We start from the raw sequence: 57,671 nt of genomic DNA on the forward strand, positions 1-57,671 counted from the left end.
GTTGCAGCGCTGCTTCAACGTTATTACATCGTTCGCACGTCTTGGGTATATGGGAAATACGGCAGCAATTTTGTAAGGACCATTCTCAAGCTGGCGAGCGAACGCGATCATTTGAAGGTCGTCGATGATCAAATCGGCTCGCCGACTTATACGCTTGATCTGGCGTTATTCCTGATCGAGCTTGTCCAAACCGACAGCTACGGCGTCTACCATGCGTCCAATAGCGGAAGCTGCTCGTGGTTTGAATTTGCACAGGCGATCATACAGTACAAGGGCATGGCTGATTCGACTTTCACGATTGAACCTTGTTCAACGGCGGAATTCCCGAGACCCGCAGCGAGACCGGCATATTCCGTCATGAGCCACTCCGCAATTCGTGGGGCTGGCTTGGAGGACCTAAGACCATGGCGGGAAGCATTAATGCATTATTTGAAGCATTCGTAAGGAAAAGTGCCCATGCGGCACTTTTTTGGGTTGATTGATAGGGTTAATGTTATGAAAACGCTTAATTTAAAGCGTTTTCAATAGAATAATGTAGATTTATTATATTTTTTAAGGTTTTTTAAAGATTTTAGAAGGAATTCGAGCGAATTTGTCGTATTATTAAATTTACCTAAAGAAGAAGGGCTGTCGTTGTCTGGCTGAAACGAAGTTCATTTCTTCCCTAGCAATGCCGTTATTTCCATACTGCGTTTGAAGAGGAGCTTAAAGTTATGGACGTTCGATCCTTCCAATTAGCTGATTATCGGCCCGTTACGGAACTGCTGGAGACTGTGCTGTCAGAAGAATGCTATGAACAAACGATGGAGGCTTTCGGCCGCCAGCTGTCATGGGACAGCGAGCTAGTACTCGTCGCTGCAGTTGACGAAGAAATCGCAGGTATCATTATCGGGACGATAGACAAGGGCAGAGGGTATTATTACCGTATTGCCGTACATCCGAATTACCAACGTCAAGGATTAGGTAAAGAGCTGATTCGCTCCCTTCGCGGACGATTCGAGCAGCGGAATGTAACGAAAATCATGGTGACGGCTGACGAACATAACGAGCCGATTCTTTCGCTTTATGAATCATTGGGTTATGCTGCAACGGACTTCTTCCGTTCCTTTCAGAAACTAAGCATTGTTGCCGGTTAAGCGACAATTCGACTTGAAGCACTTATAAATAAGCAATTATGGACAAGCATATCTAGTGCGTCATTGATTTTGGCGCACAGATATGCTTTTCTTATAGTAAGAAAGTACCTCACTAGGAGTATTTGCGCTTATGACTACGTACCGTCCTTGTGTCATCAAGAGTTTCAAGAACAACGGCCATTTGCATCGGATGTGGCTGGAGAATTGGCAGGTTCCGACAGAGCTGCTGGCAGACGAGCATGCGGCGGAATCGATGCATGTGTTCATCAACAGACAGACACCGATTCAAGAGGCAGACGGCAAGCAGTGGATTAGCCGAGTGCCTGCAGTATCCTTCTTTATCCCCGGCGAGTGGTTCAATGTGGTTGGGCTGCTCGAGGATCATGGCGTTCGCTACTATTGCAATGTAGCCTCCCCGCTCTTCTTCCAAAATGATGTTCTCACCTACATCGACTATGACCTCGATGTTATCGTCCCCCGCGGAGGGAAAGCGCAAGTCGTCGATCAAGAGGAATATGAGCTCCATAAGATTGCCTATCACTATTCGGAAGAAGTTAACCGAAAAGTAATGGAGGGGCTTGATGCGCTGCTGAAGCGGATCGAGAACGGACAAGCCCCTTTCAACGATGACCTTATTCTCGGTTATTTTGAGGCGTGGAACAAACATATGGGCGAGGTGTAGCAGCTATGGTCAATCCCGGTTCGGATACGGAGTCTTCGGAGCAGGCAGAGTTCGGGCCGCGCAAACGGTCTGGCTCCCCGAAGGTCAAGGTGAAAGCAAAGGCAGCAAGGGCTTCAACCTCTTCCGCTTCTCGCAAGGAGTCGAAGCCGCTGTCCCCTTGGGTTGCTGAATTGCGCAGCTGGTTCATTACACTGGGGATTGCCGCTGTAATCGTGCTTGGCTTGAATGTATTCGTGTTTAACCTCTCTACGGTCAAAGGGCAGTCCATGGAGCCGACCTTGTATGAGAAAGAATGGCTGTTTGTGAATAAGGCCACCTACTTAATGGGCGCACCTAAGCAAGGCGATGTGGTCATTCTGAAAGACCCTTCAAACGGCGTGGAGCATAAAGAATACTTGGTCAAACGAATCATTGGGATGCCGGGCGATTTGATTGAAATACGCGAGGGTCAGCTTTATCGCAATGGGAAGCTCGTATTGGAGTCCTATACGGACACGGAAATTGAAGATTCGGATTATGGACCGGAAACGGTTACTGCCGATCATTATTTTGTGATGGGTGATAACCGCCACAATAAGGCGAGTCGCGACAGCCGGTCGTTTCAGGCTGTACCTCGCGATATGATTCTTGGCCGTGCAGATTTCATTCTGTGGCCGATCAGTAAATTGAACCATTTGTAGGTTTTTTAAAGGAGACTCCGAGTTGGACGGGAGCAGTATGAACAAGATCAACTGGCAACAGTTAAAAGCCGAGATGAAGGACGCTGCGGCGAGTCTTGGCATTGACAAAATCGGAATCGCTTCCGCGGAGCCGTTCACAGAGCTGAAACAGCGGCTGGTGCGGCACCGGGAGCTTGGCTATGAGTCCGGCTTCGAAGAGCCGGACCTTGATAAACGGACGGAGCCTTCGCTGCTCTTCGAAGATCCGAAGTCCATTATTGCCATTGCAATCGCTTATCCATCTAAGCTTGTGAATCCGCCGAAGTCCGAGCCGGGAGCAAGGCGCGGATTGTTCTCTAGATCCTCTTGGGGAGACGACTATCACGGTGTCCTGCGCGAGCGGCTGCGGCGGCTGGAAGCTTGGCTGCTGGAGCGTGTGCCTGAAGGACGCTTCTTAAGCATGGTGGACACGGGAGCGCTCTCTGACCGAGCAGTGGCGGAGCGGGCCGGCATCGGCTGGATTGGCAGCAACTGCTCGATTATTACGCCGGAGTGGGGTTCCTATGTGTACCTCGGCGAGATGATTACGAATTTGCCGCTTCCGCCGGATGCCCCTGTCACGGAGAGCTGCGGCAGCTGCACGGCCTGTATTGATGCCTGTCCGACGGACGCGCTTGTAGGGCCGGGACAGCTGAACTCACAGCGCTGTATCTCCTTCGTCACGCAGACCAAAGGCGTCGTGACCGATGAGCTGATGCGCAAGATCGGCAATCGGCTCTATGGCTGCGATACATGCCAGGTCGTTTGTCCCGAGAACAAGGGGAAGAATGCCACTCACCATCCAGAGCTTATACCTGATCACGACAAAGTAAAACCGCTTCTGGTACCCCTGCTCACAATGGGGAATCGCGCGTTCAAGGAGCAGTACGGCAACAGTTCTTCGTCTTGGCGCGGGAGGAAACCGATTCAGCGCAACGCCGTTATCGCGCTTGGCAACTTCAAGGATGCAAGCGCCGTTCCTGCGCTTGCGGATGTGCTGCGCACGGATGCGCGGTTTGAGCTGCGAGCAACTGCAGCGTGGTCGCTTGGCCGCATCGGCGGCGAGGACGCGGTGGAAGTGCTCCAAGCGGCTGCGCTGCGCGAACAGGATGAAACGGTTCAGCTGGCAATCAAGGACGCGCTCATGAGCATGACAGCTTCGATGTAAAGAGATGGGGAAGAGGTAGACATTATGAAATATGTCGATATCGAAGCGGTTGAACCAGGCGATATTCTTGGCAAGACGATCTATGCCGTCAACGGGACGGTGCTGCTTTCCTCGAATGTGCAGCTGACGGTCTTCATGATCAGCACCTTAAGGCGCATCGGCGTCACCAATGTCTATATTAAAGATGCCAGCATGCAGGAGATGGAGGAGCAAGAGGAGATTCTGTCGGAGGAAACGAAAGTCGGCATCATTAAGCAGATGTCCGAGACGATGGATTCGATTCGCTCCGGCAAGGATTTCAACTCCCGCTCCATCAGTTTAACGATTGAAGATTTGCTCTTCGATGTGATACGCAATAAGGATGTGCTCGTTCAATTGAACGACATCCGAACGCGTGATAATGCAGAGTATATTCATGCCATGAATGTCTGCATGATCTCATCTCTGCTCGGGGTCAGCTTGCATCTGAATCAAGTGCAATTGAAGGAGCTCGCCATCGGTGCGCTGCTGCATGATCTCGGGAAGCCGGATCTTGAGGCGGATGGAGAGAATGGCGATTCTAAGCGCCATACGTGGAGAGGCTTCGAGCTGCTGAAGGCCAAACGCGAGTTCAGCCTTCTTATCGCTCATGTGGCCTTTCAGCATCATGAGCATGTAGATGGAACGGGCGAACCGCGAGGGCTGATTGGCGATCAAATTCACTTGTATTCGCGAATTGTAGCGGTGGCTAACACCTTCGATAACCTGCTCACAGGCGACAGTGAGGCCAGTCGAAGACTGCTGCCGCATGAAGCCTGCGAGCAGATGATGGCGATGTCGGGGACGCGCCTGGATCGTGAGATCCTGGTTCATTTCATGCGGATCGTTTCGATCTACCCGAACGGCGTGTCGGTTAGACTCACGACGAAGGAGACGGGCATTGTCGTTGGACAGCACCGCGGACTGCCGGGTCGGCCAATCGTACGGGTCCTTCAACGCGAGTCGAATGACAGCTTGGAGAGCCGTGAGATTGATTTGGCGAAGCATACGACGGTGTTTATCGAGCAGGTGCTGGGCTAGGCAACTAGATTGAATAGGAGTGACCTGACCTTGTTGAGGTCAGGTTTTTTGCGTTCTGGGCGCGGAATACTCTAACGAACCGTACAGGTCTTATTCGAACCAAAACACCTTCAGTAAAAAGCGGCACCCGGAATCTGGCTGAAACCGATTCCTGATCGTTAAGCAGGTTGTCGGGCGGAGCCCCTATTTTCCTTTACAGATTGTTTGCGAACGCATGGTCCTACATGCTATTATAAGTTGCAATATACTTACAGATAAGGACAAGGTGAGATGACAATGTGGACGGTCATTATTTCGATCATTACGCTCATAGTCGGCGCTGTTGGCGGCTTTTTCGCGGGCGTATGGTACTTGCGCAAGCAGCTGGAGAAGATGCAAAACGATCCGGAAATGCTGAAAAAGATGGCAAAGCAAATGGGCTACAATATGAATAACCAACAAATGCAAAAAGCGCAGCAAATGATGAAGAACCAGAACCAGCAATTCACGAAGGGGAACAATCGGCCGGGCGGACGGAGATAAGCAGTACCGGGGATTGGTTCACAGGAAAGGAGACGTTGCAGATATGGCGGGCAAGAAGGATTACGTCAATTCAGCCGTTTCATCGAATCGGGAACAGATCGAGCATCATGTTCGTGAAATATTGAAGCTCATCGGAGAAGACGTGGAGCGCGAAGGTTTGCTGGAAACACCGGCACGCGTGACACGGATGTACGAGGAAATTTTCGCAGGCTATGAGGTTGATCCACGCGAAGTGCTTGGCGTTACGTTTGACGAGCAGCATGAAGAGCTGGTTATCGTACGTGACATTGTGTACTACAGCCAGTGCGAGCATCACATGGCGCCGTTCTTCGGCAAAGCGCATATTGGCTATATTCCAAGTGGCAAGATCGCAGGTTTAAGCAAGCTGGCACGTCTGGTTGAAGCGGTAACGCGCCGTCTTCAAGTGCAAGAGCGCATTACTTCGCAAATTGCGAATATCATGGATGAAGTGCTGCAGCCGCATGGCGTTATGGTCGTCGTCGAAGGCGAGCATCTGTGCATGTGCGCGCGCGGCGTGAAGAAGCCTGGCAGCAAGACGGTGACGTCGGCAGTCCGCGGCGACTTCCGTACAAGCGCGGCGCTCCGTTCGGAGTTTCTCTCGCTGCTTAAGCAATAACAAGAATAAAGGCTCTTTCTTGCAGGCTGCCGGTAATCGGCGGTCCGAACAAGAAAGAGCCTTTATTGTTAAGCGGCTGCTGTGGATTTGCGAGCGGCATCGACTTGACTAAGGAACAGCGCGGCACGCTGAATATATTCTTTCGGATGAGTACGGTACAGCATCTCATGCATGCCGCCTTCCACGATCCACTCCCGGGAGAGGGAATTGTACTGGCTTGCGGACACCTGCTCTGCGGTGGCCACCGGTGCTATCGCATCTGCAGTGCCGTGCATAATGAAGAGCGGCATCGTATAAGTTGTTTGCAGCACCTGCTCCACAGGCAGCTGATTAAATTTTACGCCGGTGAAGAACGGGAGCATCCATTCGATAATGGGGATGGATGGGTATTTAGGCAGATCCATATATTGGCGTACGTTATTGTATAAGGAATCAGAGCTTGGGAGAAACGTGCTGTCGAGAATCATCGCATCGATGCTGTCTGCCTGCTCTGTCTGAAGCGCCGCCTGCAGTGCGGTGCCGGCTCCCATCGAGAAGCCCCAGACGACTACCTCGTCAGCGCCTTGCGACCGCGCATAGTTGACCGCCGCCAGCAATTGCTGCGATTCCTCCTTGCCGCCTGTTGCCGGAGAACGCTGTCCGGAGGAGGCGTAGCCGTAATCAAACATAAATACATTATAGTGCAACCGATTCAGCAGTGCCGCCAGCTCGTACATGGGCACCCATGTTTCTTCACGATTCGCGCCGTAGCCATGGCTGAAAACAACGGTTCTGTCGGAATGGCTCTCGGCTCCGACGACTGCAGGGATATACCAGCCGTGAACGGTAGTGCGTCCGCTCTTGCTTGGGAAGGAGACATCGCTGTAATCCAGCCCTTGAGCAATCTTCGGGTTTGAGTATAACGCAGGTACATAAGGATGTGCGATCACCCATGCAACATAGCCGTGGAAGGCTAGCGCAGTGAACAACAGCAAGGCTGCCATGGCTGACAGTACAGCAAGTGCAGCATGTTTGCGGCGTGTGCGTGTTCCGGCATGTGCCCGTTCGGGTACTTGCGGCGAAGGCAGCAGCGGGGGGAGCAGTCCGGGCGTAAATCCGCCGGCTGCGGGAAGTGCAGGACTCAGTGTCGTTGTGCTCATGGTGGAGGCCCCCTTAAGAAGAGTGATTATGATAACGAATGCTAGTAGAATAATGAAAGCGCTTAACTAGTTCTATATTCCTATCGTATGGCGCGCTGCCGTGGCCTGTCAATGCGTGTCGACGTAATGTTAACGTCCTGTAACATGGCTGTAAAATAAGGCTAATCCGCAGGCAAAGCTTTACCGGCCAGCCCTCATTACGTTATACTGACTGTAACCAAGTTTCACTGAGTGAAACTATAGCGAGGAGCCAACTACCTATGGCTGAGGATGGAAAATCAACGGTTCGTGCTGTCGAACGAGCACTGGATATATTGCTTTGCTTTACGGCGAAGAAGGAGTGGGCGATGACGGAGCTTGCCGATAGCGTGGGGCTGCATAAAAGCACCGTGCATCGCATGCTCGCTACGCTGGAGGAACGAGGCTTCGTAGCCCGCGATGCGGCATCGGATCGCTATAAGCTTGGGCTTCGCATCTGGGAACTGTCGGCGAATATGTCGGGCGCGGATGACCCTGCTGTTATCGGGCTGCCGGAGATGGAGCGACTGCGCGATATGCTGGGGGAAACCGTCAGCTTGTATCTGCGCGACGGCAACGAGCGGATCCGCATCCAAGCGGTCCAGAGCATCCAGGCCATACGCAGAGTGGCTCCCATCGGGGCGAGATTGCCGCTGTACGTCGGTGCATCAAGCAAAGTGCTTATCGCCTTCGAGGAGCCGGTCAAACGCGAAGAGCTGCTTGCTGACGCCTCATGGCCGACAGCCTTCGACCGGCACCAGTATCGGGAGCAGATGGCGGAGTGGCAGAAGCTCGGTTACGCGATGAGCGTGGAAGAGCGCGAGCAGGGTGCGGCAGCGGTTGCAGCGCCGGTCTTCTCTCGCACGGGCAAGCTGGTCGCGGCATTGTCCGTGTCCGGTCCGGCGAATCGGCTGACGACGGAGATCATGCGCAGCCAAGCGCCTGCTGTTATTGAAGCGGCGCGCCGGCTTGGCGTCATGCTGAAATAAACGAATAAGAGTCGAGCTAAGGGCATCTGCCTTGGAGCTCGACTCTTTTTGGTTGCACGGATAACCTATGGAATAATGACATCGGAATAGCCTGCGAAGATACAGAACGTTCCCGGTGTTGTATCCATCCATACGCCGATATAGCCGCCCGGCGGAACGCTGACGATGTCGATATAATCCCCGATGAGCGGAACCGGTGTAGGACTGCTGGCATTCGGGTTGAACGAGACGTTGGTGATCCTTGTGTTCGTAAAAGTAGCTCCGCCGTTAATCGACCGGGCTACATAAACGTCGAGATCAAAGCCGTTAATTTGGTTGCTGTAATAAATGACATTGACGACGCCTGTCAGTGGGTCGACATCAACGACGGGGAAGAAGTTCTGCGAGCCTGCCGGAGCCCCGGTAATGCTGACCGGATTCGACCAGTTATTCGTATCCGGCGTCCGCTTGGACATGAAGACATCAGAGTAGCCGAGCCTGTAATCTTGCCATATGGCGTAGGCTGCCCCGGTATTTGGCCCAACCGAGCGGTCTGTTGAAATACTGGCGAAGGTTAGTACACGGAAGTTCCAGCCCACAACGGGCAGCGGGGAAGGGACAGGGATGACGTTAGAAACAACAACGCCGTTAGCGAAGGTGGCACCTCCGTCAAAAGATTGCCGGACGATGAAGTTCGTACTTGGGCTGGTGGTGACGTACGCAATATCGACTGCACCGACCAGATCGACTGAAATATCGGGACGTTCGACACGATCGGCTTCACTTGAGATCAGGACGGGTTGTTCCCATGTGGTGCCGTTGTCCTTGGAGCGGTTGAAAAAAGCGACTGAGTTACCGCCATTATCAACGTTGAACTGACGGTTATAGGTAACATACATATTCCCGATATAGGGACTTGTTTGTGAAGTATCGATGTAGCAGTTCGTTTCATCGTTGTTGATATAACTGCCAAAACCGGGTCCTACGATTTGAGGTGCGCTGAAGGTCGCGCCGTTGTCGAAGGATTTGTAGACGACCGTTGTTCCAAACTCTTCGCCTGGGAAAACGTGTGCCGAAACGATAAAGATATTCGGAAATCCATACGACACGACAGGAGCTTCTGCACCATTAAAGCCGACAGGCAAAGGAAGCAGACTGTTGACCCAGCTGAATCCACCGTCAATGGAACGATACAGACCAATCAGAGGGGGACCTGAGGACTCGTCGACGGCAACCGAAAGCATGATGCCCGGAATGAGTAAGTTGACAGCTACGCTCGGTTCGAATTTAGGATTCCCTGACGGCGTGACCTGAAAGTTAAAATTGGTCATATTTATCATTTATCCTCCTTTACAAATTAATATTTTCATAATGTATTGTACGGAGTTTGTCGAATATTGCATGTTAAAGTATCACGAAATGGTTGAAAATGTGTGATTGTCACCTGATTTGTTCCCAATCATTTGTGCGATGAAAAGAATAAAATGTAATTAATTGACATATTGGAGGTGAGGACATGCCGTTTACATCCGGATTGATTCATAACGATTTACCGACGCCTTCTTCAGGAGTTGTTATCAATGCACGGAATATCACTAGCACGACGGCTTTGGTGTTGATTGAGGTCTATGTTGTGCCTCCATCGACGAATACGCTTACGCTGATCTATCTAACCGGCTATATGCTGCCCGGCAAATCGAGTGATTCTCGTCAATTTAATATTGAAGGCAACATTGCCTATGAAATACAAGTAAATGCATCAGGGGTGCTTTCAGAGGTTGCTTTTACAGCTTTCGGGGTAGATGAATTCGGTTTACCTGTTGATGGCCAACAGATGCTCGCGATGGATTGGCAGGAAATTACTGCTTTCTCGACAACGCCTTAATAGAACGTCCAACGATTAGAGATGGGAGTTTAGCGAATGACGCTGAATTCCCATTTTTTTACGAAAAGGCTAACGCCTCAAGGGATAGCCGCACAAGCAAACGGATGCCATGGAAATACAATAGTACAGGATGGTGCATTGGAAGGAGTGACAGTATGATCGACTTAGGGGTTGTCATGCCACTATACAAGCAGAAGCCGGCGTTCCTTGCAGCGGCGCTGGACTCTGTGCTTAAGCAAACGTTCCAGCAGTTCAAGCTAATTATTGTCATTGACGGGGCACCCGAAATGGAGCCGCTCGTCCGCATGCTCATTCAAGGCGATAAACGAGTGCAAATCGTTTCCCATGTGTACAATCAGGGAGTCGCCAAAGCGCTGAACACCGGGTTTCAATATCTACATGACATGCCCAATATTGACTATTTGACGTGGGTGTCCAGCGATAACATCTACTATCCGAGATTTCTGGAGACGCTTCGAAACGCCTTAGTGAAAGGACCGCAGGAGCTGGGCCTCGTTTATAGCTCATTCCAATCGGTCGATAACGAAGGGAATACGATCTATGATGAGAAATTGCTCGCCGTCCAGCGTCAATATCAATCGCAGCCGATTGAGAAGCTGCTGGATTCCTCTCTCATCGGTGTCTCCTTTATGTATAAATCGATCTATGCCAAACAGATTGACGGTTATGAGCTTGTACCGGTAGAGGATTATGATTACTGGCTGCGTATTACGGAGCATTGCAAAATCAAGTATATTCCTGTGGAGCTTCTCGATTATCGCGTGAACTCCACGTTTAGTGTATCAGCACAGCTGCAATCGACCGCCCAGCACCGCATATGGCGGTACGCGTATCATTTGGCCAGACATCGTGCCAGGATGCGCAGGGGGATTGCCCCCTACATGACGATACTATTTCCGGTGAAGGAGTCTAGTCCGGAGGCGATCGCGCGAATCGAGAACCTCTACGAGCAAACCTTCAGTAACTATACATGCTATATTCTGGATCTCTCTCCAGACATGCGGGTAACGGCTGATCTGTCGCTCATTTCCCATCCGACGACGGATTTCAAATGGTTCCCGAATGCCAATGTGGCAACGGCGCTGCTTCACGCTGCTCAGATGATTCAAACGCCTTACAGCTACATCCTTGGACCGCGTCTGTTTAATGACTTAATGGAGCTTACGGTGCTGCACAATGAGATGGAGAAAGCCGCTCCCGATCTCATGTCCAACTACTATACCGAGGATGGCAGCGCGGTTGGTTACCGTCATTCCAGTACTGAATGTGCTAAAGCGGGGATGTACGACGAACTGTTCCGCAGGCAAAGTCTGGTCGAGTATGTGAAAGCAAACTTTGCTCAAATGAGCGATCTCGAATGAAGCTTTTATTTACCTTCTTTAATCCCAGCGGCGGGATGGAAACACTCAATCGGATTCGCTGTCAGGCGTTTAAGAAAATGGACGTGGAATGCCACTTGCTCTATTCCTTGGATGGCGAGGGACTCAAAAACATTAAAGACATTCCGACGTTCGTCATGAATGATGAGGCTTCCATCGGCAAGTTGATCAAAAGGCAGAACTACGATGCCATCGTCGTATGTACAGACGTGAAGATACTGATGACCATCAAGAAGGCCGGTTTTAAAGGACACCTCATCTTTGAAATTCAAGGGCTTGGAACGCTGCAAACCGCCAGCGCGGTGCTCACCGATATATCGGCCCGCGTGCTGCAGGCGGCAGACGGCGTGCTGTACCCGCAGACGAGTCATCTGCAGGAACTGATGGCGGCGCATCTGCAAGGAATCCCTCATTTCTGCTTTGACGACCCGCTGGATACGGAGGGGTTCGGCTACAGCTCTTATCCGCCGAAGCCGTTTCCGATCATTGGCTGGGTCGGCCGAATTGAGGCCAATAAGAACTGGCGGGAGTTCCTGCTCATTGGAGCCCGCATGCTGCAAAAACATCCTGAAGGCTATCTGTGGATCTTTGGCGATACGACACTGGGTGAACCGGTGGAGAAGGAGCATTATGACAGATGGGTTAACGGCCTGCAATTACAGCATAAACTCATTGCCTATTCGAACATTCCGCATGAGCAAATTGCAGACTATTTCTCGGTCATTGGGGATTCGGGGGGATTTCTCTGCTCGACCTCCATTCTGGAAGGCTTCGGCTATGCGGTAGCAGAAGCGATGCTCTGCCGTTGTCCGGTGCTGACAACGGATTCTGATGGTATCCGGAGATTTCTGATTCATGATGTAACGGGGAAGCTGTATGCGCGCGGTAACGTCAATCAAGCCGTTATCCAAGGCGAATCACTAATGAAGGACGCTGTACTTCGCAACAACATTCGCAAAAATGCCGAGAAGCATATTAAACAGCATTTCTCTTCCGAGAAATACACCACTAACTTTATGAACATGCTTAGGAGCTTATCGAAGTTAAAACCGAAGTCTGGGCATGTCTGATATAGATAAACAGAAAAAGCGGGTCCGCTCCATGAGGAGCGGACCCGCTTACTTGTTTGCGTTGCGATTACTTGTTGTTGTTTGCTGCGATCATTTGGCGGAGAACGGTTTGAAGAATACCGCTGTTCCGGTAGTAATCGACATCAACCATGGAATCAAGACGAACGATAGCCGGGAATTCGAACGTTGTTCCGTCTTCGCGCGTAGCGACTACTTGAACCGTTTGACCAGGTGTTACATCGTTGCTCAGTCCGATGATATCGAATGTTTCGCGGCCTGTAATGTTCAGCGTCTTCCAGCTGGTACCGGATTGGAATTGTAGCGGCAATACGCCCATACCAACCAAGTTGGAGCGGTGAATACGCTCGAAGCTTTCTGCGATAACGGCTTTCACGCCTAGCAGGAACGTACCTTTTGCCGCCCAGTCACGGGAGCTGCCTGTTCCGTACTCTTTACCAGCGATAACAACAAGGTTCTTGTTGTTCTTCTGGTACAGCATGGAAGCATCGTAAATCGACATTACTTCTTCAGTTGGCAAGTACGTCGTTACGCCGCCCTCAGTGCCCGGAGCCACTTGGTTACGAATACGGATGTTGGCGAATGTGCCGCGCATCATAACTTCATGGTTACCGCGGCGGGAGCCGTAGGAGTTGAAATCTACTTTATCTACGCCGTGTTTGATCAAGTACTCGCCTGCAGGGCTGTCAGACTTGATGTTACCAGCCGGCGAAATATGGTCAGTCGTAACGGAATCGCCAAGAAGCGCGAGTACGCTCGAAGATTTGATGTCTGCGATGTCGCCGATGTCAGCGCCAAGGCCTTCGAAGAACGGCGGGTTCTGGATATAAGTGGATTTGTCATCCCACTCGTAGCTTTCGCCTGTCGGTACATCGATTGCGTTCCAACGCTCATTCTGCGTAAATACGTTCGCGTATTTGTCGCGGAACATGTCAGGACCCATTGCCGCAGCAATTGTATCCGCGATTTCTTTGGATGTTGGCCAGATGTCTTTCAAGTATACAGGCTCGTTCTTGCTGTCATAACCGATTGGATCGGAAGACAGGTCGATGTTCACTGTACCTGCAAGCGCGTAAGCAACAACCAGCGGCGGAGATGCCAGGTAGTTGGCTTTCACTTGAGCGTGAACGCGGCCTTCAAAGTTACGGTTACCGGAAAGAACAGCCGCAACCGTCATATCGTTATCCGCGATTGCTTTGCTTACTTCATCCGGAAGCGGACCGGAGTTACCGATACAAGTTGCGCAGCCATAGCCGGCAACGTGGAAGCCAAGTGCTTCAAGGGACTCAAGCAGGTTCGCTCTCTTCAGGTATTCAGTAACAACCAGGGAACCCGGTGTTAGGGAGCTCTTCACGTAAGCCGGTTTCTTCAAACCACGCTCAACAGCTTTCTTCGCTACGAGTGCAGCGCCGAGCATTACGCTTGGGTTGGATGTATTCGTACAGCTTGTGATAGCTGCGATTACAACTGCGCCTGTACCCATTTTGCTAACTTGGCCGTTCGTGTGTTTCACTTCTACGAATTCTTCGATCTTGTTGTCGCTCAGACCGTAGCCGCCTTTGTCGATCGGCGTGCGGATGATGCTGTTGAACTCTTCTTTCATGTTCGTCAGCTCAACGCGGTCTTGCGGACGCTTCGGACCTGCAAGGGAAGGTACGATTGTGGACAAATCAAGCTCTACGATATCGGAGAAAGTCGGCTCCGGCGTATCGTCTGTACGGAACATGTCTTGTGCTTTGTAATAAGCTTCAACGAGTGCGATTTGCTCTTCTTCGCGGCCGGTAGCACGCAGGAAGTTGATTGTTTCGCTGTCAACCGGGAAGAAACCGACTGTAGCGCCATACTCAGGAGCCATGTTAGCTACTGTTGCACGGTCAGCAAGGCTGATGTTGGACAAACCAGGGCCGAAGAACTCGACGAATTTGCCAACTACGCCTTTCTTGCGAAGGATTTGTGTAACTGTCAGTGCAAGGTCAGTCGCTGTGGAGCCTTCTGCCAAGCTGCCTGTAAGGCGGAAGCCGATAACTTCCGGTGTAACGAAGTAAAGCGGTTGGCCAAGCATACCTGCTTCTGCTTCGATACCGCCAACGCCCCAGCCGACTACGCCAAGACCGTTGATCATCGTTGTATGGGAATCCGTACCTACAAGGGAATCCGGGTAAACGACAGTTTCGCCGTCGATGGATTTCGTTGCTGCAACGGAAGCCAAGTACTCGAGGTTAACTTGGTGAACGATACCTGTTCCCGGTGGTACGGCGCGGAAGTTCTCGAATGCCGTTTGTGCCCAACGTAGGAAACGGTAACGCTCTCCGTTACGTTTGAATTCGATTTCGGTGTTGTACTCAAGCGCTTCAGGAGTACCGAAAGCATCAACCATTACCGAGTGGTCGATTACAAGGTCAACCGGAACGAGCGGGTTGATTTGTTTCGGGTCGCCGCCTGATTTCTTCACGGTATCGCGCATTGCTGCCAGATCGACTACAACCGGTACGCCGGTGAAGTCCTGCAGTACGATACGTGCAGGGATGAATGGAATTTCTTTGTCTTCGCGGCCATCAGCCCAAGTTGCAAGCTGCTTGACATGTTCTTTCGTAATTGCGCGACCGTCGAATTGACGGACAGCTGCTTCAAGAAGCACTCTGATGGAGAAAGGGAGCTTCGAGATTTTCCCCAGGCCTTGCTCTTCCAGACCGCCCAAGCGGTAGTAAGCATATGGCTTACCGCCGACTTCAAGCGATTCGCGAACGGAGTATTCGTTTTGTTGTGTCATTTGCAATTCGCGCCTCCTTGGCATCCATAATCATTTTGTGGTTTCACTGTGTGAAACACAATTTCAAAAAACATTTGATACCCTAAGTATAGCGTTTTTTATTCATATAAGAAAGTATCAATTTGCCCTATACTTTGCTTATTTTTTGGGAAGAAACTTCAAGGTCTGTTTTATAGCTGGACACCTATCGTTTCTTCCTGAAAGTCCAAATATCACCTTCCGGGTAAGATGTTTCGCCCGTTTTTACATGAATTCGCCGGCCTGCACATATAATGAACCAACTTTATCGGTCCAAGGAAAAATACGGCTATTGTCACGCACGAGCCGCTCGCGCACGCAACTGGTGCTCGGTTCCGTGCTGTCCTTATGCCAGAAACAAGGAGGGAACCAGCGTGCCGCGAACGCGAATATGGGTCGGAACCAATAAACCTTCAGCACCGAGAAAGAGTACGGTGCAGAGCCGGGCGACTCTACTGGGAGCGGAACCGGGAAGCAGCGGCAAGCCGAGCCGCAGCCGCGAGCCTAAGTCGGAGTCGCCAACGTCCTCGCAGCAGACACAGCTTCAAGGCTGGAAGGCTGCTGTGCATCGTTACGTGAAGCTGTACAATCAAGCCGAAATCGACCGCTATGCGCCGCCGTTCGAAGAGATCATCCGGGATGAGGATCACTTGCACCGGTTTACGCAGCGGCTGGACCGTCTGCGTGAGCAGGAGCTGCTTCGCGGCGTTCTTCCTTCACGCAGCGAGACGAGCGCCGAGCTTATCCGGATCAGCGAGTCGAGCTCGCGGTCGGAAGTGGTGGTGCTTATTGAGCTGCGCATCAAACGAACCATGGATCATAATGGACGCACCTATCAGGAGGAACGCTGTGATCGCGAACGGCTGTGGCTGAGCGCCGAGGAAGACGATTACTTCATCTCCCGAATCGAGCCGATTGTCTCGGAGCGGCGGCCGCGCTACAGCTCGTCCGATGCCATCCTTGCCGCCGAACTGATGCAGGAGCGGGAAGCTTCTTCCGGCAGTCAGCAGCAATCCATACCCTATATAAATTATGATGTTTTGCCGTTTTTCAAACATACTCGTGCAGGTGTCAGATATAGGAGGGATTTGGCGGCTGCTTATGCGGATCGTTGGTGGACCGAAGCTAATCCCGCGTATGAGAATTTTGAGGTAAATTGCACGAATTACGTGTCTCAATGTCTCTTTGCAGGCAGCGCACCGATGAACTATACTGGTAAAAGGGATTCCGGCTGGTGGTACCGCGGCTTCAGCGGCGGCCGAGAAAATTGGAGCTACAGTTGGGCTGTATCCAATGCACTGAAGACGTTGTTGTCGTCTTCTAACAGCTCGGCTTTGCGAGCGACTGTTGTCGATTCCGCCGATCAGCTTGCCCTTGGCGATGTGATCACGTATGACTGGAGCGGCGATAATCGCTTCCAGCACAGTACGGTTGTGACTGCATTCGATGCAGCCGGCATGCCGCTTGTGAATGCCAACACGGTTGCAAGCCGTCATCGATATTGGGATTATCAGGATTCCTATGCATGGACGGAGCAGACGAAATACCGTTTTTTTCATATTGCGGATGAGTTTTAGCTGCGCATTAACCCAGGTGAGTATGACAACCCATACGTATGGGAATTTTAACATAACCGGAGGATTGAATCATGGGGGAGAAAGTGCGCGTAGGACTTGTTTACGGAGGACGCTCAGGCGAGCACGAGGTCTCTCTACAAACCGCTCTTGCGGTCATGAAAGCTTTTGACTACAGCAAATACGAAATTAAACCTTTCTATATTAGCAAAGACGGCGAGTGGCGCGCAGGGGATACGCTGCTGGCTGCGCCAAGCGGTCTGGAGCAGCTGCGCCTTGCCGGCGGCGATGCGATTATCGGTACGGGAGCGTTAATGCCGGTATTCGGAGGACAATTGTCGGAGCTTCAAGATGCGTCTATCGACATCTCTTCGGTACCCGGAGCTGTGACGATCTCTTCCGTGGGCCAACAGGTGGATGCGGCCGAAGCGGCTGATGATGGTCAAATTGACGTCGTATTCCCGCTGCTGCACGGTACATTCGGTGAAGACGGCACGATCCAAGGTTTATTCGAGATGGCGAACATCCCGTATGTTGGGGCAGGCGTTCTGGCTTCGGCAGTCGGCATGGACAAAATCACGATGAAGAAAGTTTTCGCGCAAGAAGGCTTACCTCAGTGTGTGTTCCGCTACTTCAACCGCACGCAGTGGCAGAAGGATACGGAATTCTATATTATGGAAATCGAAACTGCGCTTGGCTATCCCTGCTTCGTAAAACCGGCGAACCTTGGCTCGAGCGTTGGAATTTCTAAAGCTCGCAACCGGGAAGAACTGATCGCAGCTGTGGATTATGCGCTTCGCTTTGACCGTAAAGTCATCGTCGAAGAGTTCGTGGACGCGCGTGAAATCGAAGTGAGCGTGCTTGGCAACGATGAGCCTCGTGCTTCGGTTGTCGGTGAGATTACTTCTTCCAGCGAGTTCTACGACTATAAGGCGAAATACATCGATGGTAAATCAATGATGCATATTCCGGCCAACATCCCGGCTGAAGTATCAGATTCCGTCCGCGAAATGGCGCTTCGCGCGTTCCTTGCGATTGACGGCTCCGGTTTGTCGCGTGTCGACTTCTTCATGCGCAAGGAAGATGGCCAGCTGTTCATCAATGAAGTGAATACGATGCCCGGCTTCACGCCGTACAGCATGTATCCGCTGATGTGGAAGGAAAGCGGCGTTCCGTACACGGAACTTCTCGATACATTGATCGCGCTCGCGATCGAGCGTCACGCAGAAAAGCAGCTGATCGATTATAGCGGAGGAACGCCGGCTTAAGAGCCGGTATCCCCCGTTTTTTTGTAGGTTGGCGAGCAGCGCAGCAGGCGTGCTGTGGGGCGTGCTGTGCGCCGTGCGCCGCAGTGGCGCGGCGGGTGCCGGTGGCGCCTGCAAGAGCAGCGTAGGCGCGACAAGTTGGCTGCCCGCTGCGGCTGGCGCTGCTCCCAGCTAGCGGTCAGTTCGTTGACCACCCCCGCGGAGGTAATGTTGCATATTGTGCAACATTTTAGCTCGTTTGTAGCTGAAAATAGGAAAATGTTGTATGAAGTGCAACATGTTGTGGACAATTGAGTCTAGAAGCGCTCCTCCTAGAGGAAATGTTGCAATTGATGCAACATTTCCTGTCCTAGTTAGCTAAATGCGTAAAAGTGTTGCATATTGTGCAACATTTTCTCCCCGCCCGATTTACTTTGGTACGGTGGAGGTTCGCGCAGCTCGCGCAGCTACTAGCGAGCGGTCCGTTCGCTTGTGCAACATAGCCGCGCGCGATCCAACTAGACGGCAATCGATGGACATGCTGTGTATGTCGGGAAAGGGAAAGCGCGGCATTTAGAGTTTTTATGGCAAAGATACATACCTAAACTAACGATTATTGGGAGGTTTGTTCATGGGATTCCAAACCGAATTTAACTCCGTATGCAAATTTAAATCCAAGCAAGAGCTGTACGAGCTGCTGGAATACGGCCGCGGCAAAATGGTCAAGAGCGGCTTCCGCGTCTACCCGACCGGTCAGAAGGTAATTGCTTATACACCTGAGAACGAGGCGATTGCAATCGTGAAAATTCGCGTCTCTATTGCTGAAATTAATTTTCAAGGCGAGGAAGTAACTGAAGTGGAAATGGAGCTCGTTCGTAAGCTGACGGAGGAAGAAGCGCGCGTGCAGACGGCGCTGGCTTATGAAATGTTCTTCGGGGATCAGGCATGATTGTTCGCTTCGGCTTCGTTGCCATGAGCGTACTGCTGGAGAATGCTTCGCCTTCACGGACGATGACGTATGCGACGTTCTCCAAGCTGGATGATCGGGAGGCTGCACTTCGCAGACTGGAGCGGATTGCGGAGGATAATCTCCGCACGACGCTTCGTTTGATGCGGCACTGCGTGGGTCACGACGTGTTTGTCTATCGCATGACCTCTAAGATCATTCCGCTTGCTACCCATGATGCGCTGAAGGATTGGGATCCGTATCCGCCGCTCGAGCAAGCTTTTGCCGAGATTGGGCAGTATGCGAAGGAGAAGGGGATGCGGCTTTCATTTCATCCCGACCACTTCTGCGTATTCAGCACGCCAAGGCCAGAGGTCCTGGCGAAGTCCAAGGAGGATCTGGAGTATCACGTTCGGATGCTGGAGCATATGGGGCTCGATGAGTCGGCGAAGTGCAACATCCATGTCGGCGGTGCGTATGGGGACAAGCCTACGTCTGCCGAGCGGTTCGTGCAGCAGTTCGGTCAGCTGGACAATCGAATTCGCAACAGGGTCACACTTGAGAATGACGACAAAACGTTCACCGTCCGCGAAACGCTTGGCGCTGCCGAAGCGGTCGGAACACCGATGGTACTAGATATCCATCATCATGCGGTCAATGACGGGGGAGAAACGGACAGTACGCTGTATGGCGAGCTATGGCCGCGCATTCTGCGGACATGGACGGGGCCGGATGGACAGCCTTTGGCACTGCCGCCAAAGCTGCATGTATCCAGTCCTAAGAGCGAGCGCGATCCGCGCGGCCATGCCGACAATGTCGACGTAGGTCCGCTGCTGCGGTTTCTGCGGGAAACGGCCGGCTCGGTCGATCAGTTGGACGTTATGATTGAAGCGAAACAGAAGGATGCGGCATTGCTGCAGCTCATGGCGGATATGCGCCAGTTGGAAGCAGAAGGAGCGGGCATTCGCGTTATCAACGGCGGCAGTATTGAGATCACCTAAGGGATAGGAAAAGCTTGATCTTTTCCGTCCCTTAGGTTATTTTTGGTTAAGGAAGCGCTATCATTTCCGGGATTTCTAAGGTGCAATCACACCCTGGTCAATCATCATGGGCTCACAAATATTCTCGAGAGGATTGTGAAACGATGAATGGATTATTAGCAGGGAAAAATGTGCTTGTGATGGGTGTGGCGAATGACCGCAGTATTGCCTGGGCGATTGCCCAGTCGCTTGCTGCACAGGGGGCTCGCCTAGCTTTTACATACGAGAATGAGCGCGTAGAGGAACGGGTACGCAAGCTGGCGGAGACGATTCCGGGGTCCTTATTCCTCCAGTGCAATGTTACGGTGGATGAAGAAATCGAATCGCTCGCGGTTCAGTTGAAAGAATCGTTCGGCGTGCTGCATGGTCTAGTTCACAGTATCGCTTTTGCAAAGACAGAAGAGCTTGACGGCATGTTCGTCGACACTTCACGTGCCGGCTTCGCTCTGGCGCACGACATCAGCGCTTACTCGCTTGCAGCTGTAGCACAGCGCGTCTATCCGCTGATGACCGAAGGCGGCAGCATCATGACGATGACGTACCTCGGTGCCGAGCGTGCGCTTCGCAATTACAATGTCATGGGCGTGGCGAAGGCAGCGTTGGAAGCCTCCGTGCGTTATCTCGCTGCAGATCTGGGGCCGCACAACATTCGCGTCAACGCGGTTTCGGCAGGTCCAATCCGGACGCTGGCTGCTAAGGGAATCAAGGATTTCAACTCGATCCTGCGCCAAGTAGAGGAGAAATCCCCTCTTCGCAAAACGACAGAAGCCGCAGAAGTCGGCGATACGGCGATGTTCCTGCTCAGCCATCTGTCCCGCGGGATTACAGGCGAAATCATTTATGTGGATAATGGGTATAATATTGTCGGGGTATAACGCGATAGTGTGATGATAAAAGGCGATCCTTGAGGGATGCCGGCGTGAGTCGGTTTCTACTCCAGGGTCGTCTTATTTTATGCCACACGCGATACGAAATGTATTCGGATAGTGGTTACTATGTTCCCGGGACATGAACAGTTTGTGTATGCATCTGTAAAATGATAAACTTTTCAAGATGTTTACTAAAAAATAATAAACAGCTGTAGTACTGGCGTGTATGCGTTTACGATTTATACTTATATGTAGAAACTTTGCCCAAGCGCCAACGTATAGTAGTAAGACATTTATGAACTCATAGGAAAGTAGCGTGGTATAACCATGAGTGAACAGGTTATCGGAGGGAAGAGCTTTACCGCTGTTGCGATCAATTGTGCAGCGAAAGCCGGAGAATGGATAAAGACGAAGCTTGGCAACCATACAAGCCTTTCGCTTAAATATTCCGCGCAAGATTTAGTCACGGAAGTGGATAAAGGCGCGGAGGCAATGATTCGCAATCTCATTATGACGCATTTCCCTCAGCATTCTTTTCTGGGTGAGGAAGGCGTGCAGCCGGGGCCGGAGGCATCGACCAAGGCACTGCAAAGCGTTCGAGATGCGGAGTATCTATGGATCGTAGATCCGCTGGACGGGACGACGAACTTCGTACATAGCTTCCCGTTCTTCTCGGTATCGATTGCGCTTGCGTACAAAGGAGATATTATCGTCGGCGTGGTGTATGATCCCATCCGAGACGAATTGTTCGTAGCCGAGAAGGGCAAAGGCGCATATGTGCGCGGTCGCCGTATGGGTGTTTCCGCGGAGGAAACACTGCGTGAGAGCTTAATTGCGACAGGCTTCCCGGCGGATCAAGAGTATGCGCTTCCACTCAATATGAGGGGGCTTCAAGCGCTGGTACCGCAAGTGCGTAATATTCGTTCCGGCGGCTCGGCTGCGCTGCATATGGCTTATGTTGCATCCGGACGGCTCAGCGGCTTTTGGGAATACGGTCTTAATTCATGGGATCTAGCGGCAGGCTCGCTGCTGATTACAGAATCCGGCGGACGGGTAACGGATGTAAAAGGCAGTCCATATGATCTGGGTATACGCCATGTGGCCGCTTCGAACGGACATATTCATGACGAGTTTGTGCAAGCGCTCCAGCAAGCGGAATCAGGCAGCTAAGTGAAGAGAACGTCTCTGCAACCGTCAAGTATGACGGGAGAAGAGGCGTTCTTTTGCATATGATAGCGTAAGAAGCTTTCATGAGGGGAGGCGGGCAGGATGTTTATCGAGCTCGATGTGCACGGAGACGTGCCGCTTCAGGAGCAAATTGCGCATCAGATCATAGCGGGCATTGCCTCCGGAACACTGAAGCCAGGCAAAACCTTGCCTTCGGCAAGGCGGCTTGCTTCGGATCTGAGGATAAAATCAACGATTGTTCATAAAGCCTATCATACGCTGCTATCGGAAGGGTTTCTGCAGGAGCGTTATGATGGCAAGTTAGGCGTACTCATCCCTGCACTCAACGAGATGCCGCGTGTTACGGACGGCTACAAGGATCGACTGTCGAAGCAGCTGCGCGCATTGGCGGCGGAAGGTCGGGCCAGGGGGATGACAGAAGCTGAATTCAGCAAGGCTTGTCTGAACATTTATCGAAGCGATTTGACGAGGATGGGAGATTCACTGGAATGAAGACGAATCACAAACAGGCGGTTGCACCCGGATGGTACTTGCTGCAAGTGGCTTTAATCGCGGTATCGGCCATTTCAGCAGTATTGCTATGGGATCAGATTCCTAATAAGCTCGCTGTGCACTACAATATTACCTTTCAACCTGACCGCTACGCTGCGAAGGGTTTCGGTCCGGTGTTCATGTTCAACATCGTTCAGCTGTTTCTGCTCGCCATCATGATGGGCGCTGACTACGTTGTTAAGCATGCCACGCAGCATGCAAGGCCGGAGATGACGAATGAGAAAAGCTGGCAATTCCGGTATGCGAACAGCGTTTTTCTATATGGGTTATCGCTCTTGCTCGTCTTGTATTTCAGTTATGTACAAGCAACTACATTGTACGGCTGGCCGAGGGTGCTTCTTCTCATTGGCACGATAGCTTTGTTTGTGCTTATTATTGGCGGCTTGGCTTTTCTGATCATATATATCAGGAGACTGCGGCTAACGCAGCACTTGGATGGTGATCTGGGCGAAGAGGGGCGCTGGATGGCAGGCGGTATCTATTACAATCCACAGGATCCGTCCATATTCGTGCCTAAGAAGTATGGTATCGGTTGGACATTGAATTTCGGGAGGCCGACGAGCTGGCTGGTTATCGCGACGTTGTTCGCAATTCCGTTTCTCATAGCCGGCGTTGTCGCGTTGATGGAATAGTGGGGTCAAAAAGGCTGCGCAACTATTGTAAGCGGAGACTGTGGAGATCTAGAGGGCGCGGGGAGCGGGCACTTGACCTATTACTACAAAATAAGGCTGAACAGGAGCACTGCTCCTATTCAGCCTTATTCGTTTACTTCGCCATCGTAGCAAAAGCGATCTCAGCAGCGGCAATCGTCGCTGCTATATCTTCGTCCGTATGGGCGGTAGTCAGGAACCATGCTTCATACTTGGACGGTGCGAGGCAGATGCCTTGATCCAGCATGAGGCGGAAGAATTCCGCGAACTTCTCGCCGTCCGTATCCTGCGCTTCATCGTAATCGGTAACGGGATGATCGCAGAAATGAGCGGAGAACGAGCCGCGAATACGGTTGATCGTAAGCGCGATGCCATGCTTGTCAGCCGACGCTTGTAACGCGGAGGCCAGCTCGGCTGCCTGTGCATCCATGCGCTCATAGGCGCCGGGCTGCTGCAGCACTTCCAAGCAGGCAATCCCCGCGGAGATGGACGCCGGGTTACCGGCCATCGTACCCGCTTGATAAGCGGGTCCAAGCGGTGCGACCTGCTCCATCACATGCTTGCGGCCGCCGTAGGCGCCGATCGGCAGGCCGCCGCCGATGATTTTGCCAAGCGCCGTCAGGTCGGGCTCGATGGCTGCATGATCCGGGAATGCGCTGTAGGTTTGCGCGCTGCCATAATGGAAGCGGAAGGCGCTGATGACTTCGTCATAGATGACAAGTGCGCCGGCATCGCGGGTCATCTTGCATAGTCCCTCAAGGAAACCCGGTTTCGGCATCACCATGCCGAAATTGCCGACAATCGGCTCGACCATCACTGCTGCGACCTCGTCACCGAAAGTATCCAGGGCGACGCGAAGGCCGTCAAGATCATTGAACGGCACCGTGATGACTTCGCTGGCAATGCTTGTCGGTACACCGGCGCTGTCCGGAATGCCGAGCGTGGAAGGCCCGGAGCCCGCCGCAACGAGAACAAGGTCAGAATGGCCATGATAGCAGCCGGCGAATTTGATGATTTTGCTGCGTTTGGTGTATGCACGTGCGACGCGGATGGTCGTCATAACGGCCTCCGTACCTGAGTTAACGAACCGAACCTTATCCATGGAAGGAATAGCTTCCTTCAGCATGCGAGCCAGTCGGATCTCCAGCTCTGTCGGCGTTCCATAGAGAGTGCCATTAGTCGCTGCAGTAGTGATTGCCTCCGTGATATGCGGGTGTGCATGACCGGTAATAATCGGACCGTAGGCACACAAATAATCGATATAGCGATTGTCGTCGACATCCCAGAAATGCGCGCCTTGCGCGCGTTTCATGAAGACAGGCGCACCGCCGCCTACCGCTTTAAACGAGCGGGATGGACTGTTGACGCCGCCGACAATATGCTCAAGCGCTTCGGCATAAAGTTGTTCCGAGCGCGGTCGTTGAATGGACATGGTGAAACCTCCTAAATGGTTAACGAGTACGTGGATGATAGGTGCTACGGATACTGCTTGTATCACCACCCACATAATATCTTATTGTAACCCCAGTAACTGCAGCAGTACAACCAAAGAGAGGGTGAACAGACCGCTATCGGTCCATTCACCCTCTCTGCATGACGCTTTATTTGCTTCCGTTTGCCGTATTCCCGTTCGTGCTGCCGTTTGTTCCATTGCTCTCAGTAGCGTTGCCGCTGCCCGCAACTGCAGGCGGAGTTGCCGTAGTATCCTTCGTCAGCTCGTCTTGTACGAACTGAAGCAGCTCGCTGTCATCCCGTACGGACAGTACGGAAGCGCCGCCGACTTTCTTGTCGCCGATGAGCTCCATAGGAGGCACTTGGGCTTGACCCGCAATGTGCGTTTGAACGCCAAGCTGTGCGAGCTTGATCATGTCGGAAACTTCAATGTTGGATTCTACATAAGGCTGAATGCTGTCCACGATCTTCTTCATCTTCAGCAGGTTCCAGCCGTTCTTCATCTTATCCGCAACCGCGTTCAGCAGCTTGCGCTGGCGTTCCGTACGCGTGAAATCACTCATGGCATCGTGACGGAAACGAACATATTGCAGCGCTGTCGTACCGTCCAGATCCTGAATGCCTTTCTTCAGATGAATGTCATATCGGTTGCCGTCCGCATTATCGACGTAGTTCATATTCTTCTCGACCTCGAAGTTCTGAATGCCGCCGATCGCGTCGATCAGAGATTTGAATCCTTCGAAGTCCGTATACACATAATATTGAATATCCAGACCAAGCAAGCCGCCAATGGTCTTCATGGCTAAGTTAGGACCGCCAAGCGCCAGTGCCGTATTAATCCGGCCATCTTCATGACCTTCAATGTCCACGTACGTATCGCGCAGCACGGAGAACAGATGCGCTTTCTTCGTCACCGGATCGACCGAAACGACCATCATGGAGTCGGAACGAGCGGTTTCGCTTTTCTTCAAGCCGCGATTGTCGCCGCCCATAATGAGAATGTTGACGCGTTCGGTGCCTTCCCATTCGGGAGGCTTCTCCTCGGCAACCTCTTCGAATTGACTGAAGCGGGACTCTTCCTTAGGCTTGCTGAAGCCATCGAGTCCGTTGTAGACGCCGACACCTTGATAAACGAAAAATGCGACTACAGCCGCAATGGCGACCAGTCCGCCAAACAGTGCCCATTTCCACGGCTTCTTCTTCTTATTTTTCTGGGAGCGTGACATTAACGATCTGTTCCTCCTTGTAATAGGTCCGTGTACGGATGGAGAATCCGAGGCCGACGCGGAGCAGGGGTAATGAGTCCTAGTGAATAGCTATAATTTAGGGTTGATTGTCCGGTGCCGATAAATTCACTATAGCATTACATATCATAAAATTATAAAATGGTTTGTCGTAGAGAAGCAAGTTTTATCTGATAGAATCGAAAAAGCCAGATATTTCCCAGGAAATGTCGAAGGCGAAGAAGAGAGGAGCTAAGCATCCTATGCTGGCAATAGATGTAAGAGATTTGCGCAAACAGTTCCAGGTTCAGAAGAACCGTGAAGGGCTAGGCGGTGCGCTGAAGGATCTGTTTAAACGAGAGTACAACGATATTACGGCTGTCAAAGACATCACCTTTCAAATTCCCCAAGGGGAGATTTGCGGCTACATAGGTGAGAACGGGGCGGGCAAATCCACGACGATCAAGATGCTGACAGGCATTCTTGTGCCGACATCCGGTCATCTGCAAGTAAACGGCTACGTTCCTTATAAGGAGCGGGAGAAGTTCGTGCGAGAGATCGGTGTTGTTTTCGGTCAGCGCAGTCAGCTCTGGTGGGATATCGGCGTTATCGAGTCGTTCCAGCTGCTTCGCAAGGTGTACCGTGTACCGGAAGCGGAGTTCCGTGTCCGGCTTGATGAACTCGTGGAGCGGCTGCACCTTGGCGATCTGCTGAACCGACCTGTACGAAAGCTGAGCCTAGGTCAACGGATGCGCTGTGAGCTTGTTGCTTCGCTGCTGCACAACCCATCGATTGTGTTCCTCGATGAGCCGACGATCGGACTTGATATTGTCGTGAAAACGGAAATTCGGGAGTTTCTCAAAAAAATCAACCGCGAGCACGGCACGACTATTCTGCTTACGACCCACGACCTGCAAGATATCGAAGCTTTGTGCTCACGCGTTATTATGCTTGACGATGGCCGGATTATTTATGACGGCAGCTTGGATGAGCTGAAGTCGAGATGGAGCAAAGGCCGCGAGCTGCAATTCCAATTCGGCGAGCTGCCGCCGCATGATGTGCTGAAGCAGCTGACGGAAGGTTTGGAAGGCGTACATTGGACAATCGACAACGAGCTGACAGCAACCATGTGGCTGCCGCATGAAGTCAATGTGTCGGATGCCCTCTCCCGCGTAGTTGGCAGTAGAGCGGATATCCGCGATATTAAAATCACGGAAACGAACACGGACGATATCGTTCGCGAGATCTACCAGTCCGGCTCCGCTTCCACAGAAGCGACGGAGAAGCTGAGCCAAAGCTCGGTAACGGCTGCGGAGGCCGTCAACGAAGCTAGCAAAGTGCCGGTTGCAGCTGCCTCGGATAGGGAGAAGGAGTAACCATGAACAGCGCTTACTTAGATCTTATCCGCATTCGCTTTCTTATGATGCTGGCCTATCGCGTCAATTACTACAGCGGTATCGTCATTTACACAATCAATATTGGTGCTTACTATTTCCTGTGGGAAGCGATCTTCGGCGATCAGAAGGTGCTGGCCGGATTCACGCTGGCCCAAATGACAACCTACGTAGCGGTTTCTTGGATGGCAAGGGCTTTCTACTTCAATAACCTTGATCGTGAAATCGCAAACGAAATCCGTGACGGCAGCGTGGCGGTTCAATTCATTCGGCCCTATAATTATCTGTTCGTGAAGCTGATGCAGGGCTTCGGCGAAGGGCTGTTCCGCTTGCTGCTGTTCATGGGGCCGGGACTTGCGATTGTTTGTCTCATCTTCCCCGTGAAGCTGCCGACGGATCCCGGCGTATGGGGCATCTATGTGGTCATGCTGCTGTTCAGCTTCTTGATCAATACCCAAATCAATATGCTCGTGGGTTTGTTTGCCTTCTTCGTCGAGAATAACGAGGGGATGCTGCGGATGAAGCGCGTAGTCGTTGATTTGTTCTCCGGCGTTATCGTGCCGATTTCCTTCTTCCCGGGATGGCTTGCCGTCACGATGAAGTGGCTGCCTTTCCAGGCGATCACTTACCTGCCAAGCTCCGTCTTCACCGGCCGTACGGCAGGCGATGATGTGCTGCGAGTATTCGGAATTCAATTGATCTGGTTCGTTGTCTTGATCATTCCCATCGCATGGGTTTGGCGTCAGGCGCGGTCCCGATTGTTCGTGCAGGGAGGTTGAGGACATGTTTTATTGGTCGCTCGCAGTGGAATATATCAAGAACTATGCCAAAACAAAGCTAACCTACCGGATGGACTTCTGGATAGAGCTCTTATCCGACCTGTTGTTCCAAGGCGTCAATTTGATCTTTATCCTGATCGTGTTTCAACATACGCCTTCGCTTGGAGGTTGGTCGGAGGCGGAAGTGATCTTCGTCTATGGTTATTTCATGGTGCCCGCCGGCATCTTCGGTGCCGTCTTCAACATCTGGAACTTCAGCGAGCGCTATATTGTCAAAGGGGAAATGGACCGCATACTGACGCGGCCGGCCTATAATCTGTATCAAGTCCTGCTCGAAAATCTCGATCCGCCGTCCTTGTTCGGTTCGCTTGTCGGACTTATAATTATGGTGCTTGGCTGGGGAGATTTGGGGCTCGCGTTTTCATTTACCGATATTCTCATGCTTGCTGTGTTTACAATCGGTTCGGTGATGATCTATGCAGGGATATTCACATCGCTGACAGCCATCTCATTCTATTCGGATGCGCCAACGGGTATACTGCCGCTGATGTACAACATTTCGAATTACGGCCGTTATCCGGTTAACATTTATAACAAAATCATTCGATTCCTGCTGACATGGCTGCTTCCTTTTGCCTTCGTCGGTGTTATCCCGGCTTCCTACTTCCTAGAGAAGGATCATGAAGGATTATCGTCGCTTGCGCTCCTTACACCGGTTGTGGGGATTGTCGTATTCGCGATTGGCCTGACGATCTGGAATCATGGCGTGAAGCGTTACCGGGGTGCGGGATCTTAAGTAGCGGGGAGAAGAAGTCCGATGGCCAGAGCGATTAAAGCAAAAGCATTTGTAGGGAAAAAAGCACCCGACTTTACGCTGCCTGCCTTGGGCGGCCGCGAGGTCAGCTTGAGTCAATTTGCGGGCAAGAAGGTGGTCTTGTTCTTCTATCCGAAGGATTTGACGCCGGCTTGTACGCAGGAGTCCTGCGATTATCGGGATTCGTATGCAGCGTTCGGCGATAGCAATACGGTCGTGCTCGGCATTAGCATCGACGATGTGGCGACGCATGAACGGTTTGCCGAGAAATACGAGCTGCCGTATGAGCTGCTCGCTGACCCGGAGCATCGCGTATGCGAGCTGTACGGCGTGTGGCAGATGAAGAAGCTGTACGGCAGAGAGTATATGGGACTCGTTCGCTCGACCTTTCTCATCAATGAGAAAGGCAAGCTTGTGCGCGAATGGCGCAATCTGCGCGTGAAGGGGCATGTGCAAGAGGTGCTCGAAGCCGCGCAGGCGCTGTAGGATTGGAGTAGGGTTATCAGAAGGGGGGGTGTCCGAGGAGCCGATTGGCTTGCTGGGACAACCCCCTTTTTGGTATGTTGGGATGCTTGTTCGCCGATTGGTGATGCTGCTCGAACATAACCACTAATCGGAGCTGATGAACCGAACGGTTCGTCAGCTTTTTGGCGTGGAGGGGGAAATCGAGCCCAATATAGCTGTGATGCGTTAAGCTTGGGGGAGAAGTCCGGGTAATTTTGCCGTTGCGCTTCGCTGGCCTTTCGCGAAATTCTCTAACGAACCGTACAGGTCTTATTTGCCTCGAAATAGCGCCGAAAAAATGCTAACGAACCGTGGAGGCGCTATTTGGTGGTTTGTGGGGGAATTGGAGCGGGTTTTGCCAGGATAAGACCTTTAGGGTTCGTTAGAGTTCTGGAGGGGAGAAATCCGGCCCAATAAGGCCCTCACGGTTCGTTAGCATGGAGCGAATATGGGCATCGAGCACATAAATTGTCGTAATAGTATGGTTTGGTCAATCTGTGACTGGTTTATCGAATCTTTGCAAATATACACGTGTCCCGCCACTGGCTGCCATCAGCGGAGAGGTCCTCGTTGCGAATAATTCCTTCCAGCTCGAAGCCGAGGCGCTGCGGAATCATCATGCTCTTGGTGTTGAGCGTGTCACAGCGTATCTCCAACCGCCTGGCTTGCAGCTGCTCGAAAGCGAAGTTACAGATCCCCTCAACAGCCTCGATCATATAACCCTGCCCGCTATAGCGACTATCGATCCAATAACCGATTTCGAACTTGCGCACATCCCAGTCCAAGCCATGCAAGCTAGCCGATGCGATGAACGTTCCGCAATCTCGTAGAAACACATGCAGGCGAAGATTGTCCCGCTGCAAGAACTTCACGTGAGCCTCGCGAATTCCTCGTTCAGCTTCATACTCCGAATGCTCCTCTTGTGCCCATTTCATCCATGGCTTGAGCTCGTTCATCGAGGCATTCACGGCTTCAAGAACAGCCCTGCCGTCTCCTGGCAAAGGCATGCGAATGAGTAATCGAGCCGTAGTAAATTCATTAGGGAAATCCATCATTATGGGATCCATGGCAGCAAACCCTCCATTTCATCATCTTACGGGAAGCATCACGTCTGTAAAAATCATCCTACAGCCTGCCCTGATTCATGTAAATAGAAACGTGTCTGAGAGGAAGGTGTAAAGAGAGCGCAGTCTGGCGAAACTATCAACTAGAGGAATTCATAGGTTGAAAGAGTAGGAGATGAAGCTCAAATGATACCCAAACAAATGTCGGAGCAGCCGTATGGCAGCAGAGTGGCGGAGCATGAGGGTAAAATCCAGCAGGATGCATGGCCGGAGGCAGCGCAGCAATCGCTGCAGCTCATGATGGCAAGAGTGAATAGCGTGCTGCTTGGCAAGAAAGAGGTTGTCACGCAGGTGTTCAGCGCCTTGCTTGCAGGCGGGCATGTGCTGCTTGAGGATGTACCCGGGGTAGGCAAAACACTGCTCGTACGGGCCATCGCCCGTGTAATGGGAGGCGAGTTCAGGCGCATCCAGTTTACTTCAGATATGCAGCCTGCCGACGTGGTAGGCGGGATGATTTGGGATGGCAAACGAGGCGAGCTCGTATTCCGGCAGGGGCCGCTGATGGCCAATGTCGTGCTTGCGGACGAAATTAACCGGACACCTCCGCGTACGCAGTCCGCGCTGCTTGAAGCGATGGAAGAGCGTAGCGTGTCGGCAGATGGGGAGACGAGACTGCTGCCGCAGCCTTTCATGCTGCTCGCGACGCAAAATCCGCTGCGCGACGACGGCACGTATCCGCTGCCCGAAGCGCAGCTTGACCGGTTTATGATGCGGCTGTCGATCGGCTACCCGGCAGCGGAAGATGAGATTGCCATGCTGGAGGGCAAAACAGCGCAGCGCCTGCATCCGGAATCACTGCGTCCGGTCATCATACCGGAGGAATGGCTGCGGATGCAGAGGGATGCGCTATCCGTCCATGTGCATCCGGCGCTGATGGCTTATGCGGTTCACATTGTCAGTGCGACCCGAACCTCGCAGGAGCTGCTGCTTGGCGCAAGTCCGCGGGCAACGCTGGATTGGGTGCGTGCGGCTCAGGCAACGGCTTATATCGGAGGGCGGCGTTTTGTCGTGCCGGATGACTTAAAACAGACAGCGGAGCATGTGCTTGCGCATCGACTGCTCGTACGAGACGAAGCGCTGGTACGCGGGAAAACCGCCGCCGCAGTGCTTGGCGCCATTATGTCTGCGCAGCCGATTCCGATCCCGTCCGGCGATGGCGGTCGTCGGCGATGAAACCTGTAGAGTTGGGCGAAGGGGCGAGGCTGCGCAGTCGTTTTGTGGCGCGCGCCTTGTTGATTCTGCTGCTTGGCGCCAGCATGGCGGCGCTGCATGCGCGAGGGGGCGCAGTGGAGTGGCTGCTGGCTACGGTTACGGCGGCGGTGGCGTTTTGCTGTATTCTTTTGCCGTATATGGCGGTAGGGAAAATGACAGTTGAGCGGTCGATAGCGGAAGTCGAAAGGCTGGTTGACGGCGGAGAAATGCAGGTCAAGCTAACGCTTCGGCTGAGCAGACCCGTGCCTTTCATGTGGCTGGGAATCAGCGAAGCCATCGTTCCGGCTAACGCGCAGTCCGGGAAGATTTTGAAGGTACAAGGTGCTTGTCTGCCAGGGTTTAAGCGCGTATTCCATATCCATTATTCGGTTCGCGGACTGCGGCGTGGGGAGTTTAACTACAGCCCCATTCAAGTGTCGACTGGGGATATGCTGGGCTTGACCGTTCGTAAATTTGAAGTGGCTTGTCCGGACAGTCTGCTTGTTCATGCGATGGCGCCTACTGGGGAAGCCCTTGCAGATTTGCCGGGTTTCCGGCCAAGTGCCAACAGCAGCGAGCGCCAGCCTATCGCGTCGCTTGGCGGCCAGATGATCACGGCGGCAGCGCGTGCAAGCCGAGGCGGAGCGGGTCCGGATGTGCGAAGCTATAGCCCTGGCGATTCGCCTAGGCGAGTAGATTGGCGAGCGATGGCCAGGGGCCTTGGGATGCAGACGCGAATCAGCAATGCGGAAGAGGCAGGCCAGCTCATTGTGCTGCTGGATACATCGAAAGCCGCCTATGGCGGTGACGCGAGGCTCTTCGATGCCCACGTCGGGCGCACTGTCCTCGTGATGAGACAGGCGGTAAGGGAAGGCAAAAGCGTTGTTGTGCTGACCACGGAGGAACTAGAGCTTGTCGTACGCGCGGGAGAGAGAAGTACGCAGTTAGCTGCCGAAGAGAAGCTTGCTCGCTTGCAGTGGGAAACTTCCCCTCGGAAACCGCTGTCGCAGCGTCTCTCCGATGTAGTGGCGGGAATGTCTCGCGGCTCGGCGCTGATTTGTCTGACTGCGGGTACGAAAGGTGCAGGTGCTGTAGCGAGGGAATCAAGCGCATCCGAAAATGTGTTCTACGGCGCTAAACTCGCAGGTGTGCGAGGCGTGAAGCTGGTGCTGCTGTTATCTTTTGCAGAGAATGAGGCAGCTCCGGCGGAAGAGAACTGGCGAGCGCGGCTTCAGGGCACGGACTGCAGCGTGAAGGCTTTGCCTGTACCACTGTCGTACCGGAAACAAATGCCGGAAATGGCGGAAATGAGTATGACCGCGAACGGGGAAGGAGGCGTTATGGATGTCAGCACAGCAAACAGCTAACAGCGGTGGCGGCGGTGCGCAGCTGTCGAAGCGGCAGCGAGAGCGGACGGGGCTGGATTTTTTTCAAATGGGATCGCGCCGGCTCGTCACGAGCTTGCTGCTGTTTGGGCTGATCGTGGAATGGCTTCTCCCGCTGGCACAGCTGAAGGAATATACGGAGCTGTATCAGGTGGAGCCGCTGCTGGCGACTGTCGGTTTATTTCTCGTTGTCGGCCTGTTTGTGCCTCCGACGTGGTTATCCATTCTGCTCAATAGCGTGATTACGATTGGGACAGTCCTTATTCTCTTCCAGGGGCAGTATCCTTCGGTGCAGGATGCGCTGGTAGGGTTGGTGCATGCGTTTACGAATGATTTTGGCCAACTGCTCCGGGGAAAAATAGTGCTGAGCGGAGAAATGCGAACGGTGCTGCTTGTCAGCGGACTTGGAATGATGGCGCTGGCGCTGCAGTCCTTGGTGTGGCTTAGGCAGTGGGGGCTAGGGCTTGCCGCGCTGACGGTCGTGTATTTGCTGATGCTTTATGGGTTCCTTGGCCTGCAGGTTTTTCCGAATTTGATGCGTGCACTGGCGGAAGGGTTGCTGCTTGGTGCACTGGTTACGGTGCCTCGCATGGAGCGTTTAATCGGATTCAATTTGTTCGTCCGCGCGAGGGATGATCGTAATAATCAGATGGCAGGTTGGTCGCTCCCTTGGTGGAACGGTTCAGCCTGGTTGGTCGTTCTGATACTCGCAATAGGCATCGGAGCCGTATGGAGCTTAGCCAGACAAACGCCGAACGAGCCGGCCCCATGGGCTGCGGAAGCTATAGATTGGGGACAGGAGAAGCTGCTTGAGCATCAGAATGGAGCAGCAGGGCGTCACGATCAAGCTACTACCGCGGAGGAAGCGATGGCTGCGGCGGGATTCGGCGACTCGGGTATGACCGGCTATGGGATCGACGATCAGGTGCTGGGGAGCTCTTTAACGCAAAATCATGCGGTCTTATTCACCGTTGCTTCGAAGGAAGCGACCTACTTGCGCGCCGAAAGCAAATCCGACTACACCGGCAAAGGCTGGGTGCAAAATGTGCATGACTGGCTCACGCTGAATGTATCGACCTACGAAGCGGAGGAAGACGCGCGGCTGTTGGTGCAGACGATAACGGCCGTGCATCCGACAGCCGGCTGGCCGCTGCTGGCAGGCGGTGCGGAGGCAAGGATAACCGCGATCCGGATGCTGGACGGCGAAACGGCCGGTTATAGGCGCGACGCGGCGACAGGAGCGCTCTATCCGATTGACGAGAACGATCGAGTGGTCAGCTATACGGTGGCCGCCGAGCTGCCGGAGCTGGCACTGGATGAGCTGAGGAAGCTGTCGGCGAGCGTGGAGCCGGTGGTTGGTGGGGCTGGGGATGGGGCGGAGGCAGGGACAGAGACAGAGGCGAGTTCGAGTAGTGCAGGGAGTGTGGCGGGGACAGGGACGGATAATAGGGAGAGTGCGAAAGGCGCAACTTCAAGTTCGTCGAGTAATACGGAGAACGCGGCCACTGGGGATGCCGCCGCGAAAGGGAGTGCGTCTGCGGGGGCGCGCGCTTTTGTGGAGACTGTTGCGCTTGAGGATACGTATACGCAGCTCCCTAAGGAACTGCCCGCGCGGGTCGGGGAGCTGGCTTCGCAAATTGTCGCGGATGCCGGGAATCCGACGAGCCGCTACGATCAGGTGGAGGCCGTCGAGGCGTACTTGCGCAGCCGATATGCGTACTCGCTGCAGTCGTCGATCCCAGCTAAAGGGGCCGACTTTGTCGATGATTTCCTGTTCCGCCAGCAGCAAGGGTACTGTGTGCATTTTGCGTCGGCGATGACGGTTATGCTGCGGACGCAAGGGATTCCCGCGCGTTACGTGAAGGGGTTTGCTCCGGGCGAGCCTGTCGAGAATAAATCCGGCGGCGCAGCGGGACTGTACACCGTGCGTGCAAGTGATGCGCACGCTTGGGTGGAGGTGTTTTTCCCGGGCGTCGGCTGGCTGCCTTTTGAGCCGACGCCGGGTTTTGCGGCACCGGGCAGCGGTGCCGCCGGCGAAGCCCTATTGCCTGCCGGAGCAGGCAATGGGGCGCAGCCTGGCGCGGCCGCAGGCGCCGATGGCGCAGCCGGGGCTGCGGCAGGCGGCGAAGCCGCCAGCACCGCCGCCGGCGCGCTGGCGGGGCGCTTGGCAGCGCAGCTGCAGGCGGCGGCGCAGCATGCCGCCGATGCCGCGCAGCGCGGGGCGCATGCCCTCGCGCAGGCGGCGCAAGGCGCCATGGCGGCTGCGCCGTGGGCCATGGCCGCGCTAGCCGCGAGTGCTACCGGCGCCGCCGGGCTCGCCCTGGCGGCCGCGCGGCGGCGCAAGAGCGAACGCTTCGCGTTCGGAAGCGCGCTGCGCCGCTATGGCAGCGCGCTGCAAGCGGGCCGTCATACCGCGGCCCGCGGGCACTTCCTACAGCTCGCGGATGCCTGCTGGCGCGAGCTGTACAGCAGGTGCGGTGCGAAGCCGCTGCACCGCACCACGCGCGAATTCGCGGCGGAGGCGCTGCCGGGCCTGCCGCCGGAAACCGCGAAGCTGGTCGCTGAATTTGTGCGCTGGGATGAAGCGGCGCGCTATGACGCGCATTGGCACAATCAGCCAACGCTTCAGCAAATGACCGTGTTGGTCGCGGGCTTACAAGCGCGCCAAACCTAAAAAAGGCTGTTTCAAACGTCCGCGAAATGCGACGGTTGAAACAGCCTTTTGTTTATTCTCTACAGGGGACTGATCTGCTAATCCCCGCGAGAGAATGTTGCAGAATATGCAGGAATTCACTCTTCCCGAAGCTTCGAACTGTAATTTGTTGCTCAAAATGCAACATTAATCGGAGATAAGACTGCCAAATGGCATAGTGAGCAGAAAATGCTGCAAATAATGCAACATTCAGCTCAATTCAGGCTGTTTACCTCAGAAATGTTGCAGATTGCGCAACATTCTGATGCCTCTAACGTCCAATCCCTGCCACATCGTGCCCAATTGCACAAGTTACCGCTATTCGCTGCTTACCAGTTCTTAAGCAGAGCAGCGGCTTCCGCAGCACTGCGAGCGTTGGATTGGTTTTGAAATGTCTCTTTCTCCGATTGGGCTGGTTCGTTAGTCGAAACTTTGCCATTCGCAAGTTCCTCGAAACCGTAGCTATACACGTTCTCACCAGAGTTCAAAGGCTCCGGGGCGTTTATAACGTTCTTTTCCGGAGAGTCGACACTTGACGGAACAACGCTGACTTCTTCATCCTCCAAAGTTTCAACCACCGCTTCCGCTTGAACGACAACTTTATCCATGCCGGCCACAGTACCGACCACGTCTTGTTCCACGCTGGCATGAACGCTATCCTCCACACGAATCTCGCTCACCTCGAAGCTTCTCAAACTAGCCTCAACGCCCTCGAAGCTCCCCGCACTAACCTCAACGCCCTCGAAGCTCCCCGAACTAACCTCAACGCGCTCGAAGCTCCCTGCACTAGCCTCAACGCCCTCGAAGCTCCCCACACTAGTCACATCGCCCTCGAAGTTCCCTGTACTAGCCACAACGCCTTCGAAGCTCCCCGCACTAGCCACATCGCCCCCGAAGCTCTCCGTTCTAGCTTCACCAACCGATGATCGTCCCACATCCACACTATCACTCTCGAAGCTGCCGGTATCCAGCACCAGATCCACCGCACTCACCATGTGCTCATCCATCAGCTCCGAGTGCTCACTGACGAATTCCGATCCTGCAGCGGTCTCGTTGTGATACTGAGAAGCGGCAGCGTTACTGTTACTGACAACGGCTTCCGGCCAAATCACGCCGCTCAAAGCTGCACGCTCCGCCTCATTGATACCTTGGTTAATCCGATTCACGACTTGATTAAACGCTTCTTTGTCCTTACTGGCATCTCGTTCCGCTCGGTCACTGACTTTGCCGGCATCTCGTTCCGCCCAGTCACTGTCTTTACTGGCATCTCGTTTCGCTCTGTCATTGCCTATACTAGCATCTCGTTCCACGCGTTCATTATCTCTTCTCGCAACTAGTTCCGCCTGTTCAGCGACACTACCCGCCAGATCTGCCGACAATGCAGCGCCAGCCGCCGCACTAACCGGCTTGCCGCCCCCGCTGATACTGCTGATAAAAGCTTTTCCGCTTTCCCGAAGCGGATCGCCTGCTTTGCCTTCAGCCTCGCTGCCCTCGCTACCGACTGACGTCTCATCGGTTTCACTTGGTTTCTCGATGGCACGGTAACTGATCTTCTTCGGAGCGGCCCACACAACGGCACCGTCTTCGCCGACCACCATATCTCTGCGGTCATATCCGCTGCGGCGCTCTACGCCCGTGTAGCTGCCGCTGTTTCCGCTTCGCCGTTCGATTCCGGTTCTGCGATCGGCAGGATTGACTGCAGGTTCGTCCTGATCCATCGTGCTTTTTCCCTGGAAAAGACCCCCGTCTTCAATCGTGAACGCAGCTGCAGTCATGTCGCCATATAATTTCCCTGTGGAGGAGATGGTCATTTTACCTGTGATATGGACATTGCCAGTGACTTGTCCTGCAAGAATGACATTGTGTGCTGTAATATTCGATACGGCAAAACCGCTTTCTCCCACGACGACATCGCCGTCACAGGAAATATCTCCGCGCAGCTGGCCTTCCAAACGAACGCCGCCCGCAGAGCGGATCGTGCCTTCAACAATCGTACCTTCCCCAATGAACGTATCGGTCAGCTTGGCGCTAATCTTGTCTCTTTTCCAATTGAACATCAGTTGGTATCCCCTTTATCCCCATTTTTAAATATGGTTTTGGATCGACAGACACCCCATACTTCATCACTTCAAAATGAAGATGCGGTCCTGTGCTGCGGCCTGTTGAACCGAGCAAACCAATAAGATCGCCCTGCTCGATGCTATCTCCTCGATGCGCCAGTACCTTATACAAATGCATATATTTAGTAGCAATGCCGTTCTTGTGGGAGACGACAATGTAATTCCCGCGTTCAGACATATATCCGGTTTCTTGTACGTAGCCATCTGCCGCCGCGAAGACGGAATCGCCTGTTTTGCCGGCAATATCCATACCTTTATGTACCCCGGGGTGGTTCGTGAAAGGGTCTATTCGGACCCCGAACAAAGAGGTAATGCGCTCCGATTCCGTTGGCCAATAAGTAGGCGTTAGTCGAAGGACTTGCTTCTTTTTTTGCACCTCTTTCGTGGTAGAGGTTAGTCTGTTCTTCAATTCATTGATTTCGCCGCCGATAGAAGTATAGAACGATTTGGTCTGATCAACGAGCTCCTGGATGTCCGCATCGGTTGCGTCCAATTGCTCGCCCCCGACGCCATCCCCGTCTGTTGCTTTAGCTGTCTTATCTGTAGAAAGTCCGACGAGCGATTTCATATCAGATTCCAGCTTGTTCAGTTCTTCCATTCGGGCATCTACGGCATCGGCCTGCTGGGCCAGTTGAACCAGATCGGTTTGCAGCTTAGTAATAAGCGCCTCTTTGTCTGCCAACTGAACTTGATGGGCCTCGGAGTCCGAAGCGAGCTGAAGATGAAGCCGTTCCAGCTGACGGTTGTTGCGTTCATGAAGCAGGTATAGCGTTGATGCTATTACGATCAACAAGGAGATAAGGATCGGAATCACCAGTAATAGGGCGGCAGAAACCCGAAACCGCAGCGCTGGCTTGCTGCCGTCTGGTAAGACAAGAAAGGTGAAATGGGTGTTTCGTGGGAAAAGTTTCATGCTTACCTCCTACGTTATGGGTTTGAGTTTACGTTTCTATGTGTCCATAGTCATGGACAAAGACATACATACCGAACTATTTCGGCAGATTGACCCAGAAAACTTATACGTAGCGAAAAAAGAATAACAAAAAAGGATTTTGTCGCAATATAGCGAATTGCTTCACCTTAACAGTGGAAATAGGCTAAGACAACGAACGGGGGCACTTATGTGATTAAAATTGCAGGTATTGACGTAGGAAACGATAGTGTGAAGCTGGTAATTGATGGAGCGTCGGAGCCGATTGTAGTCCCAAGTATTCTTTCCCCGGGCTATGAGCGTCATATTTTTCAAGATGAGGATTCACCGCTTAAAGCACTAGACGTACGTGTATACAGTCCTAAATTAAAGAAAAACAACCAACGCTACTTCGTAGGCTTGCTGGCGATGGAAGATCAAGATATTTCGGAGCTCGAAGAGACCGATAACAAAGCGACCAGCGATCAAGCGTTGATCGTGGCGCTGACGGCACTTGCTTATGCGGGGTTGACTAGCCAAACCTATGAGCCGGTAGAGGGGCAGACGACGCAAGCGGTAGAGTATATCGTGGGAACGGGTTTGCCGGTACGTACCTATGCAGGTTTTCACAAAACGTTCGAGGAGCGCCTGGTAGGCGAGCATGAGGTTACCTTCCTCTCCACGCCGAAGCTGCGCGGCCGCTCCATTCGCGTCATTATCAAACGTGCGGTCGTTTCCATTGAAGGCGCGGCAGCGCTGTTCCACATGGCCACACACGACAACCTGACCGTGAAGAACGAAGAGCTGTACTACGGCTGCATCGGTATTTGTGAAATGGGTGCGCTCACGACGGATTTCCCGGTTATTAAACGGATGAGCATCGATAACCAGTTCAGCACTGGCGAGCAATTCGGCCTTGCGGGCTACCTGGACAATATTATCCGTGACGTTGAAGACCAGTTCGGCCACCGCTTCCCGAGCCGCACGAAGCTCATTCAACGCATCAAGAACCGTGACTACATCATCCAGCGAATTGGTGAAGGTCAGGCGGATATTCGTCCAATCGTGGACAACTACTTCAATCGTGCAGCGAATAAAGTGCTTGATCTGATCCTGAAGCGTTGGAAGAAGAACCCGGACATTCAGTGCTTCTATGTACTGGGCGGTGGAGCTTTGGCACTGCGTGAGTACATTAATGAGGCGGCAGGCTCCGTTCGCCTTCGTTTCGTGAACGACAGCGAATTCCAGAACGTCTACGGCTACCTGAAGCTGGCCAAAAACAAAACGAACCAATCCATCGCGGCCACTACAGCAGTTGCAGCCACAAGCGAGGAAGAATAGAACTATTTGTATGAAGAGAGTCGGGCTGCCTGGAGAAGGCGGCTCGACTTTTTTAATTGGACAAGTAGTGCAGGGGGGAGGGGGGCAGCATATCCGGAGGTGAACGTATGTTTTCTCCCTAAGAAGCTCACCATGAGAGCTGCATTGCTACATAACACTCGCATGCTCGTAAAGTTGCTTCCCTTTGAATTGTAACGGTTGCCAGCGCGCTTAAACTCCCGATTTTCGGCATGCAGAAATTGTAACGGTTGCCAGAGAGGCTATTTCGCGAATTCGGAGTGTTTTATACTAGTAAAAGGATAAATAAGGCTTCTGGCAACCGTTAGAGAAAAAACAAAGCCAAAAATGACCAAATAAGCACTGTGGCAACCGTTAGAGCTCAGCCCACCTACTCCCACTCCAAGCTGGCAGGGGGATTGTTCTATGGATTCGCTGTATTATTACCCTTACCTAAGTGCGTGTTGCCGTCGCGGCATGCGGTGCTGGGTCACACTTCGGCGTACCTTCACTCGTTCATTTCAGCCTCCACTCACACAACCGTACAGCTGATATCCATATCCTTATCGGATTGCCTCCATTCGCCTTGACTGTCACTTACCGCCTATATATAATTGACACAATGATTTGAGGGAGGCTTTATAAAAAGTGGACAAGCCAAATGAATTGATCGTCGTCCTCGATTTCGGCGGACAGTACAACCAGTTAATTGCAAGACGTATCCGGGATTTGGGTGTATACAGCGAAATGCTGCCATACAATACTTCGGTGGAACGGATCCGCGAGCTGCAGCCGAAAGGCATCGTGTTCTCGGGAGGACCCGCAAGTGTGTATGAAGAGAAATCTCCGCTTGTAGACCCTGCGATTTATGATTTGGGATTGCCAATCTTCGGTATTTGCTACGGCATGCAGCTGATTGCGCACCAGCTTGACGGTAAAGTTGAGCGTGCAGGCAAACGCGAATACGGCAAAGCTGACGTAGAGTTCATCGCGGGCAGCGAGCTTGTGAAGGATCTCGACAGCAAACAAACCGTATGGATGAGCCACGGCGACCATGTAGTGGAATTGCCGACAGGCTTCCGCGTTGATGCGAGCACGGACCATGCGCCGATCGCGGCGATGAGTAATCCGGATCGCAAAGTATTCGCGGTTCAATTCCATCCGGAAGTGCGTCACTCCGTACAAGGGAACGAAATGATTCGCAACTTCCTCTATAACGTGTGCGGCTGCGAAGGCAACTGGAGCATGACTACGTTTATTGATGACACGATCCGTGATATCCGTGCGCAAGTGGGCAATGGCAAAGTGCTTTGCGCACTGTCCGGCGGCGTGGATTCCTCTGTTGTAGCGATTTTGCTGCACAAAGCAATCGGCGACCAGCTGACTTGTATGTTTATCGATCATGGCTTGCTGCGTAAAGACGAAGCAGAAGGCGTTATGGAAACGTTCGTAGGCAAGTTCGATATGAAGGTTGTCAAAATCGATGCTAAAGAGCGCTTCATGGGCAAGCTGAAAGGCGTCGACGATCCGGAGCAGAAGCGTAAAATCATCGGCAACGAGTTCATCTACGTGTTCCAAGAGGAATCCGCGAAATTCGATGATTTCGAATTCTTGGCACAAGGCACTCTTTACACCGATATCGTGGAGAGCGGTACGGCTACTGCACAAACGATCAAGTCGCATCACAATGTCGGCGGCTTGCCGGAAGATATTAAATTCAAGCTCGTTGAACCGCTGAAGACGTTGTTCAAGGATGAGGTTCGTAAAGTCGGCGAAGAATGCGGTCTGCCTGAAGCTATCGTATGGCGTCAGCCGTTCCCAGGCCCGGGTCTTGCGATCCGCGTGCTTGGCGAAGTAACCGAAGAGAAGCTGAAGATCGTTCGCGATTCCGATGCAATCCTGCGTGATGAAATTGCCAAAGCAGGTCTTGACCGCGAAATTTGGCAGTACTTCACAGCATTGCCTAACATGAAGAGCGTTGGCGTTATGGGCGACGCGCGTACGTATTCGTACACGGTCGGTATCCGCGCCGTTACGTCCATCGACGGTATGACTGCTGACTGGGCGCGTATCCCTTGGGACGTGCTCGAGAAGATCTCCGTACGTATCGTCAACGAAGTGGACAACGTTAACCGTATCGTTTATGATGTGACGTCGAAGCCGCCGGCTACGATTGAGTGGGAATAGATTGCACGATCCAATACTCCTTTCTATCTGCGTTAAATCGCGGTAGAAGGGAGTTTTTTTATGACCAACATAAAGATTGGATCAAAATGGTTTATGTATCCAAAGTAATGAGATAGAATCCTAATATGAAATCCATTAGCAGTCATCATATATGATTCCAGCGGGAGGTTTATTGTGTGATTAAAAGTAAAGTGGGAATAACTGCACTGATCGTAGTGGGCATGACGCTCGCGGCAGGTGCAGGAGCGTACGCAGCAACGAAGATGAGCTTGGTTGTAAATGGTAAGAAGTCAACGGTAGAACCGGTATCGATCAAAGGGGTTACTTACGTTCCTATTCGCTCCGCCGCTGAGATGCTCGGTGCAACTGTCAACTACAATTCCTCATCGAATTCAGTCGTGATTACGAGCAAGCCCGAAAAGTCACCATTAGGCGATGCGGGCAATCAAGCGGTTGGTTCCGTTAACGGCACATCGATTACAAGGAACCAGCTGTACACGGAGATGGCTGCGGTTGGCGGCGCGCACACGTTGGACAACCTCATTCAAGATGAACTTATTAAACAAGCGGCGAATAAAAAAGGAATCGTAATCAGCGATGCAGATGTGGATGCGGAAATAGAGAAAATCAAGAAACGCTTCCCTTCTGAAGCAGAATTTGAATCTGCTCTGCAGCAAGCAGGCATGACGCTTGATGATTTGAAGAAGCAAACCCCGATGCAGCTTCGCATTCGCAAGCTTGTCGAGCCGAGCGTGAAGGTGACTGACGAACAAGTGAAACAATTTTTCACGCAAAATAAAGCTGAATTCGATGAGCCGGAGCAGGTAAAAGCATCGCATATCCTGGTCGCGACGAAAGCAGAAGCTGACGAAATTCTGAAGCAGCTGAAAGCAGGAGCGGATTTTGCAAAGCTTGCGAAAGAGAAATCAACGGACGTAGGCAGCGGAAGCTCCGGCGGGGATCTTGGTTACTTTGGCAAAGGGGACATGGTTCCTGAGTTTGAAACAGCAGCGTTCGCGCTTAAAGTTGGCGAGCTAAGTGGACCGGTTAAATCGGAGTATGGTTATCACATCATCAAATTAACCGACCACAAGGCAGCGAAGGTAGCGACATTCGATGAGAAAAAAGCGGAGATCCGGGAACAACTGATCAGCCAGAAGGTTGCCGAACTTTCCCCTGGGCTGCTGGAAGAGTTAAAGGCCAAGGCGCAAATTACGAATACGCTAATAGGAAAGTAGCGGAGTAAGGTGATCCCATAGCCGAGAGTTCGAATTTTGAACTCTCGGTTTTTTTATGATGTTTTTGTCGCCTCCGCCCAAATGCAGCTGAGAGTCGCAAAAGCCGACTCTCAGCACGAAAACTAACCAGAAAGTGAAGTTGGCGGCCGCTGAGAGTCGGATAAACCAACTCTCGACAGCCAAACTCCGCCTAAATGCTGCTGAGAGTCGCAAAAGCCGACTCTCAGCACGAAAACTAACCAGAAAGCGAAGTTGGCGGCCGTCGAGAGTCGGATAAACCAACTCTCAGCGGCCAAACTCCGCCTAAATGCTGCTGAGAGTCGCAAAAGCCGACTCTCAGCACGGAAACTAACCTAACCATACTGTCGTAGTCGGCGCCGTAAGCGGTTATTCCGCTAAAGGAGAGTAGTTTGTTCGGTTTTGCTTGCTGTTAGCGGCTATTCCGCTTACAGAGCAGGCAAGTAGGAGATTGGGGTTAGTTTTACAAGAATGTCGGCGCTATAAGCGGCTATTCCGCTAAAGGAGTGAAGTTTGTTCGGTTTTGCATGCTCTAAGCGACTATACAGCTTACAGAGCGGGTAAGTAGGAGATTGAGGTTAGTTTTTCAAGAATATCGGCGCCGTAAGCGGCTATTCCGCTTATGGAGTGAAGTTTGTTCGGTTTTGCTTGCTGTAAGCGACTATACAGCTTACAGAGCGGGCAAGTAGGAGATAGGGGTTAGTTTTACAAGAATGTCGGCGCTGTAAGCGGCTATTCCGCTAAAGGAGTGAAGATTGTTCGGTTTTACCTGCTGTAAGCGACTATATCGCTTACAGCTCCAAAACGGGGACGAGAGCCTCGAGTTCCCCGTCCTCGCCCTCCGAGCTATTCCGATAGCCCCCAGGAGTCAGCGATGTGATTTGTTTGAAGGTTTTAGAGAAATGCGAAGCATTGGCGAAGCCGCAATAGTCGGCGATTACCTCGAGATGCAGATCGGTGGAGCGGAGCAGCTCTTGTGCTTTGCCGACTCGCATGCCAACGAGGTAGCTGTGCGGTGGCTCGCCGAAGACTTGTTTGAATATGAGGCAGAAATGGGATTCCGAGTAGCCGATATGCTGCGCCATGTCAGCGATGCTTAGCGGTGCCGACAGATTGGAGGATAAATAAGCTTCCATGCGCGCTTTGAACCGGTGCTCGTAGTAATCACTGGTCGGACTTTGGCGGTCGCTGCTGCCAATGAGCTGAATCAGTAGTTCCATCGCCAATTGCTGGACCCGTATCATGCTGATCACGTCGTGATTTTTGAAATTATCGATCATTTGCATGAGAGTTTGTTTCAGCTTCTTCGCGTTCTCAGGAACGATAATCGGCGGGAGCTGGGCCATTCCCAATTCATCCAGCCGCGGCTGCAGCAGCTCGGCATATTTGGTCAGCGTCGTCATGCCGGGCGTGGTGACGAAGCTCTGTTCGCGAAGCGGATTATAGAAGAAATCCAGATGAGCGTTCGGGACGACGCAATCGCCGTAACCTTGCGTCGTAAACAGCAGTCCAGGTTGGATTAACGCAAATTCCCCCTCCAGCAGCTCATACTCCTTCCCCTCAATTGTCAGCACGTAGCGTCCCTTGTCCAAATACAGAAACAAGTAGTCGAGCAGCCGCCTCGGCCCTTGAAAGAAATCAGACCGCTCGAAGGTATAGCACAGCCGAACATGTGGAGATACGTGAATCATATTATCCTTCAATTCCATCCCGGACGCCCTTTCATTTGCTTATAGAAATAAGTGTTTTAGACAATAAGATCATGAATTCATGTAAGGAAAATCACGTTCAATATTATATCATTATTCGTATATTGAAGCATATTCACAATAACTTTTGGCGGCATATAGGAGGAGATTTGACAATGGAAAACACTGGTGCAATTGGAACGATGACGGTCCCGATTTTTGCAGGGGGAGGGCGAATTGAATATGGGGTCAAAGACATCCCGGTGCCCGGTCCCGGCCAGCTGCTTTTGAAGGTCAAAGCGAACGCTTTGTGCGGTTCGGATCGCGGACAATTCGAGCATGGAACTCAAGTCGTGCCAGGGCATGAGGCAGCCGGCATAGTTATTACTGCTGGAGCGGGCACAACTACACGCGAAGGTGCGCATGGCGTTGTTTTCCTCATGGATTTCTGCAGAGCATGCCGGAATTGCAAGTCGGGTTTCACGAATCTATGCCTCCATAAACGGGCGGATTACGGTTTCTCGCATGATGGCGGCTATGCGCCTTATATGCTGGTGAACGAAAATGTCTTTTTTGAAATAGACGCTTCACTTCCGATGGCGGAAGCCACGATGCTGCTGGATATTATGGGGACCGGGGGACATGCCATCCAGCGCGGCCTTCAAGTGCTCCCGCACATTGGTTCAGCGGTTATTGCCGGCGCCGGTCCAATCGGACTTGGCGTTCTGGCGATGGCGAAGCTGCTCCTGGGCGAGGAAACGCCTGTATTCATCATGGATTACAACGAATACCGTCTTCAATTGGCGGAGCGAATGGGGGCGGTTCCTGTCTACCTTGGCCGTGAGAGTGTTCGTGAGCGGTTGGACGCGATGCAGTTCGAAGGTGTTGATTTGGCCGTAGATACTAGTGGCAGAACGGTTGCGCGCCAAGCCGCACTCAACTGTCTAAACAAGCCAGGTGCACTCGTATGCGTAGGACATGGTGAGGAACTGCATCTAAACGTTTCCGGCGATTTGATCGCGACCGAGCGGACGGTGCTTGGCAGCGAGTATTTCCGGTATCAGGATTTGGCAGACAATCATGAACGGCTCTTAGCGAACCTGCCCTATCTCAAGCAAATCATTACGCATCGATTCCCGCAGAGTAAACTTCAAGAAGCGTATGAGCTATTTTTCCAAGGAAATACCGGAAAGGTGATCGTCGAACAATGAGCGAGACGAAGAAAGTCAAAGTAGCACTTGTCGGCACAGGCGGTTGGGGAAGGCAGCATGCCAGAATTTTCGACGCCCATGACAATGTTGAGTTCTGCGCGCTGGTAGGACGCAATCCGGAGAAAGCGAGGGAGCGTGCCGAACAGTTTCACACGACACCGTACACCGACCTCGCCGTTATGCTGGAGAAGGAACAGCCTGACTTGGTCAGCCTATGCCTGCCGAATCAGGGGCATTTCGAAACGACGCTTCAAGTTATTCAGGCAGGCGTGCCGCTACTTGTGGAGAAGCCCTTGGTGTTCTCCTTGCGAGAAGCGGATATTCTGTTGAACGAAGCAGACAAGCGAGGTTTGTTCTTTGCGATCAACTTCAATCATCGGTATGCCAAGCCTGTCCAACTGGCACGTGAAGCGATTGACGCAGGGCGGCTGGGACAATTGACTTTCGCATCGTGGCGCTTCGGCGGGGACGGTTCGAGCACGCATCCGCATGCAAATCTCATCGAGACGCAATGCCACGGTTTCGACATGCTGGAGCATCTATGCGGCCCAATCGAAGCGGTGTCGGCCGAGATGTCCGACTTGACCCAGGGAGGCTTCCGGACGTTAGCCCTTGCCTTGAAATTCAGCAGCGGCGCGGTTGGCACGCTCATCGGTACTTACGATTCTTCTTACGCATATCCGGACACGCATCGTGTGGAGCTGGACGGTACGAATGGACGGGTCGTCATTCACGATACGGTCAAGAAGTATACGTTCCATCCTTCAGGGAGCGAGCTGGGCGAAACCTGGGAGGCGGGATACTTCAACGATGTCGATCGCCAGTTCCATCTCACGATGGATAAACATGTGGATGCCATGCTGGCAGCATTCATGGCTAAGCAGCAGCCTCCCATTCATGCAGCAGCCGGGTACCGCGCTTTGGCTATCACCGATGCGGCCATTCGTTCGTTTGAAAGTGGCAGACGAGTGAAGGTGGAGTCCGCTCATTGACCTCGCCGTATAAAATTTTGGCCCCCCAAGGCAGCAGCCTACGCGGCTAACGCCCTTAACGCATAGGCTACTATCAGCTAACGAAACAAGGGGTAATCCAAATGGCGAAAGCAACACGTAGCAACAAGGAGTTGAATGAGTTATCTGCGGATGACCTTGCTTTATGGGCGGCGATCATTCTGGTTGTCGGGGACTTGTTTGGGTTGCTTGCCGTGCTGAAAGCCAGAACAGAGAAAGAGGAATTATTAGAATCCCCACGCATCATGAAGAAGGAGCGCTCCGCAAATGCCGGAACAAAAGCAGATTACAGCCGATGATCTCGCCAAAATTTCCTCTACTCTTGCCATTATTGGCTATGGCATAGGGATTCTTGCACTTGAAAAAGCCGATTCGGAGAAACGAAGCCAACAGAAGATGTCGGCAGCCATAAAGCAGTTAATGAAACGCTTTGGCTAGCATCTTGGTGGACGAGCAGAAGCATGCGACAAGGCACAAAGGAAAGTGTTTTCCGCTTTATAAGGACAATTACCTAATTTGCAAACGTTTGCCATTGACAGGCTCAGGAGTTCCTCGCTAAAATATTCACAGATCAATACAAACAGAAACAGCATATCTTTTCGTATAATCTCAAGAATCGGCTTGAGAGTCTCTACGAGGTCACCGTAATGACCTGTCTACGAGAAGCAAGACAGAAGTAAGGCGCTGATGGGTCATATCGCGCCTTCTTGTCTTGTTTTGCGTGGAACCTAGGGAGAAATGCCGACATCATCGGCATTTTTTTTCTGGGTTCTTGTTTGTTCTGAAACATTTTTTGGGGAGGGTTTTTGAAAAATGGGTAGTTTCTTTCGTTTGAAGGAACACGGAACAAATGTAAGGACAGAGATTATGGCGGGCCTTACGACTTTCATGACGATGGCTTACATTTTGGCCGTCAATCCGGGTATTCTCGGAACTGCAGGACTTGATGGGTATTCGGTATTTTTGGCAACCGCTTTAGCGGGCGGTATCTTCACGATTGCGATGGGGTTGTTCGCGAACTTCCCGGTTGCGCTCGCACCAGGTATGGGTCTTAATGCATACTTCGCGGCAACGGTGCTTGCTTCCAAAGCAACAGACACACCGATTTCTCCTTCGATGGCCTTAACGGCAGTATTTATTTCGGGTATTGTATTCTTCATCCTGACGATTACACAAGTTCGCCAGCTTCTAATCGTAGCTATTCCTGACAGCTTGAAGCATTCCATCACAGTCGGTATCGGACTCTTCATCACGATCATCGGCTTGAAAAACAGCGGCATCATGACCGTCGGTGTTGAGAATACGGTTACGGATGTTCCTAAAGGCGTATTCACAGATGTACTGGGCTTTGAGTCCGTGTTCCACATGGGCAGCCTGGAGAACTCCAGCGTGTACCTGACGCTGATCGGCGTATTGCTGATTGCTGTTCTGATGGTGCTGCGCGTACCTGGCGCAATTCTGTTCGGTATTCTTGGCGTGACGCTTATCGCAATTCTAACCGGTGATGTGAACGTATCGGAAGGCCTCAAAGGTCAATCGTGGAGCCCTGATTTCAGCAAAGGAAACTTCTGGGACTTCGACTTCAAAGGTGTTATGGACACCGGCTTGATTTCCATCATCGCTACCTTTACATTCGTTGAATTGTTCGATACATTCGGAACGCTTGTAGGTACAGCGAACCGTGCAGGCTACATGAAAGACCCTGAGAAGGGCAAGAAGCTTGTCGGTAAAGCGATGCTTGTCGATGCAGTCGGCGTAAGCGGCGGCGCAATGCTGGGTACGAGTACGGTAACGGCTTTCGTTGAGAGCTCCGCGGGTATCGCGCAAGGCGGACGTACGGGTCTTACGGCGGTAACAACCGGCGTTGCATTCTTGGCAGCCCTGTTCCTGTGGCCGCTCATCTCGTTGATTCCGGGCTCTGCGACAGCAGCGGCACTAATCATCGTAGGCGTACTGATGGTTCAATCGATCAAAGAAATCGACTTCCAAGACATGGTTTACGCGATTCCATCGTTCCTGACGATCGCCATGATGCCTTTCACGTACAACATTGCTAACGGTATTTCCTTCGGTATCGTTGCGTATGTCGTGCTTGCAACAACAGCTAATCTTGCCGGCAAAAAAGGCGGCTACAAAGTGCACTGGCTCATGTGGGTGCTTGCGATTCTTATCATCGCACGTTACGCGTTTATCGGAAGCCAAGGCTAATAGAACGACTTGAAAAAGAGGACGGCGCAGAATCTGCGTCGTCCTCTTTGTTGTGCGTGAGTCTTCTAAGTATCCTGCTTATAAACCCCATATTTGATCATATCGATAAACGTATCGATCTCTTGCATCAGCTTCTGCTCAATCGTAACGGGAGCGAGCGTGTGGGACTTATGAAGCAGCAGGTATTTGTTCGACAGGGCATTCAAGACGAAGGTGACATGGTTGAAAACCGCATCGGCGTCCAGTCCATCCCGCAGTGGAGCTGCGTCCAGAAGCTCAGCTTTATAGATCGACCTTAGCATGGCCGGGGTCGTGAACGTCTTCTGATACGCTTGGATCAGCTTCTCGATCTCGGCCTCCACGGCCTTCGGCGGATGGCTGATGACACGCTGTACTAGCTCGGTCTCGTGCAAATAATGCAAAGTTACGCGCTGCTTCGCCAGCACGATCTCCTTGATATGCTCGAAGAAATCGGTCGCGCCGATCGCTTCAACCGCACTAATGGACTTCTCCACCAACAGATCCATCGCATGCTGGACGACGGCGAGATAGAGGTTCTTTTTGCTTTTGAAATAATGAAAAAGAATGCCTTTCGAAATGCCGGCTCTCGCCGTTATCGTATCCGTGGAGGTGTTCGTGTAGCCGTTCTTGGCAAATTCCTCGATACAAATCGTCATAATGAGCTCCTGTTTCTCTTCAGGAAGCTTCGCGAATGCGGGGTACACAGCCTACACCTCGGTTCCTCATCAGCTAAACGGTGATGTCTTTTCTACTATAATACCAGTATGCGGACAACGCGCAACAGACGATAACGGCGGCCATAATGGTGATGTACAGCGGATCGAAATACCGGTCCGTGATAATGGCTGCTGCTTCGGCGTACTTAAAGGGACTGATATATTTGAACCAAGTGAAATGGTCGGAGACGCCTGAGATAATGCTGAAGAAATACGTAATGAATACAAATCCGAGCGACATGGATACGACGGACCGGGTTCTTCTCAAGATCGTCGAGAACAAGAACGAAATGCTTGCGAAGGTCAAATGCATGAGCAGGACGGCCGATTCCAGCAGGAAGAAGGTAGACAGCGATACGTCGTTGTCCTTCGAGAATTGAAACCCAATAAGGCTGGCGGCGACAATGACTAGGTTGAAAAGCACGATATTGATGACTACGGCAGCGAGCTTCTGCGTAATAATCTGCGTTCTCGTAATCGGCCTTGAGAGCAGGAATTCGATCGTCTTCTCATGCTGTTCCTTCGCTACAATGTTTGAGGCCAATAAGGATGCGAAAATACTGCCGAGCAAGGTCGTCATCAAATGAATCTCGATCCCATAGAATCCGAGCAGGGAGCTCAGGTTCAGCCGATCCATGCCGAAAGCTTTCTTCATCGCATCCGGAAGGGTGCTCATCATATCGTCCAGCCCTTCCTGCTGCTTCGCGAATTCCGGGTAAATGCTTAAATATAAGAGGATGATACCGGCCATAATAATACTCCAGATGATCAATCCCCGAAGATTCCGTTTGAATTCTCTTCTGAGAAGCATCGTTCTGCCTCCTTATTCTTTCTCGTAATAATGAATGAATACTTCCTCAAGCGAAGGCTCTTCGATCAAAATATCCGTGAAGGCGCATTCCGCCAAGCCTTGAATGAGTGCTTTCATATCGCCGCCATACAGCAGCTTCACATGGGAGCCGGTCGTTTCTTGCTTAATGATGCCGCTTAATTGCGGTAGCCTCATGGCATCGGCGTCGGTTTGTTTTACGGTCAGGGTGATATTCTTCAAATTGTTCTTGAGCAGTTGCTCGACGGATTCCACTTTAATAAGCGCTCCCTCTTTGATAATGGCGACCCGGTCGCACATCTTCTGTACCTCGCTCAGAATGTGAGAAGAGAAGAAGATCGTTGTGCCATTCCTGCGCTCTTCGGTGAGCAGCTCGAAGAATGTATGCTGCATAAGGGGATCGAGGCCGCCTGTTGGCTCATCGAGGATGAGCAGCTTCGGTCGGTGCAGCAGCGCTTGAACAATTCCGACTTTCTTGCGGTTGCCGAAGGAGAGGTCTTCAATCTTGCGGGAGAGATCCAGGTCAAGGCGCTCGGCCAGCTCTGTGATACGTTTGGAGTCTGTTTCCCCGTAGAAAGCCGCCGAATACTTGAGCAGATCCATAACCTTCATGTCGTCATAATAAAAGACTTCCGATGGCAAATAACCGACTTGGCGGCGGATCGCCTTAGCATCCTTCACGATGTCCATACCTAGGATCGAGGCGCTGCCCGAGGTAGGAAAGACGAAATTGAGCAGCGTTCGAATGGCGGTACTCTTGCCGGCGCCGTTCGGTCCGATGAAGCCGAATACCTCGCCTTCTCCGATCGCAAAGGATATATCGGATATGCCGCGGCTCTTGCCGTACGTTTTCGTCAACTGACGAAGTTCGACGATTGGTTTCACGCTTGGAGCCTCCTATCGTTTAGAGGATTAATGATTGCGGTTGACTGATGAGTCAATGTGATTGTACGCCTGTATTGACTCGCTAGTCAATGAGTTTTTTATGTGTTCGAGAGACGGGACTAAAGGGACTTATCGACTTGAAAAGGCTGCGTATTTTGTCGGTTTTTGTAGGAAAGCAAGAAGACAGGATGAGATCCGTAATCGCTCGAATAACCAACAAGATCACAAAATGTTCAAAACAATTCGTGAAAATTGCAAAAACTAGGTAAAACACGAACTTTATTAAGTTTATTTGAAATTAATGTTCGTGTTTTTTCGTTGACATTCTGCGTCAGGATTGATAAACTAGGGATAGCGAAAAACGAATAAATACTTGCCGTGCAAGACTCGTATATCCTTGGGGATTTGGCCCGAGAGTATCTACCCGGGAACCTTAATTTTCGGACTACGAGCCCATGCAGTTGAAGAACCAGGTTGCCGCCTTGACGGGGCAGCCTGATGTTGTCTATTGCCTGTCCTGTCTACTCGTTAGCAGGCGGCGATAGGGCGCAATCTTCATTGCTGGACTTGTAAGTCCCGAAGCCATCCATGTTGTGGAGCCTGTGCTGAGGGACTTTTTTTGTGGCTTGTACTGTAATCCTGTAATCCGATTCCTTCATCAAACAAAGGTGGTTATAAGCAGATGTCAGCAAAAGTCGGCGTCATCATGGGCAGCAAGTCGGACTGGGAGACAATGAAGCTAGCCTGTGACGTTCTGGACGAGTTACAAATCCCCTATGAGAAGAAGGTTGTTTCGGCTCACCGGACACCGGACCTTATGTTCCAATACGCAGAAACAGCAGTAGAACGCGGTTTGAAGGTTATTATCGCGGGTGCTGGCGGAGCTGCACACTTGCCCGGCATGGTCGCTGCGAAGACGATCCTGCCGGTTATTGGTGTGCCTGTGAAGTCTTCGAATTTGAACGGACTTGATTCACTGTTGTCCATCGTACAGATGCCGGGCGGCATTCCGGTTGCAACGGTTGCGATCGGCAACGCGGGCGGCACGAACGCTGGATTGCTTGCGGCACAGATGCTTGGCGCGTTTGATCCGGATGTGCAAGCACGCGTGCTTGCGCGCCGCGAACGGATTGAGCAGGAAGTCCTCGAAAGCAGTGAAACGCTATGAGCAGCGGCTTGGCGGGTAAAGACGTGAAGGTGATTTTGCCTGGAGCGACGGTCGGGATTCTTGGCGGCGGTCAGCTCGGCCGGATGATGGCGAATGCGGGCAGTGCGATGGGCTATCGGTTCATAGCGCTTGATCCTACGCCGGATGCGCCTACCGGACAAGTTGCAGGTCAGATTGTAGCCGCGTATGACAATCGCGATGCGGCTCGCGAGCTGGCGGAGCGCTCTGATGTCATCACGTATGAGTTCGAGAACGTGGATGCCGGAGTAGCGGCGATGCTGATGGAGGAATCGTACGTGCCGCAGGGCAGCGAGCTGCTCTATACGACGCAGCATCGACTGCGTGAGAAACGGGCGATAGAAGCGGCGGGCGTGAAGGTAGCGCCTTATGCAGAGGTGCGAAGCGCAGATGAGCTTCGCGAAGCAGTTGGTCGCTTCGGACTGCCCTGCGTGCTGAAGACCGCCATGGGTGGGTATGACGGCAAAGGGCAGTGGGTTATCCGCAGCGAAGCCGAAATCGACGAAGCGTTCGAGACGCTGAATCGTGCCGGCACGGAGCTTGTACTGGAGCAGTTCATTCGCTTCCAGAAGGAGCTTTCGGTCATTGCGGCGAGAAGCCCGCAGGGAGAGATTCGCACGTTCCCGGCAGCGGAGAATATCCACGTCGATAACATCCTGCATCTGTCGATCGTGCCTGCACGGATCGATGAAGAGCTTCAGCGGGAAGCGGAGCGATTGGCGGCGAGGATTGCCGAAGGGCTTGGCGCCGTTGGCTTGATCGCGGTGGAGCTGTTCTTGACGGAAGACGGCGAGCTGTTCGTCAACGAGCTTGCGCCGCGTCCGCATAACAGCGGCCATTATACGATGGAAGCTTGCCGGACCTCGCAGTTCGAGCAGCATGTGCGCGCCGTATGCGGCTTGCCGCTTGGCGACACGGCACTCTTGACGCCGGTTGTTATGGTAAACGTGCTCGGCGAGCATGTCGAACCGCTGCTTGAGCTGATCGCCAAGCAAGATGAGCATGCAGAACGTTTAGGCGTAGCGCCTAAAATTCATTTATATGGGAAACATGAAGCCAAACATAAACGGAAAATGGGTCACGTCAACGTGCTTGCGGCAGATGTCGAGCAGGCGCTGGCATGGATTTCCGAAACCAACATTTGGAGGGTTTAATTCACGATGTTAGAACGTTACAGCAGACCGGAAATGAGAGCGATTTGGACAGAAGAGAACAAATTCAAGGCATGGCTCGAGGTTGAGCTTTGCGCATGCGAGGCTTGGGTAGAGCTTGGTGTTATCCCGCGCGAGGATGTTGAAGCCCTTCGTAAAGGCGCGACTTTCAATATCGACCGCATCAACGAGATCGAGCTTGAGACGCGCCATGACGTTATCGCCTTCACACGCGCAGTATCCGAAACTGTAGGACCTGAGCGCAAATGGGTACATTACGGCCTGACTTCCACAGACGTTGTGGATACAGCGATGGGTTACCTTCTTCTTCAAGCGAACACGATCTTGGAGAAGGACATCACGAACTTTATTGAAATTCTACGCGGCCAAGCGGTTGCTTATAAAGATACAGCGATGATGGGACGTACGCACGGCGTACACGCGGAACCGACAACGTTCGGTTTGAAGCTTGCCCTCTGGTATGAAGAAATGAAGCGTAACTTGGAGCGTTTCCGCCATGCGGCTGACGGCGTGCAATTCGGCAAAATCTCCGGTGCAGTAGGCACGTACGCAAACATCGATCCTTTCGTAGAAGAGTTCACTTGTAAGAAGCTTGGCATTACGCCTGCTCCGATCTCGACACAAACACTTCAGCGTGACCGTCATGCGGAGTACGTCGGCGCACTGGCACTAATCGCGACTTCGCTTGATAAATTCGCTACGGAAATCCGCGCTCTGCAGAAGAGTGAGTTCCGTGAAGTGGAAGAGCCGTTCGCGAAAGGTCAGAAGGGTTCATCCGCTATGCCGCACAAACGCAACCCGATCGGCTGCGAGAATATCTCCGGTCTTTCCCGCGTTATCCGCGGTCATATGCTGACAGCTTACGAGAACGTAGTGCTGTGGCATGAGCGCGATATCAGCCACTCGTCGGCTGAGCGCGTGATTTTGCCGGACTCCACGATGCTGCTCAACTACATGTTAAACCGTCTTGGTAACATTATTAAGAACCTGCAAGTGTTCCCTGAGAACATGAAACGCAATATGCAGCGTACGTTCGGCGTGCCGTTCTCCGGCCGCGTCATGACGAAGCTGATCGATAAAGGCATGAGCCGCGAGCAAGCGTACGACACGGTACAACCGCGTGCGATGCAAGCATGGGAAGAGCAGCGCCAATTCCGCGACATTATCGAATCGACACCGGAGATTACGGCTCATCTGAGTGCGGATGAAATCGCGGATGCGTTCAACCCAGCGTGGCATTTGAAGCACGTGGATACGATTTTCAGAAGGTTGGAATTGATTTAAGGTGATTGGTTTGCGTTCACGTCGCGAGACGTGAATGCAGCATTCACCTAAGAGCATGACTGCGCATGCATGAACATCTTTCGATCGCTGTTGTACCTTGGATTTCTTTGAACTATAAGGGATTATAGGTGGAAATCCTTGTACAAAGGCGAACGCTGACGCTTCTACAGATTGTTCATGCCTGCTCCGTCACAAACCATTAAAATCAAAACAAACCGTTGAAAAAAGGAGAGAGAAGAATGACACAAGCGTTGTCTTCGGCTGTGGAGTATGTGAAAGCGCCGTTGCTGTATAAAGGCAAAGTTCGCGAGCTTTATGATCTTGGGGAGCATTATCTCATTGTGGTTACGGACCGCATCAGCGCGTTTGACTATGTGCTGGACCCGGCTGTACCGGAGAAAGGCAATGTGCTGAATCGTTTGTCGACCTTCTGGTTTGATCAAACGGCAGAGATGATGCCTAATCATATTGTTCACACGGACGTGTACAAGCTTGGCGATCTCGTATCGGAGCCTGAACTTCTGAAAAACCGCATTATGGTTTCGAAGAAAGCCGAGCGCATCGATATCGAATGTGTCGTTCGCGGCTATATCACCGGCAACGGTTGGAGACAATATGCGAAAACATCGGCAATTAACGGCATCGAGCTTCCGGAAGGGCTGCGCAAGAACGAGCGTTTTGCAGCGCCGCTGTTCACGCCTGCTGCGAAGAACGACGTTGGCCATGACGAGGATATCTCGTTCGAGCGGATGCAAGAGATGGTCGGCGCCGAGCTTGCGGTAGAACTTCGCGATAAGAGCATTGCCCTGTACGAATATGCACGCGGCTTCTGCGAGGAGCGCGGTATTATTCTGGCAGATTGCAAGTTCGAGTTCGGCCTTATAGATGGTAAAGTCATTCTCATCGACGAAATCTTCACCCCGGATTCCTCCCGTTTCTGGGCTCAAGACAACTATGCCTACGACATCGAAATCGACAGCATGGACAAAGAACCGGTACGCACCTACTTGCTCGGCTCCGACTGGGACCGCGACAGCAAACCGGCTCCACTGCCACAAGCCGTCGTAGAAGAAACAACCAACCGCTACCTAGCGATCTACAAAGCGCTGACCGGCGAAGATTTGGTCTAAACCAAAAACCCGCGGGCCAAGCACAGATGGCTCGCACCACATAAATCAGGCGACGCAAGCGGCGGCGAATAGCCCCGCGAAGCGAGCCCAGGATGCTCAAAGAGCATCCTGCAAAAAAAGGTTTACCCAGGATGGGCGAAGCAAATGCGGGATTCTCGAACGAAGAGCGATAGCGATCGCCTTTGAACGTAGGAAACTACCGCAGGTCATTGTTCAAAGTTTCCGTGCGTTCAACAGCGACGGAGTCGAGAACTCCCAGCAATTGCGCAGCGCTCCCATCCCAACACCACCCATTTTCCAGGAGGCGACCCCCCAAATGAAGGCTAAAGTTTACGTGACGATCAAACAAAACGTGCTTGACCCGCAAGGCAGCGCTGTACAAGGCGCATTGCACACGATGGGCTTCGAGGAAGTTGGCAAAGTCCGCATCGGCAAATATTTGGAACTGAACCTAGATACTACGGATCGTGCAGAAGCGGAAGCTCGTCTGAAAGCGATGTGCGAGAAGCTGCTGGCGAACACAGTAGTGGAAGACTACCGTTTTGAATTGGAGGGCTAAACGATGAAGTTTGCGGTTATCGTTTTTCCAGGCTCCAACTGTGATATTGACTGCTTCAAAGCAGTAGAAGATACAATCGGACAGCAAGTCGAATACGTATGGCATACGGCTACGGACCTCTCCGCGTATGATGCGATTCTCGTGCCGGGCGG

General features: G+C 52.4%; 53 protein-coding genes and 2 riboswitches (2 of these 55 running past the window's edge). Of the genes, 41 read left to right on the top strand and 12 right to left on the bottom strand.

Features of this window, described 5'->3' with window-relative positions; all coding sequences use genetic code 11:
- The 8 genes from rfbD to folE form a co-directional block, all read left to right on the top strand.
- A protein-coding gene (gene rfbD / locus BLW29_RS09915; RefSeq protein WP_256208489.1) for a dTDP-4-dehydrorhamnose reductase crosses the window boundary here: on the top strand, positions 1-444 show its 3' portion. The gene continues 429 nt to the left of window position 1, outside the view; only the last 444 of its 873 coding nucleotides appear in the window; the start codon falls outside the window, past its left edge; the stop codon is at positions 442-444.
- Between the two features lie 269 nt (positions 445-713).
- Positions 714-1,136: a GNAT family N-acetyltransferase gene (locus BLW29_RS09920; RefSeq protein ID WP_090978788.1), complete on the top strand. Its 423-nt coding sequence runs from the start codon at positions 714-716 to the stop codon at positions 1,134-1,136.
- Between the two features lie 130 nt (positions 1,137-1,266).
- The gene (locus BLW29_RS09925; protein ID WP_090978790.1) at positions 1,267-1,818 is read left to right on the top strand and encodes a DUF402 domain-containing protein; all 552 of its coding nucleotides are present in this window, start codon (positions 1,267-1,269) and stop codon (positions 1,816-1,818) included.
- Between the two features lie 5 nt (positions 1,819-1,823).
- Complete coding sequence (gene lepB, locus BLW29_RS09930; RefSeq protein ID WP_090978792.1) at positions 1,824-2,498, top strand: signal peptidase I; 675 nt, start codon at positions 1,824-1,826, stop codon at positions 2,496-2,498.
- A 37-nt stretch (positions 2,499-2,535) separates the two neighbouring features.
- The gene (queG, locus tag BLW29_RS09935; RefSeq protein WP_090979118.1) at positions 2,536-3,684 is read left to right on the top strand and encodes a tRNA epoxyqueuosine(34) reductase QueG; all 1,149 of its coding nucleotides are present in this window, start codon (positions 2,536-2,538) and stop codon (positions 3,682-3,684) included.
- A gap of 24 nt (positions 3,685-3,708) precedes the next feature.
- Positions 3,709-4,743, top strand: a complete 1,035-nt coding sequence (locus tag BLW29_RS09940; protein ID WP_090978794.1) for an HD-GYP domain-containing protein — start codon at positions 3,709-3,711, stop codon at positions 4,741-4,743.
- A gap of 276 nt (positions 4,744-5,019) precedes the next feature.
- The gene (locus tag BLW29_RS09945; protein ID WP_090978796.1) at positions 5,020-5,265 is read left to right on the top strand and encodes a YneF family protein; all 246 of its coding nucleotides are present in this window, start codon (positions 5,020-5,022) and stop codon (positions 5,263-5,265) included.
- A 43-nt stretch (positions 5,266-5,308) separates the two neighbouring features.
- On the top strand, positions 5,309-5,902 hold the full coding sequence (gene folE / locus BLW29_RS09950; RefSeq protein WP_090978798.1) for a GTP cyclohydrolase I FolE: 594 nt from the start codon (positions 5,309-5,311) through the stop codon (positions 5,900-5,902).
- A gap of 68 nt (positions 5,903-5,970) precedes the next feature.
- On the opposite strand, the gene BLW29_RS09955 is transcribed toward folE, so the two are convergent.
- The gene (locus tag BLW29_RS09955; protein ID WP_090978800.1) at positions 5,971-7,041 is read right to left on the bottom strand and encodes an alpha/beta hydrolase; all 1,071 of its coding nucleotides are present in this window, start codon (positions 7,039-7,041) and stop codon (positions 5,971-5,973) included.
- A 260-nt stretch (positions 7,042-7,301) separates the two neighbouring features.
- Between BLW29_RS09955 and BLW29_RS09960 the strand changes: the two genes are divergently transcribed.
- Entirely contained in the window at positions 7,302-8,048 is a 747-nt protein-coding gene (locus BLW29_RS09960) for an IclR family transcriptional regulator (protein WP_090978802.1), read from the top strand.
- A 65-nt stretch (positions 8,049-8,113) separates the two neighbouring features.
- Here BLW29_RS09960 and BLW29_RS09965 read toward each other — a convergent pair whose 3' ends face one another.
- Positions 8,114-9,358: a sialidase family protein gene (locus tag BLW29_RS09965; protein ID WP_090978804.1), complete on the bottom strand. Its 1,245-nt coding sequence runs from the start codon at positions 9,356-9,358 to the stop codon at positions 8,114-8,116.
- Between the two features lie 185 nt (positions 9,359-9,543).
- On the opposite strand from BLW29_RS09965, the gene BLW29_RS09970 reads away from it, so the two are divergent.
- The 3 genes from BLW29_RS09970 to BLW29_RS09980 all read left to right on the top strand — a co-directional run bounded on the left by BLW29_RS09970 (position 9,544) and on the right by BLW29_RS09980 (position 12,382).
- Positions 9,544-9,912, top strand: coding sequence for a hypothetical protein (locus BLW29_RS09970; protein WP_090978806.1), 369 nt, complete (start codon positions 9,544-9,546; stop codon positions 9,910-9,912).
- A 155-nt stretch (positions 9,913-10,067) separates the two neighbouring features.
- Positions 10,068-11,294, top strand: coding sequence for a glycosyltransferase family 2 protein (locus BLW29_RS09975; protein WP_090978808.1), 1,227 nt, complete (start codon positions 10,068-10,070; stop codon positions 11,292-11,294).
- Positions 11,291-12,382, top strand: coding sequence for a glycosyltransferase family 4 protein (locus BLW29_RS09980; RefSeq protein ID WP_090978811.1), 1,092 nt, complete (start codon positions 11,291-11,293; stop codon positions 12,380-12,382). Before BLW29_RS09975 ends, BLW29_RS09980 begins: the two co-directional genes overlap by 4 nt.
- A gap of 67 nt (positions 12,383-12,449) precedes the next feature.
- Here the strand turns inward: BLW29_RS09980 and acnA are convergent, their stop codons facing one another.
- Positions 12,450-15,170, bottom strand: coding sequence for an aconitate hydratase AcnA (acnA, locus tag BLW29_RS09985; RefSeq protein WP_090978813.1), 2,721 nt, complete (start codon positions 15,168-15,170; stop codon positions 12,450-12,452).
- 392 nt (positions 15,171-15,562) lie between these two features.
- Between acnA and BLW29_RS09990 the strand changes: the two genes are divergently transcribed.
- The 8 genes from BLW29_RS09990 to BLW29_RS10025 all read left to right on the top strand — a co-directional run bounded on the left by BLW29_RS09990 (position 15,563) and on the right by BLW29_RS10025 (position 23,233).
- Entirely contained in the window at positions 15,563-16,765 is a 1,203-nt protein-coding gene (locus BLW29_RS09990) for an amidase domain-containing protein (protein ID WP_256208490.1), read from the top strand.
- A gap of 71 nt (positions 16,766-16,836) precedes the next feature.
- Positions 16,837-18,030 carry a D-alanine--D-alanine ligase gene (locus BLW29_RS09995; RefSeq protein WP_090978817.1) on the top strand — a complete coding sequence of 398 codons (1,194 nt, stop codon included), beginning with the start codon at positions 16,837-16,839 and terminating at the stop codon, positions 18,028-18,030.
- Positions 18,031-18,637: 607 nt separating this feature from the next.
- Entirely contained in the window at positions 18,638-18,955 is a 318-nt protein-coding gene (locus BLW29_RS10000; protein WP_090978819.1) for a hypothetical protein, read from the top strand.
- Positions 18,952-19,953 carry a UV DNA damage repair endonuclease UvsE gene (gene uvsE / locus BLW29_RS10005; RefSeq protein ID WP_090978822.1) on the top strand — a complete coding sequence of 334 codons (1,002 nt, stop codon included), beginning with the start codon at positions 18,952-18,954 and terminating at the stop codon, positions 19,951-19,953. Before BLW29_RS10000 ends, uvsE begins: the two co-directional genes overlap by 4 nt.
- 143 nt (positions 19,954-20,096) lie before the next feature.
- Positions 20,097-20,867 carry an enoyl-ACP reductase FabI gene (gene fabI, locus BLW29_RS10010; protein WP_090978824.1) on the top strand — a complete coding sequence of 257 codons (771 nt, stop codon included), beginning with the start codon at positions 20,097-20,099 and terminating at the stop codon, positions 20,865-20,867.
- A gap of 321 nt (positions 20,868-21,188) precedes the next feature.
- Entirely contained in the window at positions 21,189-22,031 is an 843-nt protein-coding gene (locus BLW29_RS10015; RefSeq protein WP_090978828.1) for an inositol monophosphatase family protein, read from the top strand.
- 99 nt (positions 22,032-22,130) lie between these two features.
- Positions 22,131-22,541, top strand: coding sequence for a GntR family transcriptional regulator (locus tag BLW29_RS10020; protein ID WP_090978831.1), 411 nt, complete (start codon positions 22,131-22,133; stop codon positions 22,539-22,541).
- Positions 22,538-23,233, top strand: coding sequence for a DUF5808 domain-containing protein (locus BLW29_RS10025; RefSeq protein WP_090978834.1), 696 nt, complete (start codon positions 22,538-22,540; stop codon positions 23,231-23,233). Before BLW29_RS10020 ends, BLW29_RS10025 begins: the two co-directional genes overlap by 4 nt.
- A 133-nt stretch (positions 23,234-23,366) precedes the next feature.
- Here the strand turns inward: BLW29_RS10025 and BLW29_RS10030 are convergent, their stop codons facing one another.
- Both BLW29_RS10030 and BLW29_RS10035 read right to left on the bottom strand, forming a co-directional pair.
- Positions 23,367-24,683 (bottom strand): glutamate-1-semialdehyde 2,1-aminomutase, encoded by a 1,317-nt coding sequence (locus BLW29_RS10030; protein ID WP_090978836.1) that lies wholly within the window; start codon positions 24,681-24,683, stop codon positions 23,367-23,369.
- A 169-nt stretch (positions 24,684-24,852) separates the two neighbouring features.
- A complete protein-coding gene (locus BLW29_RS10035; protein ID WP_090978838.1) occupies positions 24,853-25,929 on the bottom strand; it encodes an LCP family protein in 1,077 nt (358 codons plus the stop codon).
- Between the two features lie 260 nt (positions 25,930-26,189).
- On the opposite strand from BLW29_RS10035, the gene BLW29_RS10040 reads away from it, so the two are divergent.
- From BLW29_RS10040 to bcp, 4 genes are read left to right on the top strand one after another with little or no spacing between them, the layout of a single operon-like run.
- Positions 26,190-27,302 carry an ABC transporter ATP-binding protein gene (locus tag BLW29_RS10040; protein ID WP_090978840.1) on the top strand — a complete coding sequence of 371 codons (1,113 nt, stop codon included), beginning with the start codon at positions 26,190-26,192 and terminating at the stop codon, positions 27,300-27,302.
- A gap of 2 nt (positions 27,303-27,304) precedes the next feature.
- A complete protein-coding gene (locus BLW29_RS10045; protein WP_090978843.1) occupies positions 27,305-28,099 on the top strand; it encodes an ABC transporter permease in 795 nt (264 codons plus the stop codon).
- 4 nt (positions 28,100-28,103) lie between these two features.
- The gene (locus BLW29_RS10050) at positions 28,104-28,895 is read left to right on the top strand and encodes an ABC transporter permease (RefSeq protein WP_090978845.1); all 792 of its coding nucleotides are present in this window, start codon (positions 28,104-28,106) and stop codon (positions 28,893-28,895) included.
- A gap of 21 nt (positions 28,896-28,916) precedes the next feature.
- Entirely contained in the window at positions 28,917-29,399 is a 483-nt protein-coding gene (gene bcp, locus BLW29_RS10055) for a thioredoxin-dependent thiol peroxidase (protein WP_090978848.1), read from the top strand.
- 524 nt (positions 29,400-29,923) lie between these two features.
- Here bcp and BLW29_RS10060 read toward each other — a convergent pair.
- The gene (locus BLW29_RS10060; RefSeq protein WP_090978851.1) at positions 29,924-30,484 is read right to left on the bottom strand and encodes a GNAT family N-acetyltransferase; all 561 of its coding nucleotides are present in this window, start codon (positions 30,482-30,484) and stop codon (positions 29,924-29,926) included.
- 183 nt (positions 30,485-30,667) lie between these two features.
- Here BLW29_RS10060 and BLW29_RS10065 point away from each other — a divergent pair, with 183 nt between their 5' ends.
- Genes BLW29_RS10065 through BLW29_RS10075 form a run of 3 tightly spaced genes read left to right on the top strand, consistent with a single transcriptional unit; the run spans position 30,668 to position 35,791 of the window.
- Entirely contained in the window at positions 30,668-31,714 is a 1,047-nt protein-coding gene (locus BLW29_RS10065; protein ID WP_256208493.1) for an AAA family ATPase, read from the top strand.
- Positions 31,711-33,099, top strand: coding sequence for a DUF58 domain-containing protein (locus BLW29_RS10070; protein WP_090978854.1), 1,389 nt, complete (start codon positions 31,711-31,713; stop codon positions 33,097-33,099). Before BLW29_RS10065 ends, BLW29_RS10070 begins: the two co-directional genes overlap by 4 nt.
- Complete coding sequence (locus BLW29_RS10075; RefSeq protein WP_256208494.1) at positions 33,077-35,791, top strand: transglutaminase-like domain-containing protein; 2,715 nt, start codon at positions 33,077-33,079, stop codon at positions 35,789-35,791. Before BLW29_RS10070 ends, BLW29_RS10075 begins: the two co-directional genes overlap by 23 nt.
- 347 nt (positions 35,792-36,138) lie before the next feature.
- Here BLW29_RS10075 and BLW29_RS10080 read toward each other — a convergent pair whose 3' ends face one another.
- Together BLW29_RS10080 and BLW29_RS10085 are read right to left on the bottom strand one after the other, a co-directional pair.
- Positions 36,139-37,866 (bottom strand): bactofilin family protein, encoded by a 1,728-nt coding sequence (locus BLW29_RS10080; RefSeq protein WP_090978858.1) that lies wholly within the window; start codon positions 37,864-37,866, stop codon positions 36,139-36,141.
- Positions 37,838-38,842 carry a M23 family metallopeptidase gene (locus BLW29_RS10085; protein WP_090978862.1) on the bottom strand — a complete coding sequence of 335 codons (1,005 nt, stop codon included), beginning with the start codon at positions 38,840-38,842 and terminating at the stop codon, positions 37,838-37,840. Before BLW29_RS10085 ends, BLW29_RS10080 begins: the two co-directional genes overlap by 29 nt.
- A gap of 210 nt (positions 38,843-39,052) precedes the next feature.
- Here BLW29_RS10085 and BLW29_RS10090 point away from each other — a divergent pair, with 210 nt between their 5' ends.
- From BLW29_RS10090 to BLW29_RS10100, 3 genes are all read left to right on the top strand, one after another.
- Positions 39,053-40,180 (top strand): ParM/StbA family protein, encoded by a 1,128-nt coding sequence (locus BLW29_RS10090; RefSeq protein ID WP_090978864.1) that lies wholly within the window; start codon positions 39,053-39,055, stop codon positions 40,178-40,180.
- Between the two features lie 645 nt (positions 40,181-40,825).
- The gene (gene guaA, locus BLW29_RS10095) at positions 40,826-42,364 is read left to right on the top strand and encodes a glutamine-hydrolyzing GMP synthase (RefSeq protein WP_090978867.1); all 1,539 of its coding nucleotides are present in this window, start codon (positions 40,826-40,828) and stop codon (positions 42,362-42,364) included.
- A 176-nt stretch (positions 42,365-42,540) separates the two neighbouring features.
- Positions 42,541-43,602, top strand: a complete 1,062-nt coding sequence (locus tag BLW29_RS10100; protein WP_090978870.1) for a peptidylprolyl isomerase — start codon at positions 42,541-42,543, stop codon at positions 43,600-43,602.
- A gap of 809 nt (positions 43,603-44,411) precedes the next feature.
- Here the strand turns inward: BLW29_RS10100 and BLW29_RS10105 are convergent.
- Positions 44,412-45,329 carry an AraC family transcriptional regulator gene (locus BLW29_RS10105; RefSeq protein WP_090978874.1) on the bottom strand — a complete coding sequence of 306 codons (918 nt, stop codon included), beginning with the start codon at positions 45,327-45,329 and terminating at the stop codon, positions 44,412-44,414.
- 155 nt (positions 45,330-45,484) lie between these two features.
- On the opposite strand from BLW29_RS10105, the gene BLW29_RS10110 reads away from it, so the two are divergent.
- From BLW29_RS10110 to BLW29_RS10125, 5 genes are all read left to right on the top strand, one after another.
- Positions 45,485-46,519 carry an alcohol dehydrogenase catalytic domain-containing protein gene (locus BLW29_RS10110; protein ID WP_090978876.1) on the top strand — a complete coding sequence of 345 codons (1,035 nt, stop codon included), beginning with the start codon at positions 45,485-45,487 and terminating at the stop codon, positions 46,517-46,519.
- Complete coding sequence (locus BLW29_RS10115; protein ID WP_090978879.1) at positions 46,516-47,511, top strand: Gfo/Idh/MocA family protein; 996 nt, start codon at positions 46,516-46,518, stop codon at positions 47,509-47,511. Before BLW29_RS10110 ends, BLW29_RS10115 begins: the two co-directional genes overlap by 4 nt.
- Before the next feature lie 101 nt (positions 47,512-47,612).
- Positions 47,613-47,828 (top strand): hypothetical protein, encoded by a 216-nt coding sequence (locus BLW29_RS10120; protein ID WP_090978881.1) that lies wholly within the window; start codon positions 47,613-47,615, stop codon positions 47,826-47,828.
- Entirely contained in the window at positions 47,797-47,967 is a 171-nt protein-coding gene (locus BLW29_RS31390) for a hypothetical protein (RefSeq protein WP_177186567.1), read from the top strand. The genes BLW29_RS10120 and BLW29_RS31390 overlap by 32 nt, the downstream gene beginning before the upstream one ends.
- Before the next feature lie 141 nt (positions 47,968-48,108).
- Positions 48,109-48,208: riboswitch (purine riboswitch) on the top strand.
- A gap of 134 nt (positions 48,209-48,342) precedes the next feature.
- Positions 48,343-49,737 carry an NCS2 family permease gene (locus BLW29_RS10125; protein WP_090978884.1) on the top strand — a complete coding sequence of 465 codons (1,395 nt, stop codon included), beginning with the start codon at positions 48,343-48,345 and terminating at the stop codon, positions 49,735-49,737.
- Between the two features lie 65 nt (positions 49,738-49,802).
- On the opposite strand, the gene BLW29_RS10130 is transcribed toward BLW29_RS10125, so the two are convergent.
- Genes BLW29_RS10130 through BLW29_RS10140 form a run of 3 tightly spaced genes read right to left on the bottom strand, consistent with a single transcriptional unit; the run spans position 49,803 to position 52,188 of the window.
- Positions 49,803-50,462: a TetR/AcrR family transcriptional regulator gene (locus BLW29_RS10130; RefSeq protein ID WP_090978886.1), complete on the bottom strand. Its 660-nt coding sequence runs from the start codon at positions 50,460-50,462 to the stop codon at positions 49,803-49,805.
- Between the two features lie 25 nt (positions 50,463-50,487).
- Positions 50,488-51,285: an ABC transporter permease subunit gene (locus BLW29_RS10135; RefSeq protein WP_090978889.1), complete on the bottom strand. Its 798-nt coding sequence runs from the start codon at positions 51,283-51,285 to the stop codon at positions 50,488-50,490.
- A 12-nt stretch (positions 51,286-51,297) separates the two neighbouring features.
- On the bottom strand, positions 51,298-52,188 hold the full coding sequence (locus BLW29_RS10140) for an ABC transporter ATP-binding protein (protein ID WP_218147097.1): 891 nt from the start codon (positions 52,186-52,188) through the stop codon (positions 51,298-51,300).
- A gap of 367 nt (positions 52,189-52,555) precedes the next feature.
- Positions 52,556-52,656: riboswitch (purine riboswitch) on the top strand.
- A 214-nt stretch (positions 52,657-52,870) separates the two neighbouring features.
- Here BLW29_RS10140 and purE point away from each other — a divergent pair.
- From purE to purQ, 6 genes are all read left to right on the top strand, one after another.
- On the top strand, positions 52,871-53,356 hold the full coding sequence (purE, locus tag BLW29_RS10145; protein WP_090978892.1) for a 5-(carboxyamino)imidazole ribonucleotide mutase: 486 nt from the start codon (positions 52,871-52,873) through the stop codon (positions 53,354-53,356).
- Entirely contained in the window at positions 53,353-54,528 is a 1,176-nt protein-coding gene (gene purK / locus BLW29_RS10150; protein ID WP_090978895.1) for a 5-(carboxyamino)imidazole ribonucleotide synthase, read from the top strand. Before purE ends, purK begins: the two co-directional genes overlap by 4 nt.
- 6 nt (positions 54,529-54,534) lie before the next feature.
- Positions 54,535-55,830, top strand: coding sequence for an adenylosuccinate lyase (purB, locus tag BLW29_RS10155; protein WP_090978898.1), 1,296 nt, complete (start codon positions 54,535-54,537; stop codon positions 55,828-55,830).
- Positions 55,831-56,069: 239 nt separating this feature from the next.
- Complete coding sequence (locus BLW29_RS10160) at positions 56,070-56,960, top strand: phosphoribosylaminoimidazolesuccinocarboxamide synthase (RefSeq protein ID WP_090978901.1); 891 nt, start codon at positions 56,070-56,072, stop codon at positions 56,958-56,960.
- A gap of 316 nt (positions 56,961-57,276) precedes the next feature.
- Positions 57,277-57,519, top strand: coding sequence for a phosphoribosylformylglycinamidine synthase subunit PurS (purS, locus tag BLW29_RS10165; RefSeq protein ID WP_090978904.1), 243 nt, complete (start codon positions 57,277-57,279; stop codon positions 57,517-57,519).
- Positions 57,520-57,522: 3 nt separating this feature from the next.
- Positions 57,523-57,671: the 5' portion of a phosphoribosylformylglycinamidine synthase subunit PurQ gene (gene purQ / locus BLW29_RS10170; protein WP_090978908.1), read on the top strand. 547 nt of this gene lie beyond the right edge of the window; 149 of the gene's 696 nt are visible here — the first part of the coding sequence; it begins with the start codon at positions 57,523-57,525; its stop codon lies off the right edge, out of view.

The organism is Paenibacillus sp. CF384, from assembly GCF_900106745.1.
In the GTDB taxonomy this organism is placed as follows: Bacteria; Bacillota; Bacilli; order Paenibacillales; family Paenibacillaceae; genus Paenibacillus_Z.

Excerpts from the sequence above, each read along its gene's own strand:
- BLW29_RS09920 (WP_090978788.1), top strand. The coding sequence starts at position 714 with ATGGACGTTCGATCCTTCCAATTAGCTGATTATCGGCCCGTTACGGAA.
- BLW29_RS10125 (WP_090978884.1), top strand. The coding sequence starts at position 48,343 with ATGGGTAGTTTCTTTCGTTTGAAGGAACACGGAACAAATGTAAGGACA.
- BLW29_RS09975 (WP_090978808.1), top strand. The coding sequence starts at position 10,068 with ATGATCGACTTAGGGGTTGTCATGCCACTATACAAGCAGAAGCCGGCG.
- queG (WP_090979118.1), top strand. The coding sequence starts at position 2,536 with ATGAACAAGATCAACTGGCAACAGTTAAAAGCCGAGATGAAGGACGCT.
- BLW29_RS10135 (WP_090978889.1), bottom strand. The coding sequence starts at position 51,285 with ATGCTTCTCAGAAGAGAATTCAAACGGAATCTTCGGGGATTGATCATC.
- BLW29_RS10110 (WP_090978876.1), top strand. The coding sequence starts at position 45,485 with ATGGAAAACACTGGTGCAATTGGAACGATGACGGTCCCGATTTTTGCA.
- BLW29_RS10000 (WP_090978819.1), top strand. The coding sequence starts at position 18,638 with ATGGGATTCCAAACCGAATTTAACTCCGTATGCAAATTTAAATCCAAG.
- BLW29_RS10015 (WP_090978828.1), top strand. The coding sequence starts at position 21,189 with ATGAGTGAACAGGTTATCGGAGGGAAGAGCTTTACCGCTGTTGCGATC.
- BLW29_RS09945 (WP_090978796.1), top strand. The coding sequence starts at position 5,020 with ATGTGGACGGTCATTATTTCGATCATTACGCTCATAGTCGGCGCTGTT.
- BLW29_RS10160 (WP_090978901.1), top strand. The coding sequence starts at position 56,070 with ATGACACAAGCGTTGTCTTCGGCTGTGGAGTATGTGAAAGCGCCGTTG.
- BLW29_RS09965 (WP_090978804.1), bottom strand. The coding sequence starts at position 9,358 with ATGACCAATTTTAACTTTCAGGTCACGCCGTCAGGGAATCCTAAATTC.
- BLW29_RS10060 (WP_090978851.1), bottom strand. The coding sequence starts at position 30,484 with ATGGATCCCATAATGATGGATTTCCCTAATGAATTTACTACGGCTCGA.
- BLW29_RS09960 (WP_090978802.1), top strand. The coding sequence starts at position 7,302 with ATGGCTGAGGATGGAAAATCAACGGTTCGTGCTGTCGAACGAGCACTG.
- purB (WP_090978898.1), top strand. The coding sequence starts at position 54,535 with ATGTTAGAACGTTACAGCAGACCGGAAATGAGAGCGATTTGGACAGAA.
- purK (WP_090978895.1), top strand. The coding sequence starts at position 53,353 with ATGAGCAGCGGCTTGGCGGGTAAAGACGTGAAGGTGATTTTGCCTGGA.
- BLW29_RS10050 (WP_090978845.1), top strand. The coding sequence starts at position 28,104 with ATGTTTTATTGGTCGCTCGCAGTGGAATATATCAAGAACTATGCCAAA.
- BLW29_RS10075 (WP_256208494.1), top strand. The coding sequence starts at position 33,077 with ATGTCAGCACAGCAAACAGCTAACAGCGGTGGCGGCGGTGCGCAGCTG.
- BLW29_RS09925 (WP_090978790.1), top strand. The coding sequence starts at position 1,267 with ATGACTACGTACCGTCCTTGTGTCATCAAGAGTTTCAAGAACAACGGC.
- BLW29_RS10030 (WP_090978836.1), bottom strand. The coding sequence starts at position 24,683 with ATGTCCATTCAACGACCGCGCTCGGAACAACTTTATGCCGAAGCGCTT.
- acnA (WP_090978813.1), bottom strand. The coding sequence starts at position 15,170 with ATGACACAACAAAACGAATACTCCGTTCGCGAATCGCTTGAAGTCGGC.
- BLW29_RS10045 (WP_090978843.1), top strand. The coding sequence starts at position 27,305 with ATGAACAGCGCTTACTTAGATCTTATCCGCATTCGCTTTCTTATGATG.
- BLW29_RS09970 (WP_090978806.1), top strand. The coding sequence starts at position 9,544 with ATGCCGTTTACATCCGGATTGATTCATAACGATTTACCGACGCCTTCT.
- BLW29_RS09995 (WP_090978817.1), top strand. The coding sequence starts at position 16,837 with ATGGGGGAGAAAGTGCGCGTAGGACTTGTTTACGGAGGACGCTCAGGC.
- bcp (WP_090978848.1), top strand. The coding sequence starts at position 28,917 with ATGGCCAGAGCGATTAAAGCAAAAGCATTTGTAGGGAAAAAAGCACCC.
- BLW29_RS10115 (WP_090978879.1), top strand. The coding sequence starts at position 46,516 with ATGAGCGAGACGAAGAAAGTCAAAGTAGCACTTGTCGGCACAGGCGGT.
- BLW29_RS10025 (WP_090978834.1), top strand. The coding sequence starts at position 22,538 with ATGAAGACGAATCACAAACAGGCGGTTGCACCCGGATGGTACTTGCTG.
- fabI (WP_090978824.1), top strand. The coding sequence starts at position 20,097 with ATGAATGGATTATTAGCAGGGAAAAATGTGCTTGTGATGGGTGTGGCG.
- BLW29_RS10120 (WP_090978881.1), top strand. The coding sequence starts at position 47,613 with ATGGCGAAAGCAACACGTAGCAACAAGGAGTTGAATGAGTTATCTGCG.
- BLW29_RS10065 (WP_256208493.1), top strand. The coding sequence starts at position 30,668 with ATGATACCCAAACAAATGTCGGAGCAGCCGTATGGCAGCAGAGTGGCG.
- BLW29_RS10020 (WP_090978831.1), top strand. The coding sequence starts at position 22,131 with ATGTTTATCGAGCTCGATGTGCACGGAGACGTGCCGCTTCAGGAGCAA.
- BLW29_RS10070 (WP_090978854.1), top strand. The coding sequence starts at position 31,711 with ATGAAACCTGTAGAGTTGGGCGAAGGGGCGAGGCTGCGCAGTCGTTTT.
- BLW29_RS10085 (WP_090978862.1), bottom strand. The coding sequence starts at position 38,842 with ATGAAACTTTTCCCACGAAACACCCATTTCACCTTTCTTGTCTTACCA.
- BLW29_RS31390 (WP_177186567.1), top strand. The coding sequence starts at position 47,797 with ATGCCGGAACAAAAGCAGATTACAGCCGATGATCTCGCCAAAATTTCC.
- purS (WP_090978904.1), top strand. The coding sequence starts at position 57,277 with ATGAAGGCTAAAGTTTACGTGACGATCAAACAAAACGTGCTTGACCCG.
- BLW29_RS09940 (WP_090978794.1), top strand. The coding sequence starts at position 3,709 with ATGAAATATGTCGATATCGAAGCGGTTGAACCAGGCGATATTCTTGGC.
- BLW29_RS10035 (WP_090978838.1), bottom strand. The coding sequence starts at position 25,929 with ATGTCACGCTCCCAGAAAAATAAGAAGAAGAAGCCGTGGAAATGGGCA.
- lepB (WP_090978792.1), top strand. The coding sequence starts at position 1,824 with ATGGTCAATCCCGGTTCGGATACGGAGTCTTCGGAGCAGGCAGAGTTC.
- folE (WP_090978798.1), top strand. The coding sequence starts at position 5,309 with ATGGCGGGCAAGAAGGATTACGTCAATTCAGCCGTTTCATCGAATCGG.
- BLW29_RS09955 (WP_090978800.1), bottom strand. The coding sequence starts at position 7,041 with ATGAGCACAACGACACTGAGTCCTGCACTTCCCGCAGCCGGCGGATTT.
- BLW29_RS10105 (WP_090978874.1), bottom strand. The coding sequence starts at position 45,329 with ATGGAATTGAAGGATAATATGATTCACGTATCTCCACATGTTCGGCTG.
- BLW29_RS10040 (WP_090978840.1), top strand. The coding sequence starts at position 26,190 with ATGCTGGCAATAGATGTAAGAGATTTGCGCAAACAGTTCCAGGTTCAG.
- uvsE (WP_090978822.1), top strand. The coding sequence starts at position 18,952 with ATGATTGTTCGCTTCGGCTTCGTTGCCATGAGCGTACTGCTGGAGAAT.
- BLW29_RS09980 (WP_090978811.1), top strand. The coding sequence starts at position 11,291 with ATGAAGCTTTTATTTACCTTCTTTAATCCCAGCGGCGGGATGGAAACA.
- purE (WP_090978892.1), top strand. The coding sequence starts at position 52,871 with ATGTCAGCAAAAGTCGGCGTCATCATGGGCAGCAAGTCGGACTGGGAG.
- BLW29_RS10080 (WP_090978858.1), bottom strand. The coding sequence starts at position 37,866 with ATGTTCAATTGGAAAAGAGACAAGATTAGCGCCAAGCTGACCGATACG.